Annotated in this window: 54 protein-coding genes and 1 pseudogene (2 of these 55 running past the window's edge); 35 read left to right on the top strand and 20 right to left on the bottom strand. The window is 72.9% G+C overall.

All coding sequences use genetic code 11. The features are described 5' to 3' along the window. The 6 genes from ACZ6K0_RS18265 to ACZ6K0_RS18240 form a co-directional block, all read left to right on the top strand. Positions 1-125: the 3' end of a hypothetical protein gene (locus ACZ6K0_RS18265; protein ID WP_469230739.1), read on the top strand. Its footprint begins 757 nt before the window's first position; only the last 125 of its 882 coding nucleotides appear in the window; its start codon lies off the left edge, out of view; the stop codon is at positions 123-125. Between the two features lie 165 nt (positions 126-290). Then, complete coding sequence (locus ACZ6K0_RS18260) at positions 291-1,661, top strand: condensation domain-containing protein (protein ID WP_469230738.1); 1,371 nt, start codon at positions 291-293, stop codon at positions 1,659-1,661. Beyond that, positions 1,661-2,740 (top strand): polysaccharide deacetylase family protein, encoded by a 1,080-nt coding sequence (locus ACZ6K0_RS18255; protein ID WP_469230736.1) that lies wholly within the window; start codon positions 1,661-1,663, stop codon positions 2,738-2,740. Before ACZ6K0_RS18260 ends, ACZ6K0_RS18255 begins: the two co-directional genes overlap by 1 nt. 35 nt (positions 2,741-2,775) lie before the next feature. After that, the gene (locus ACZ6K0_RS18250) at positions 2,776-4,059 is read left to right on the top strand and encodes an MFS transporter (RefSeq protein ID WP_469230734.1); all 1,284 of its coding nucleotides are present in this window, start codon (positions 2,776-2,778) and stop codon (positions 4,057-4,059) included. A gap of 96 nt (positions 4,060-4,155) precedes the next feature. Then, the gene (locus ACZ6K0_RS18245; RefSeq protein WP_469230732.1) at positions 4,156-4,833 is read left to right on the top strand and encodes a 4'-phosphopantetheinyl transferase family protein; all 678 of its coding nucleotides are present in this window, start codon (positions 4,156-4,158) and stop codon (positions 4,831-4,833) included. 160 nt (positions 4,834-4,993) lie between these two features. Beyond that, positions 4,994-5,629, top strand: a complete 636-nt coding sequence (locus ACZ6K0_RS18240) for a pyridoxamine 5'-phosphate oxidase family protein (protein WP_469231476.1) — start codon at positions 4,994-4,996, stop codon at positions 5,627-5,629. A gap of 29 nt (positions 5,630-5,658) precedes the next feature. On the opposite strand, the gene ACZ6K0_RS18235 is transcribed toward ACZ6K0_RS18240, so the two are convergent. Both ACZ6K0_RS18235 and ACZ6K0_RS18230 read right to left on the bottom strand, forming a co-directional pair. Beyond that, entirely contained in the window at positions 5,659-6,627 is a 969-nt protein-coding gene (locus ACZ6K0_RS18235; RefSeq protein ID WP_469230730.1) for a sigma factor-like helix-turn-helix DNA-binding protein, read from the bottom strand. A gap of 101 nt (positions 6,628-6,728) precedes the next feature. Further along, the gene (locus tag ACZ6K0_RS18230; RefSeq protein WP_469230728.1) at positions 6,729-7,121 is read right to left on the bottom strand and encodes a DUF6479 family protein; all 393 of its coding nucleotides are present in this window, start codon (positions 7,119-7,121) and stop codon (positions 6,729-6,731) included. A 166-nt stretch (positions 7,122-7,287) separates the two neighbouring features. Here ACZ6K0_RS18230 and ACZ6K0_RS18225 point away from each other — a divergent pair, with 166 nt between their 5' ends. Further along, positions 7,288-7,797 (top strand): SigE family RNA polymerase sigma factor, encoded by a 510-nt coding sequence (locus tag ACZ6K0_RS18225; protein ID WP_376406918.1) that lies wholly within the window; start codon positions 7,288-7,290, stop codon positions 7,795-7,797. Positions 7,798-7,891: 94 nt separating this feature from the next. Further along, positions 7,892-9,178 (top strand): hypothetical protein, encoded by a 1,287-nt coding sequence (locus ACZ6K0_RS18220; protein ID WP_469230725.1) that lies wholly within the window; start codon positions 7,892-7,894, stop codon positions 9,176-9,178. 73 nt (positions 9,179-9,251) lie between these two features. Here the strand turns inward: ACZ6K0_RS18220 and ACZ6K0_RS18215 are convergent, their stop codons facing one another. Together ACZ6K0_RS18215 and ACZ6K0_RS18210 are read right to left on the bottom strand one after the other, a co-directional pair. Beyond that, the gene (locus tag ACZ6K0_RS18215; RefSeq protein WP_469230724.1) at positions 9,252-10,943 is read right to left on the bottom strand and encodes a bifunctional 3'-5' exonuclease/DNA polymerase; all 1,692 of its coding nucleotides are present in this window, start codon (positions 10,941-10,943) and stop codon (positions 9,252-9,254) included. A gap of 149 nt (positions 10,944-11,092) precedes the next feature. Next, the gene (locus tag ACZ6K0_RS18210) at positions 11,093-12,337 is read right to left on the bottom strand and encodes a helix-turn-helix transcriptional regulator (RefSeq protein WP_469230722.1); all 1,245 of its coding nucleotides are present in this window, start codon (positions 12,335-12,337) and stop codon (positions 11,093-11,095) included. 164 nt (positions 12,338-12,501) lie between these two features. Between ACZ6K0_RS18210 and ACZ6K0_RS18205 the strand changes: the two genes are divergently transcribed. Continuing rightward, complete coding sequence (locus ACZ6K0_RS18205) at positions 12,502-13,431, top strand: NADP-dependent oxidoreductase (protein WP_469231475.1); 930 nt, start codon at positions 12,502-12,504, stop codon at positions 13,429-13,431. 92 nt (positions 13,432-13,523) lie between these two features. Further along, positions 13,524-14,096, top strand: coding sequence for a GNAT family N-acetyltransferase (locus tag ACZ6K0_RS18200; RefSeq protein ID WP_376407214.1), 573 nt, complete (start codon positions 13,524-13,526; stop codon positions 14,094-14,096). Positions 14,097-14,172: 76 nt separating this feature from the next. Here ACZ6K0_RS18200 and ACZ6K0_RS18195 read toward each other — a convergent pair whose 3' ends face one another. The 3 genes from ACZ6K0_RS18195 to ACZ6K0_RS18185 all read right to left on the bottom strand — a co-directional run bounded on the left by ACZ6K0_RS18195 (position 14,173) and on the right by ACZ6K0_RS18185 (position 18,030). Further along, positions 14,173-16,290: an ABC transporter permease gene (locus tag ACZ6K0_RS18195; RefSeq protein WP_469230720.1), complete on the bottom strand. Its 2,118-nt coding sequence runs from the start codon at positions 16,288-16,290 to the stop codon at positions 14,173-14,175. Beyond that, positions 16,284-17,081, bottom strand: coding sequence for an ABC transporter ATP-binding protein (locus ACZ6K0_RS18190; protein WP_376406908.1), 798 nt, complete (start codon positions 17,079-17,081; stop codon positions 16,284-16,286). The genes ACZ6K0_RS18195 and ACZ6K0_RS18190 overlap by 7 nt, the downstream gene beginning before the upstream one ends. Before the next feature lie 70 nt (positions 17,082-17,151). Beyond that, positions 17,152-18,030, bottom strand: a complete 879-nt coding sequence (locus ACZ6K0_RS18185; RefSeq protein ID WP_376406906.1) for an NAD(P)H-binding protein — start codon at positions 18,028-18,030, stop codon at positions 17,152-17,154. An 82-nt stretch (positions 18,031-18,112) separates the two neighbouring features. Here ACZ6K0_RS18185 and ACZ6K0_RS18180 point away from each other — a divergent pair, with 82 nt between their 5' ends. The 7 genes from ACZ6K0_RS18180 to ACZ6K0_RS18150 all read left to right on the top strand — a co-directional run bounded on the left by ACZ6K0_RS18180 (position 18,113) and on the right by ACZ6K0_RS18150 (position 24,752). Further along, on the top strand, positions 18,113-18,550 hold the full coding sequence (locus ACZ6K0_RS18180; RefSeq protein WP_469230717.1) for a winged helix-turn-helix transcriptional regulator: 438 nt from the start codon (positions 18,113-18,115) through the stop codon (positions 18,548-18,550). After that, positions 18,529-19,683: a DUF2786 domain-containing protein gene (locus ACZ6K0_RS18175; RefSeq protein WP_469230715.1), complete on the top strand. Its 1,155-nt coding sequence runs from the start codon at positions 18,529-18,531 to the stop codon at positions 19,681-19,683. Before ACZ6K0_RS18180 ends, ACZ6K0_RS18175 begins: the two co-directional genes overlap by 22 nt. 192 nt (positions 19,684-19,875) lie before the next feature. Then, positions 19,876-21,942, top strand: coding sequence for an FUSC family protein (locus ACZ6K0_RS18170; protein ID WP_469230713.1), 2,067 nt, complete (start codon positions 19,876-19,878; stop codon positions 21,940-21,942). 133 nt (positions 21,943-22,075) lie between these two features. Continuing rightward, entirely contained in the window at positions 22,076-22,660 is a 585-nt protein-coding gene (locus ACZ6K0_RS18165) for a hypothetical protein (protein WP_469230711.1), read from the top strand. Between the two features lie 105 nt (positions 22,661-22,765). Next, complete coding sequence (locus ACZ6K0_RS18160; RefSeq protein WP_469230709.1) at positions 22,766-23,353, top strand: SigE family RNA polymerase sigma factor; 588 nt, start codon at positions 22,766-22,768, stop codon at positions 23,351-23,353. Next, positions 23,350-24,153: a hypothetical protein gene (locus tag ACZ6K0_RS18155; RefSeq protein ID WP_469230707.1), complete on the top strand. Its 804-nt coding sequence runs from the start codon at positions 23,350-23,352 to the stop codon at positions 24,151-24,153. Before ACZ6K0_RS18160 ends, ACZ6K0_RS18155 begins: the two co-directional genes overlap by 4 nt. Before the next feature lie 386 nt (positions 24,154-24,539). After that, the gene (locus tag ACZ6K0_RS18150) at positions 24,540-24,752 is read left to right on the top strand and encodes a DUF397 domain-containing protein (protein WP_030219358.1); all 213 of its coding nucleotides are present in this window, start codon (positions 24,540-24,542) and stop codon (positions 24,750-24,752) included. Between the two features lie 97 nt (positions 24,753-24,849). Here ACZ6K0_RS18150 and ACZ6K0_RS18145 read toward each other — a convergent pair whose 3' ends face one another. Beyond that, on the bottom strand, positions 24,850-25,350 hold the full coding sequence (locus ACZ6K0_RS18145; RefSeq protein ID WP_469230705.1) for an ATP-binding protein: 501 nt from the start codon (positions 25,348-25,350) through the stop codon (positions 24,850-24,852). A 323-nt stretch (positions 25,351-25,673) separates the two neighbouring features. On the opposite strand from ACZ6K0_RS18145, the gene ACZ6K0_RS18140 reads away from it, so the two are divergent. The 6 genes from ACZ6K0_RS18140 to ACZ6K0_RS18115 all read left to right on the top strand — a co-directional run bounded on the left by ACZ6K0_RS18140 (position 25,674) and on the right by ACZ6K0_RS18115 (position 31,361). Next, positions 25,674-26,564: a helix-turn-helix domain-containing protein gene (locus tag ACZ6K0_RS18140; protein ID WP_376406890.1), complete on the top strand. Its 891-nt coding sequence runs from the start codon at positions 25,674-25,676 to the stop codon at positions 26,562-26,564. Between the two features lie 62 nt (positions 26,565-26,626). Beyond that, positions 26,627-28,084 (top strand): aldehyde dehydrogenase family protein, encoded by a 1,458-nt coding sequence (locus ACZ6K0_RS18135; RefSeq protein ID WP_376406888.1) that lies wholly within the window; start codon positions 26,627-26,629, stop codon positions 28,082-28,084. A 100-nt stretch (positions 28,085-28,184) separates the two neighbouring features. After that, a complete protein-coding gene (locus tag ACZ6K0_RS18130; protein WP_376406886.1) occupies positions 28,185-28,727 on the top strand; it encodes a DinB family protein in 543 nt (180 codons plus the stop codon). Positions 28,728-28,811: 84 nt separating this feature from the next. Continuing rightward, the gene (locus ACZ6K0_RS18125; protein WP_469230702.1) at positions 28,812-29,450 is read left to right on the top strand and encodes a PadR family transcriptional regulator; all 639 of its coding nucleotides are present in this window, start codon (positions 28,812-28,814) and stop codon (positions 29,448-29,450) included. 187 nt (positions 29,451-29,637) lie between these two features. Continuing rightward, positions 29,638-30,600 (top strand): ATP-binding cassette domain-containing protein, encoded by a 963-nt coding sequence (locus ACZ6K0_RS18120; protein WP_469230700.1) that lies wholly within the window; start codon positions 29,638-29,640, stop codon positions 30,598-30,600. Further along, a complete protein-coding gene (locus ACZ6K0_RS18115; protein ID WP_376406880.1) occupies positions 30,597-31,361 on the top strand; it encodes an ABC transporter permease in 765 nt (254 codons plus the stop codon). Before ACZ6K0_RS18120 ends, ACZ6K0_RS18115 begins: the two co-directional genes overlap by 4 nt. Before the next feature lie 104 nt (positions 31,362-31,465). Here ACZ6K0_RS18115 and ACZ6K0_RS18110 read toward each other — a convergent pair whose 3' ends face one another. Then, positions 31,466-32,884 (bottom strand): glutamate decarboxylase, encoded by a 1,419-nt coding sequence (locus tag ACZ6K0_RS18110; protein ID WP_469230698.1) that lies wholly within the window; start codon positions 32,882-32,884, stop codon positions 31,466-31,468. Positions 32,885-32,919: 35 nt separating this feature from the next. Further along, the gene (locus tag ACZ6K0_RS18105; protein ID WP_376406876.1) at positions 32,920-34,209 is read right to left on the bottom strand and encodes an ion channel protein; all 1,290 of its coding nucleotides are present in this window, start codon (positions 34,207-34,209) and stop codon (positions 32,920-32,922) included. A 135-nt stretch (positions 34,210-34,344) separates the two neighbouring features. Between ACZ6K0_RS18105 and ACZ6K0_RS18100 the strand changes: the two genes are divergently transcribed. Then, entirely contained in the window at positions 34,345-35,106 is a 762-nt protein-coding gene (locus ACZ6K0_RS18100) for a MerR family transcriptional regulator (protein WP_376406874.1), read from the top strand. 118 nt (positions 35,107-35,224) lie between these two features. Here ACZ6K0_RS18100 and ACZ6K0_RS18095 read toward each other — a convergent pair whose 3' ends face one another. Further along, positions 35,225-35,593, bottom strand: coding sequence for a YbjQ family protein (locus tag ACZ6K0_RS18095; RefSeq protein WP_317596576.1), 369 nt, complete (start codon positions 35,591-35,593; stop codon positions 35,225-35,227). A gap of 153 nt (positions 35,594-35,746) precedes the next feature. On the opposite strand from ACZ6K0_RS18095, the gene ACZ6K0_RS18090 reads away from it, so the two are divergent. Next, positions 35,747-36,469 carry a DedA family protein gene (locus tag ACZ6K0_RS18090; RefSeq protein WP_376406872.1) on the top strand — a complete coding sequence of 241 codons (723 nt, stop codon included), beginning with the start codon at positions 35,747-35,749 and terminating at the stop codon, positions 36,467-36,469. Positions 36,470-36,484: 15 nt separating this feature from the next. Here the strand turns inward: ACZ6K0_RS18090 and ACZ6K0_RS18085 are convergent, their stop codons facing one another. Beyond that, positions 36,485-38,155, bottom strand: a complete 1,671-nt coding sequence (locus ACZ6K0_RS18085; RefSeq protein WP_376406870.1) for a threonine/serine exporter family protein — start codon at positions 38,153-38,155, stop codon at positions 36,485-36,487. Between the two features lie 135 nt (positions 38,156-38,290). Next, positions 38,291-38,782, bottom strand: coding sequence for an inorganic diphosphatase (locus ACZ6K0_RS18080; protein ID WP_141300520.1), 492 nt, complete (start codon positions 38,780-38,782; stop codon positions 38,291-38,293). Positions 38,783-38,885: 103 nt separating this feature from the next. Between ACZ6K0_RS18080 and dacB the strand changes: the two genes are divergently transcribed. The 8 genes and pseudogenes from dacB to ACZ6K0_RS18040 all read left to right on the top strand — a co-directional run. Then, the gene (gene dacB / locus ACZ6K0_RS18075; RefSeq protein ID WP_469230695.1) at positions 38,886-40,445 is read left to right on the top strand and encodes a D-alanyl-D-alanine carboxypeptidase/D-alanyl-D-alanine endopeptidase; all 1,560 of its coding nucleotides are present in this window, start codon (positions 38,886-38,888) and stop codon (positions 40,443-40,445) included. A gap of 82 nt (positions 40,446-40,527) precedes the next feature. Further along, on the top strand, positions 40,528-41,667 hold the full coding sequence (locus ACZ6K0_RS18070) for a zinc-dependent metalloprotease (RefSeq protein WP_376406866.1): 1,140 nt from the start codon (positions 40,528-40,530) through the stop codon (positions 41,665-41,667). A gap of 207 nt (positions 41,668-41,874) precedes the next feature. After that, positions 41,875-42,894 (top strand): tRNA lysidine(34) synthetase TilS, encoded by a 1,020-nt coding sequence (gene tilS / locus ACZ6K0_RS18065; RefSeq protein WP_376406864.1) that lies wholly within the window; start codon positions 41,875-41,877, stop codon positions 42,892-42,894. A 41-nt stretch (positions 42,895-42,935) separates the two neighbouring features. Then, entirely contained in the window at positions 42,936-43,475 is a 540-nt protein-coding gene (gene hpt, locus ACZ6K0_RS18060; RefSeq protein ID WP_030219931.1) for a hypoxanthine phosphoribosyltransferase, read from the top strand. A 194-nt stretch (positions 43,476-43,669) separates the two neighbouring features. Further along, entirely contained in the window at positions 43,670-45,697 is a 2,028-nt protein-coding gene (gene ftsH, locus ACZ6K0_RS18055) for an ATP-dependent zinc metalloprotease FtsH (protein ID WP_376406862.1), read from the top strand. A 95-nt stretch (positions 45,698-45,792) separates the two neighbouring features. Then, entirely contained in the window at positions 45,793-46,398 is a 606-nt protein-coding gene (folE, locus tag ACZ6K0_RS18050) for a GTP cyclohydrolase I FolE (protein ID WP_376406860.1), read from the top strand. A gap of 70 nt (positions 46,399-46,468) precedes the next feature. Continuing rightward, positions 46,469-46,864: a hypothetical protein gene (locus ACZ6K0_RS18045; protein ID WP_469230692.1), complete on the top strand. Its 396-nt coding sequence runs from the start codon at positions 46,469-46,471 to the stop codon at positions 46,862-46,864. Between the two features lie 37 nt (positions 46,865-46,901). Continuing rightward, a pseudogene (locus ACZ6K0_RS18040) lies at positions 46,902-47,138 on the top strand (SMI1/KNR4 family protein); the annotation flags it as partial. A 3-nt stretch (positions 47,139-47,141) separates the two neighbouring features. Here the strand turns inward: ACZ6K0_RS18040 and ACZ6K0_RS18035 are convergent. The 6 genes from ACZ6K0_RS18035 to ACZ6K0_RS18010 form a co-directional block, all read right to left on the bottom strand. Beyond that, on the bottom strand, positions 47,142-47,633 hold the full coding sequence (locus ACZ6K0_RS18035; RefSeq protein WP_376406856.1) for a DUF3180 domain-containing protein: 492 nt from the start codon (positions 47,631-47,633) through the stop codon (positions 47,142-47,144). 60 nt (positions 47,634-47,693) lie between these two features. Continuing rightward, positions 47,694-48,293 (bottom strand): 2-amino-4-hydroxy-6-hydroxymethyldihydropteridine diphosphokinase, encoded by a 600-nt coding sequence (folK, locus tag ACZ6K0_RS18030; RefSeq protein WP_376406854.1) that lies wholly within the window; start codon positions 48,291-48,293, stop codon positions 47,694-47,696. Next, complete coding sequence (gene folB, locus ACZ6K0_RS18025; RefSeq protein ID WP_017240053.1) at positions 48,290-48,649, bottom strand: dihydroneopterin aldolase; 360 nt, start codon at positions 48,647-48,649, stop codon at positions 48,290-48,292. Before folB ends, folK begins: the two co-directional genes overlap by 4 nt. Before the next feature lie 165 nt (positions 48,650-48,814). Continuing rightward, complete coding sequence (locus ACZ6K0_RS18020; RefSeq protein ID WP_376406852.1) at positions 48,815-49,312, bottom strand: nuclear transport factor 2 family protein; 498 nt, start codon at positions 49,310-49,312, stop codon at positions 48,815-48,817. Beyond that, positions 49,309-50,169: a dihydropteroate synthase gene (folP, locus tag ACZ6K0_RS18015; protein WP_376406850.1), complete on the bottom strand. Its 861-nt coding sequence runs from the start codon at positions 50,167-50,169 to the stop codon at positions 49,309-49,311. Before folP ends, ACZ6K0_RS18020 begins: the two co-directional genes overlap by 4 nt. 28 nt (positions 50,170-50,197) lie before the next feature. Continuing rightward, complete coding sequence (locus tag ACZ6K0_RS18010; RefSeq protein ID WP_469230689.1) at positions 50,198-52,108, bottom strand: phosphatidylglycerol lysyltransferase domain-containing protein; 1,911 nt, start codon at positions 52,106-52,108, stop codon at positions 50,198-50,200. A gap of 164 nt (positions 52,109-52,272) precedes the next feature. Between ACZ6K0_RS18010 and ACZ6K0_RS18005 the strand changes: the two genes are divergently transcribed. Next, entirely contained in the window at positions 52,273-53,385 is a 1,113-nt protein-coding gene (locus ACZ6K0_RS18005) for an alpha/beta hydrolase (RefSeq protein WP_376406846.1), read from the top strand. Between the two features lie 3 nt (positions 53,386-53,388). Here ACZ6K0_RS18005 and ACZ6K0_RS18000 read toward each other — a convergent pair whose 3' ends face one another. Further along, positions 53,389-54,423, bottom strand: coding sequence for an ABC transporter ATP-binding protein (locus ACZ6K0_RS18000; RefSeq protein WP_469230687.1), 1,035 nt, complete (start codon positions 54,421-54,423; stop codon positions 53,389-53,391). Between the two features lie 145 nt (positions 54,424-54,568). On the opposite strand from ACZ6K0_RS18000, the gene ACZ6K0_RS17995 reads away from it, so the two are divergent. Next, positions 54,569-54,955, top strand: partial view of an ABC transporter permease gene (locus tag ACZ6K0_RS17995; protein ID WP_376406842.1) — the 5' portion only. The gene runs 300 nt beyond the window's last position; 387 of the gene's 687 nt are visible here — the first part of the coding sequence; it begins with the start codon at positions 54,569-54,571; its stop codon lies beyond the right edge, outside the window.

The following is a 54,955-nucleotide window of genomic DNA, read 5'->3' as shown; positions in this document are numbered from 1 at the left end:
TCTGGCTGGAGCTGGCCGACCACTGGCAGGAGTGGCGGGACACGTACCGGCGCGTCGTCCTGTGCGACACGGACCCGCGCTCCGGCCGCAGCCACGTGGCGCTCTTCGCCCACGGCGAGGGGTGACTCCCGCGCGGCCCCCAGGGGGTGAGCTCGTCCACCACGTCCCCGCCGTGGTGGACGGGCTCGCTCCCGGTTGGCCGTACGCGCCCTCGTAGGGGCGTTTCGGCCGGGCCCGGCCCGGCCTCGACAGACATCGGACAAGGCAACCGAAGGGAAGGTCGGAACACGATGACCACGGCTGAGACCCGGACCATCAGACTGGACTCCGCGAGGGCCGGGACCGGCCCTGCGACCTGGGGGCAGCGGGCGATCTGGGGTGTCGTCACCCGGCTCGGCGACGACGCCCCCCGGTACAACGTGCCGGTCGACCTCCCCGTCAGCCCGCCCCGCCCCGCGTCCCGCGTCCTCGCGGACGTGACCGAGCTGCTCCGGCTCCACGACAGCCTGCACACCAGGTTCCTGGCGAACGGCGAGGACGGCCTGGAGCAGGTCGTGGACGGCAGCGGCGAGCTTCCGGTGGAGATCCGTACGTGCGCGGCGGCGCGCGCCGCCGAGGTCGGCGCCGACCTGCGCAAGGAGCTCGCCGGACGCTCCTTCGACCACACCCGGGAGTGGCCCCTGCGGGTCGGCCTGGTGGAGTCCGACGGCCTCGTCCACCGGCTCGTGCTGGTCGGCGCGCACACCGGCATGGACTACTGGGGTCTCGGCATCCTCCTCCGCGACCTGGAGGCGGTCGTCTCGGGGGAGACCGCCGCGTCGCTGCGCCAGGCACGCCCCTCCCTCCAGCCCCTGGACGCCGCCGAGGTGCAGGCCTCGCCGCTCGGCCGCCGCCGGGACGAGGCGGCCCGCCGCTACTGGATCGAGCAGCTGACCGCGGGCCCCCGGCAGCTCTTCCAGGAGCCCGCGGCGCCGGAGATCGCGGACGATCCGACGCGGATGTTCCCCAACGCGCTGCTGCGCTCGCCCGCGCTGGCGATCGCCGTCGGACGGGTGGCGGCCGAGCTGGAGGTGAGCGACGCCGCGGTGCTGCTCGGCGCGGCCTCCCACCAGCTGGCCAGGATGTCCGGGAGCAGCGACGTGCTGTTCCAGGTCGTCGTGGGCAACCGCTTCCAGCCGGCCGCCGCCGCGGCGGTCAGCACGGTCGCGCAGGAGGCCCTGTTCCGGCTCACGGACGCCGACCGGGACTTCGAGGACGCGGTGCGGCGGACGCGGTCCGTCGCGTTCAGCGCGTTCCGCCACGCCTCGTACGACAAGTGGGCGCTGGACCGTGAGGTCGCGCTGCTCGTCGAGAAGGGCGAGGCGGCCGACCACTCGTACTGGTGGAACGACACCCGCGACCCGGGCGTCGGGCCCTTCGACTCCGTCGAGAAGCCGCGGGCCGCGCTGAGCGAGCTGATCGGCCGGACCGAGCTGAGCTGGCCGACGGAGTTCCTGCCCCGCAAGAACGTCTCGGTGGCCGTGGACGTGCTGACCGCCCCGGGCGCCCTGGACCTCGCCATGACCGCCGACCCGGCGGTGCTCAGCCGTGAGGGGATGGAGCAGTTCCTCCGCGGGGTCGAGCGGCTGATCGTCGCCGAGGCGATCGCGCTGGGGGACTGATGGGCGCGTTGACACCCGAGCGGTACGCGGGAATCGCCTGGACGGGCGAGGGGTACGAGGTCGAGGTCCTGGACGGCGCGGGACGCCGGCTGGTGGAGCCGAGCGGCTGGAGCGGCGCCCAGGCCGCCGAACTCATCGCCTGGCTCCGGGACTTCGACGGCGGGCGGGCACCCGCCGTCGTCCTGGACAGCACCAACGGCCTCCTCGACGGCCCGATGACGGCGGCCGGCCTCGATGTGTACCGTGCGGATCCCTGGCTGCTGCCGCCGCGGCCCGGGTTCGGCTCCGTCACGGCCCGGGAGCTGGCGGAACGGGCCCGGAGCGCGCCAGGCGAGCTGGCCCGGGTGACCGCCGAGGGCGGCACCCTGACCGGCCGCGCCGAGGAGTACTTCGACGGCGTGCGGCGCGGCGAGCCGATCGTGGCGGCGCTGACGGCGGCCGGACGCTGCTTCGAGCACGGCAGCCGGGACACCCCGCGGGTCGCGCTCACCTTCGACGACGGCCCCGATCCGGTGCACACCCGCCAGGTCCTCGACATCCTGGACCGCTACGGGGCCCGGGCGACGTTCTTCTGCGTCGGCCACCACGTCGCGGCGCTGCCCGACCTGGTGCGCCGGATCGCCGCCGCGGGCCACGAGGTGGGCAACCACTCCTGGTCGCACCCCTACCTGCCCGACCTCACGCCCGAGCAGCTGCGCGAGCAGCTCGACCGGACGGCGGAGATCGTGGCGAAGGTGACCGGGGAGGAGGCGCCGACCCGGTTCCGGCCGCCGTACGGCGCGCTGAGCCCCGAGGTGCTGGCCGCCCTCGAGGGGTATCCGACCACGCTGACGATGTGGGACGTGGACACCCGCGACTGGGCGAGGCCGGGTCCGGAGCGGATCGCGGCGACCGTCCTGGATTCGGCGGGGCCGGGCTCGGTGGTGCTGATGCACGAGGGCGCCGGCGATCGCGCCCAGACCGTGCAGGCCCTTCCGGCGATCGTCGAGGGCCTGCTCGAACGCGGCCTGGAGCTGGTCACGGTGGGGGAACTGGCCGCGCCTCCCGGACCCGACGGCCCGCGCCCGCCCGCCCGATGAAGACCACGATCAACGACCGAAGGGTTTGAACAGTCATGGAAGAACGCCTCGCGGATCACACCGCGGACCGCACCGCGGCGGGCGCGCCCCCGCCGACGAAGGACGGGCCCTCCTCGGGTGAGCCGGCGATCTGGTCCCGTAACTTCCGGTACTACTTCACCGCCCGCAGCGCGGGCCTGCTCAGCTGGGCGATGCTGCCGGTCGCGGTCTCGGCCGGTCTGCTCAGCGGCGGGTACGGGCTGGACACGGCGGGCTACTCGATGGCCTTCCTGGTCGCCCCGTTCGCCGGCCTGGTGCTGTTCGGCGGGGTCCTCGCCGACCGGTTCACCGCCCGCCGGATGATGATCATCGCGGACCTGGCCAACCTCACCGCCCACGTCCTGCTGGCCCTCCTGTTCATCCACGGCATCGACCATCTCTGGCAGCTGTACGCGCTGTTGGTGGTGGCCGGTACGGCCAACGCGCTGTTCCAGCCGGGCGCCTCCTCGACCGTTCCGCTGGTCTCCCGGGACGTGCAGGGCGCCAACGGCGTCCTGCGCACCTCCGAGGCGATCACCGGCCTCGGCGGCCCGGCGCTCGCCGGTGTCCTCGTCGGGTTCGGGTCCACCGGCTGGGTGATGGTGATATCCGCCGTCGCCTACGGGACCAGCGCGATCTGCCTGTTCGTGCTCCGGCTCGGCGTGGTCCCCGCCCCGCCGGCCGGCCAGAGCCTGTGGCGCAACCTGGCCGTCGGCTGGCAGGAGTTCAGCTCCCGCAGCTGGCTCTGGGGCGTGATCCTCATCTGGATGTTCTACGCGGTGCTCTCCTGGGGGCCGCAGCTGTCGCTGGCCGCCGGTGTGATCGTGCCCGAGCACGGCGCGAGCGCCTTCGGTCTGGTCAACGCCGCACTGGGCGCCGGCACCGTGGCCGGCGGTCTCCTCGCGATCCGCTACAAGCCCCAACGGCCGCTCGCCGCAGGGGCCGTGGCGATGATGGCGTACCCGCTGTACCCGCTCGGCATCGTGCTGGGCTGGCCGGTCTGGCTGCTCTGCGTCGCCCAGGTCCTGGTCGGCGTCGGGATCGGCGTCTGGGGCGTCATGTGGGCCACCAGCGTGCAGACCCAGGTGCCGGGCGAGGTGCTCAACCGCGTCCACGCCTACGAGGTCGCGGGCTCCGTCGGCATGTACCCGATCGGCAGCGCGCTGGCCGGACCCGCCGTCGGTGCGTTCGGCACCGACGCGGTGCTCATCGTGGGGGTCGTGGTCGGCTTCCTCACCACGGCCGCCCTCCTGGCCACCCGACCGATCCGCACCCTCCAGCGTGTCCCGGACCGCGCCTGACCACCACCTGACCGGACCGGGGCCGACGGGGGGCCCTGGCCGGCGAGGTGCCGGCGCGGAGGGCCCCGGCCGGCGAGGTGCCGGAGAGGGGGCCCGGTGAGCGCGGCGGCGCTGTGGAGAGCGCGGCCGCACACGCCCGCCGAGGGCGTGCACTACCTGGTCGCCCGGAGCGAGGACGTCCTCGGCGCGCTGCCCGTCGCCGCGCCGGACCGCGCGGCCGCCGCGGAGCTGCCACCGTGGCGGGCCCTGGAGCACACCGCTTCCCGCACCCTGCTGCGGGCCCTGCTGCGGGAGCTCGGCGAGGACCTCCGGGGCGGCCCGGTCGCCGCCCGCCCGGGCGGCCGGCCGTTCCTGCCGGACCGGCCCGATCTGGGGGTGAGCCTCTCGCACTCCGCCGGCTGGGTCGCCGCGGCCGTCGGACGGAACCGGGACGTCGGCGTCGACGTACAGTCCCCGTCCCCCGTCGGCGACCGGCTGCTGCGGTTCTGCTGCTCGCCCGAGGACGCGGACGCGCTGTCCGCCCTGCCCGAGGCAGGCCGCAGACGCGAGTTCGCGTGGATCTTCACGGTCAAGGAGGCCTGTGTGAAGGCCGTCGGCGCGGGCTTCGCCGGCCGTCCCTGGAGCGTGCCGGTGGCACGCGGACAGCAGACGGGCGTCTGGGACGGCGTCCGCTGGTCCGCGCCACGCGCCGGCCGGCCGCTGCCGGTCGGCTGTGCCTGGACCGGGCCGCGGGTGTTCCGACAGGTGGGCGGCGGTGGCGGTGGCGGGCCGTGAGCCCGTAGAACACCACCAGCGACCGGCGACCGGCAACCGGTACGGGGAACGAGAGGGCAGCATGAGCGCCACGACAGAAGCCAGCGGCGAACCGACGGGTGGCGGGGAGCCGACGGACGGCGGGGACCTGCCCTTCACCGATCGGACCCGGCTGCGGCGCATGCGGGAGAAGGGCAGCCACCGGCGGGCCGACCTGGACGCGGTCCTCGCGGCGGGCTTCCTCTGCCACCTCGGGGTGCCCGTCGACGGGACGACGATGGTCGTCCCCACCGCGTACGGCGTGGACGGCGACCGGCTGTACCTCCACGGCTCGGTCGCCAGCCGCAGCCTGGTCCAGGCCCCCGACACCACCGTCTGCGTCACGGTCACCCATGTCGACGGTCTCGTCCTCGCCCGTTCCGTCTTCGAGCACGGCGTCAACTACCGCTGCGCGATGGTCTACGGCGTACCGCGGATCGTGACCGACCCGGAGGAGAAGCTGCGCGGGCTGCGGGCCCTCACCGAGCAGAGCTCGCCGGGGCAGTGGGAGTACGTGCGGCAGCCCAGCCGCAAGGAGCTCGCCGCGACCGCCGTCCTCGCGCTCGACCTCACCGAGGCCTCGGTGAAGACCCGCAGCGGCCCGCCGGACGACGGCGACTCCGAGGACGCGGCGCTCGGGCTGTGGGCGGGTGTCCTGCCCGTCGTGACCACCTTCGGCGAGCCGGTCACCGACCCCGTCCTGCCCGAGGACCTCGCCCCGCCCGCGCACGTCGCCTCGCGCGCGGGACGCGTGCTGGGGGAGATCCCCGGGGAGTGACCGGGGGAGTACTCGGAGAAGGGATGGGCTCAGGCCCGGGTCGAGTTCTCCGCGAGGAGCCGCACGGTCAGACGGCTGAGGTGGCCCTCGTCCGCCAGGACGTCGACCGAGGTGATCCTGCCGTCGAGCACGGTGAAGGCGAAGACCGTGCGGGGCCGCCCGTCGCGTGACAGGACCAGGCCCGCCGACCCGTCCACCAGGGCCTGGCGGGCCTCCCGGGTCCGCCCGGCGAGGGCCAGGGCCACGGCCACCGCCCCGTGCGCGGGCCGCACCCCGGTCCGTACGGCGGTGGGGTCGGCCCGCAGCGCCACGTCAGGGTCGAGGAGCGCGAGCAGCACCTGGGAGTCCCCGGTCCGCGAGGCCGCCAGGAAGGCGGCGACGACCTTCCGCTGGCGTGCCGGGTCGGGTTCCGGCATCTCCTCGGTGCCCTCCATCCGGTGCCGGGCCCGGCCGGCCAGGTGGCGGGCGGCGGCGGTGCTGCGTTCCAGAACGGGGGCGATCTCCTCGTACGGGACGTCGAACAGGTCGTGGAGGACGAAGGCGAGCCGCTCGGGCGGGGTGAGGGCGTCCAGGGTCGTCAGGAGGGCGCGGCCCGCCGGTCCGCTCCGGTCGGTGTCCCAGGGGTCCCACGGGTCCCAGGGGGCGGTCCGGTGGGTCTCGCGCGAGCGGAGTCGGTCCAGGCAGTTCCGGGCCAGGGCGTCGAGCGGCCGTTCGTCGGCGGTGTCGCGGGTGGCCGTCTCGGCCGTCTCGGCCGTCTCCCGGGCCTCCTCCGCCACCGACTGATCCGCCGGCTGATCCACCGGCTGATCCGCCGACTGATCCGCCGACTGATCCGCCGGCTGATCCGCCGGCTGCTCTCCGGCCTGCTCCATCGCCTGTTCCACCGCCTCCTCGGCCTCGTCGAACGAGCCGAGCAGCCGGTACGCCATGGCCTTCAGGCGCGGCTCGTGCACGTGCTCGTGGCCGTCGTGGGCGGCGGGGACGTCGTCGTCATCCACAGGTCGTGACCTCCGTGTGGCGAGGCTGTGGCGAGGCAGGGAACGGCCGTCGTCGGGGCGTCCTCCGGGACGCCCCGGCGCGACCGGGGGTTCGCCCGGCGTCAGTCGCCGTGGCCGGTGCCTCCGCTGCCGAAGCCGCCGCTGGAGATTCCGCCCCACTTGCGCTTCTCCTCGCTCGGCGGATCCGGAGAGGTCTCGGTGCCCGACGTGCCGGGGCCCTTGAGCTCGTACGGCATGAGGCGGTGCTCGCCGTCGTTCTGCGGCATCTCCGCAGGCCTCCGGTACTCGGACATCTCGCCCGGCAGCTGGTCGGTCTCCGGCCGGTGCGGCTGATCCTCCGGTTTGGGTGTCGCGGACTCGCGGTCGCGGACCCGGAAGCCGAGCCAGACGGCCGCGACGAGGACGGCGACGATGACGAGCCCGCCGAGAACCTGTCCCAGGCCTGACTGCCAGACCCCAGCGGCCAGGCTCTCTGCTGCGCTGAGAGTGTTCATACTTCAGGATTACCCGATTCCGCTTCTTTGGACCCGTCGGGCGAGGCCCACGTCGAAGATTTCCTCGACGATGTCGTCGAACTTTCCCTGAAACATTTCCCCACCCCCGTCGCGTCAATGAGGTGTACGGCGACCACACCACGTGACCGCGAGGGAAAGGAGGGGCATGAGAAAGTCCCGCGCGGACGAGTTCCTGGAGTTCGCCTCCGCACGCACGGGGCACCTGTTCCGTTCCGCATGCCTGCTGACCAGCGGCGACACCCATCTCGCCGAGGACCTCACGCAGGAGACGCTCGGCCGGATGTACGCCCAGTGGGGCCGCATGGCACGGATCGGCAACCCCGCCGCGTACGCCCAGACCGTCCTCGTCCGTACGTTCCTCAGCCACCAGCGGCGCCGCTCCGCGACCGAGCGCCCCCTCGGCGAGCTGCCCGACCGCGCACCCGAGAACGGCGAGGACCCGGCACTCCGGATCGCGCTGCTCGACGCACTGGCCGGACTGGCGCCCAAGGACCGGGCGGTCGTCGTGCTGCGGTACTGGGAGGACCGCAGCATCGAGGAGACCGCCGACTCCCTGCACGTCAGCTCCGCGGCCGTCCGCACCCGCTCCGTACGGGCGCTCGCCAAGCTGCGGGAACGGCTCGGCGGCAACATCGCCGAGTTCGCCACCCGCTGACCCGCTGACCCGCTGACCCGCTGACCCGCTCACGAACCGACCCACTCGCACCCCACAGACTTCTCACCCACGAACCGGAAACGGTGGTTTCGGCATGTCCCAGAACGAAGGATCCCCGCACGAGGGCTTCGAGGAAGAGCTCGGCGCGGTCCTGCGCAGCACGGGCGAAGGCTTCTCCGTGGACGGCCGGCGCGAGCTGGTCGAGGGCGGACTCACCCGCGGCCGGCGCCGCCTGGTGCGCCGCCGCCTCGCGGTGACCGGCGGCGCCCTCGCGCTCGCCGCCGTCGGCATCGGCGGCGTGTACGGCGGGTCGGTGCTCAGCCCCACCGGCAAGGCGACGAACGCCGGCGTGGCGGCCCCCAAGCCCCAGCCGAAGAACGAGTCCGGCAAGGCCGCGCCCGGGCTGCCGGGTCAGGCGCAGATCCCGGTCAAGGACATCGCGGCCGTCATCCAGGCCAACACCCCTGCCGGGCAGTGGCGGTTCGAGAACCTGGACGGCAAGGGCCAGTCGGCCCTCGGCGTCTACGACGACGGCGACGGCGAGGCGGCCGTCTCGGTCGGCCTCTACCGCGCGGGCGCCGGCGAGGCGGGCTCGGGGCAGGTCGAGTGCCCGAGCAGGGCCCACGTCCCCTTCGACAGGTGCGCCAGCGAGCGGCTGCCGGGCGGTGACCGGCTGATGGTCATCCAGGGGTACGTGTACCCCGACAAGCGCGAGGAGACCAAGAACTGGCGGGCGGTCCTGCTCACCAAGGACGGCTTCCTCGTCGACGCGAGCGAGTACAACGCCGCCGGGGAGAAGGGCGCCGCGATCACCCGCGACACCCCGCCCTTCACCGCCACCCAGCTGAAGGCCCTCGTCACGTCCGGCGACTGGCGCGCGCTGCTGAAGAAGCTGCCCGCGAACCCGAAGACGGAGGTCTCCCCGGGGGCGCACCAGGCGCCCGGTGAGGCGAGCGGCCCGGCCATCCGGTCCACCCTGCGTTCGCTCCTGCCCAAGGGCCTCCAGGTGAAGGACAAGGGCGGGGACTACGGCTACGGCTTCCTGGTCGTCGACGACGGCGAGGGCAAGAGCTTCGTCGAGATCAACGTCCAGCCCGACATGGCGGACGCGGCCGGCGACATCTTCCGCGGCGGCGACATCACCGTCCTGCCCGACGGTCGCCGGGTCAAGGTCACCCAGCAGCCCGCGGAGAAGGGCGGCTCCGGTGCCGCCTCGTGGAGCGTCGACACCATGACGCCCGAGGGCTTCCGGGTCGTCGTCTCCGCCCTGAACACCGGTGGGTACCACCAGGACGCCACGCGCGCCGAGCCCGCGCTGACCGTGGCGCAGCTGAAGGCGATCGCGCTGAGCCCCAAGTGGCAGAAGCTGCCCACGAAGTAGGACCTGAACGAACGGGGGAGCGAGGGGTGGTGGGCATCGGCCCGCCACCCCTCGTCCCCGTCTCCCCGTACGCCTACTTGGCGTCCGCGTACCGCTCGACCGTCGCCGTCGTGAACGGGAACCGCACCGGCGTCTCCCCGAACGCGATCCGCCCCGCCTCGTCCCCGGCCGCGCTGATCGCGGCCGTGACCGCCTCCGCCTCCTCCGCAGGGCAGTGCACGATCACCTCGTCGTGCTGGAAGAAGACCAGCTCCGCCCGCATCCCCGCGAGGGAGCGCCGCAGCGCCGCCAGCATCAGGAGCGCCCAGTCGGCGGCGCTTCCCTGCACGACGAAGTTCCGGGTGAACCGGCCGCGCGCCCGGGCGTTCCCCGAGGCGTACCCGGGAACGAACTCGCCCTCGTCCGCCGCCGGTTCGCCGCCCTCCTGGGGCAGCCCGGCCTCGTCGTCGTCGCCCGCGCCGACCGCCTTCGGGCTGGTCCTGCCGAGCCAGGTCCGGACGAGCCGGCCCTCCTCGCCCGCCTTCGCCGCGTCGTCGACGTAGGCCACCGCGCGGGGGAAGCGGCGCCGCAGCGCCGCCAGGTTCTTCAGGCCGTCGCCGCTGGTCTGCCCGTAGATCGCGCCCAGGAGCGCGATCTTGGCGTGGTCGCGGTCGCCGGAGAAGGCCCGGTCGGAGAGGCGGGTGTACAGGTCGTCGGGGTGCCCCGCGACCTCCATCAGACCCGGGTCCCGGGAGATCGCGGCGAGGACGCGCGGCTCCATCTGGTCGGCGTCGGCGACGACGAGCCGCCAGCCCTCGTCGGCGACCACCGCCCGCCGGATCACCTTCGGGATCTGGAGCGCCCCGCCGCCGTTGGTCGTCCAGCGTCCGCTGACCGTGCCGCCCGGCAGGTACTCGGGGCGGAAGCGGCCGTCGCGCACCCAGTCGGCCAGCCACGACCAGCCGTGCGCCGTCCAGATCCGGTACAGCTTCTTGTACGCGATGAGCGGCTCCACCGCCGGGTGGTCGACCTCCTCCAGCTCCCAGCGGCGCGTGGACTTCAGCCGGATCCCGGCCTGCTGGAAGGCCTTCACGACGTCGGCGGGGAGATCCGGCCGGACCCGGCGCCCGAAGGCCGCCGACACCTCGTCCGCGAGCTCGGCGAGCCGGCGCGGCTCGCCCCCGCCCGCGTACCGCTCGCCGAGCAGCTCGTGCAGCAGGTCCCGGTGCACGTCCGCCCGCCACGGCAGCCCGGCCCGGTGCATCTCGGCGGCGACCAGCATTCCCGCCGACTCGGCGGCGGTGAGCAGCCGCATCCTGCCCGGGTGCTCGGCCCGGTCGTGGCGGCGGAGCTGCTCCGCGTAGACCGCGAGGAGCCCGTCGAAGGGCACGGAGACGACGGGCCGGGGCTCGAAGAGCGAGTCCTGCGAACCGGGCTCGGCGCTGCGCTGCGGCGGATCGGGCGGTACGGGAGCGTCCCGCAGGCGCGCCCAGGCCGCCGCCGCCGAACGGGGCTCCCCGAGCCGACCCTCGTGCCCGAGGAGGAGCTGCTCGGCGTCCTCCACGTCGTAGCACCGCTCGACCCGGACCCCGGCGGCGAGCAGCCGCGGATACACCTCGGCCGTCGACCGCCACACCCAGCGGGCCACGTCGGGGCGGGCGCGCACGGCCGCCGCCAGGTCCGGCTCACGCCGCACGTCCCCGGCGGGCAGCCCGTCCTGGCCGAGGGGCACGAGCAGCGCTCCGTCCCCCTCCGCCTCGGCGGCCAGCGCCCACCTCTCGCTCATGGATGCGAGTCTGGCACCCGCCACTGACAGTGCCGGGTCGCGACATCACCCGACCGCCGGACGGGCCTGCGGACGGGGCTGCGGACGGCCTGCGGCGGCCCGCAGGAGAGACCCGCCGGAGAGACCGCCGGACAGGCCCACGGACACGCCTACGCCGCCGCGTGGAAGAGCGCGGCGGCCTCGCCGCGCGAGTCGACGCCCAGCTTGTTCAGGATGTTCGCCACGTGGAACTTCACCGTCGACTCGCTGATGTGCAGCTCCTCCGCGATCCGCCGGTTCCGGTGCCCGAGCGCCAGGTGCCGCAGCACCTCCACCTCCCGCTCGCCGAGCCCGGTCAGCGGGTGCGCCGCCTCGACCGGCGCCTCCGGGGTCGCCAGCGGGAGCGCCGCCGTGATCGTCGTGCCCCAGCCCGGCACCGCGTCCATGTCGAGCCGCCCGCCGAGCACGTCGAGGCGGTCCCGGATGCTGCCCGTCCCCAGGTCGCACGGGGCCAGGGCGCCCGCCCCGTCGTCCCGCACCGAGGCCCTCAGCTCGTGCTCGGTCAGCTGCCAGCCGACGTGGACGCGGCGCACCGAGTCCTGCTCCAGGACGATCAGGAGCAGGGCCCGGACGATCGCCCGCGCACTGTGCGCCACGTCCGCCGCGAGGGAGCGGTCCGTGTCGGGCGCGCCCAGGTCGAGCCGGACCGCGCTGTGCCGCAGCATCGGCCGCAGCTCCCCGGCGAGCCGCTCGAAGGCGTCCCGCGCGGGCTCCTCCGCGAGCTCCCGGTCCCGCCGCTGCTCGGCCCGCATGTCGATGAGCGCCGTGGCGGCCAGGTCGGTCGCGGTCGCCCGGGCCGTCGTGTCGTCGAGGGCCCGGCTGCGCAGCACCCCGAGGACGCCGGAGAGCGCCGCCGCGTGCGCGGTCGACAGCTCGGCGATGACCCGGGCCCGGGTGTCGGCCGCCGCGCGCGAACGGGCCAGGGCACCCGGCATCGCCTCCGTGGCGAACCGGTCGAAGTGGCTGGTCACCAGGTTCCACAGGGCCTGCGCCACGGTCAGCTCGGCCGCACCGGCCGGGTCGGCGCCGTCCTCCCGTACGAGCACGAGGACCGCCCCGCGCCGGGTCGCGTCGCTCTTCACGGCGACGACCTCGCGCGCCCGGCCGCCGATCGTCGCGACGCCCTGCCAGGGGTTGCCGGGGACGCCCGCCAGGAGCAGCGGCGTCAGTTCGGCGGCGGTCAGCAGCTCCGTACCGCCGAGGGCCTTGAAGGGGGAGTGGGCGCAGTGGGTGGAGAGTTCGGCGGCGTCCACGTGCGGGATCAGCGGGGCGAGGGCGGCCGAGACCTTGGGGAGGATCTCGCCGAGCGGCTGCCGGAGGATCTCGTACGCGGAGGTCAGGGTGAGCGCGTCCATGCGGTGCAGCGTAATCGCGGAGGGGCGGGGGCCGGCCGGTCTTTCGGACAGGTGGGACTGGCCGTTGGGAGGGCGGGGCCGGGAGGGAGCGGGGCGCAGGCTGGAGCACGACGAAGAGCGAGAGACCCGAACGGGCAGCGGTGGAGGCTGAGATGGCGGCGCAGATGGAAGCGATCGTGTACGAGGAGTTCGGCGGCCCCGAGGTGCTGCGCCACGAGACGGGTGTCGCCCTGCCGGAGCCCGGCCCCGGCGAGGTCCGGGTCAAGGTGGCGGCGGTGGGCGTCAACCCGGTGGACTGGAAGCGCCGTTACGGCTGGGTCGAGGAGTTCTACCCGACGACCTTCCCCGCCGTCCCGGGCCTGGAGTTCGCCGGTACCGTCGACGCGCTCGGCGAGGGCGTCACCGACCTGGCCGTCGGCGATCAGGTCCTCGGCTGGACGAAGACCGGCGCGTACGCCGAGTACGCCATCGCCGGCACCGTCGCGCCCAAGCCCGTCGGGCTCTCCTGGGAGGCCGCCGCGAGCCTGCCGGTGGCCGGGGAGACGGCCCAGCGGGTCCTGGACCTGATCGGGGTGCGGGCGGGCGAGACCCTCTTCCTGCACGGGGCGGCGGGCGTCGTCGGCTCGGTGGCCGTCCAGCTGGCCGTCGCGGCCGGGATCACGGTCGTCGGCAGCGCCTCGGAGTCCAACCACGCGTACCTGCGGGAGCTCGGCGCGGTTCCGGTGGCGTACGGGGAAGGCCTGGCCGAGCGGGTGCGGGCGGCCGCGCCGGGCGGCGTCGACGCGGTCTTCGACGCGGCGGGGCACGGCGTGCTGCCGGTCGCGATCGAGCTCCTGGGCGGGGAGGGGACGGCCGACAAGCGGCGGATCGCGACGATCGCGGCGACGGACGCGGCGGAGTACGGGATCACCTTCTCCGGCGTCTCGGCCGCCCCGGACGTCGTCCGCGCCGCGCTCACGGCCCAGGCCCGGCAGGCCGTCGAGGGCACCCTCGCGGTCCGGCTCGCCGACACGCTCCCCCTGAAGGAGGCGGCCCGCGCCCAGGAGCTGAGCGAATCGGGCCACGTGCGGGGCAAGTTGATCCTGGTCCCGTAGGACCGGGAAGTCGGTGGAGGTCGTCGGCGGAGGGTGAGAGGATCCTCCGCTGCGAGGCCCGGACCGACCGGCCGTGGAAGGCGACGACGATGATGTACGCGATACCCCTGGGGGACGACGGCGCGGAGCTGCGGCCGCTCGAACCGTGGCAGGCCGAGGAGTTCCTGGCGCACATGGACCGGGGGCGGGAGTTCATCGGCGCCCGCAACGGCCTCCCCGACGTCGTGACCGACCTGGAGTCGAGCCGGGCGTTCCTCCGCCTGTACGCGGAGAAGGTGGCGGCCGACACCGGCCGGATCTGCGGCATCTGGTCGGCGGACGGCACGCTCGTCGGCGCCGTCATCCTCCGGACGTTCGACGTCGCGAGCGGCCGGGCCGAGGCGGGCTGCTGGCTGGAGCCGGCGGGGGTCGGCAAGGGCCTGGTGACCCGGGCCGCCCGGGCGCTCGTCGACTGGGCGATCGAGGTGCGGGGGATCCGCCGCGTGGAGTGGGTGGTCTCCTCCGGCAACGAGCCCAGCATCGCGGTGGCCCGGCGCCTCGGCATGAAGCGGGACGGCGTCCTGCGCGAGAGCTACGCCTACCGGGGCGAGATCCACGACGAGGAGGTCTGGTCGGTCCTCGCGCCGGAGTGGCGGGCCGCGAAGAAGGCCGAGGCCTCTTCGTAGGGCTCCACGCGCGTGCGTGGAGGGGCGGCGACCCGGCTCCGACCCTTGTCGCCGCCCCGTGTCCCACCATCGCCGCTCAGCGCGTGAGCCGCCACGCGGGGAGGGCCGACGCGGCGACCGCGACCGCCGCGCAGACCGCCGCCGCGGCGCCGGCCGTGGCCCACGGGAGGACCAGGCCCACCGGCGCCGAGAGCGAGGCCAGGCCCGCCCCCAGGGTGCCGAGGACGGCCGCCGTCACGGCGAGGCCGAGGAGCGTCCCGATCGCGGTGGCGAGGAGCGCCTCGCCCGTGACCACCCGCAGGATCTGGGCCCGGGTGGCGCCGGCCAGCCGGAGGGACGCCAGTTCCCCGCCGCGTACGGAGGTCGCCATGAGGAGCGTGTTGGCGAGGCCGATCACCGTGTAGACGAGGGCGATGCCGAGGACCAGGATCATGCCGAGCCGGGTCTGCGGACTGCTCGCCGGGTGGCCGGCCGAGGCCCACGCGTCGGCGGTCCTGACGGTCCCGCCGCTCGCCTCCAGGGCCCGCGCCGTGGCCGCGCCGCCGCCGCGCGCCTCGATCCGGTCGAGGGCGGCGCCGGGTGCGTTCGCCCGGGTGACGTACGGCCCGTTGTCGCCGGTCCCGAGCGCGAGGACGGCCACGACCCGGAGCCGTACGGGACCGCTCCCGTCCGCGCGCCAGACCTCGACGGTCTCGCCGATCCGGCGCCGCTCGAACTCCTCGTTGACGACGATCGACCGGTCGTCGAGGTCCCGCAGGTCCCCCGCGACGACGGGCAGCCGCGCGAGCTCCGCGAACGCCGCCGGGTCGGCGACCGCCCGCGCCCCGTACTTCACGACGGCCTCGGCCCCGTCCCGTACGAAGAGCGAGGTCGACGCCGTGGAGGAGACGACCGCCCCGTCCGGCGCAACACCCGCCACCGGCCTCAACTCCGGTCCGCTCACCACGTACTGAGCGGCCGTCTGCTCCCGCGCCTCGACGCCCCGCGTCCGCGTGACGCTCGCCGCCGAGCCGAAGAGCGTCCCGGCGAGCGCCACGGTCACGAGGACCGGCGCGGCCACGGCGGCCGTCCGGCGCACGGAGGCGGCGCTGTTCTCCCGTACGAGCGTCCCCACGGCCCCGCGCAGCCGCAGCAGCCGTGCCACGGGCCGGACCAGGAGCGGGGACAGCAGGGCGACGCCGCCGGTCAGGAGCATCGGGAGGGTCGTGTACGTCTTCCGCTTCAGCAGCTCCGACGGTTCGGTGACGCACGTCCAGACGAGCAGCCCGAGCCCCGCGAGAAGCAGCCCGGTGCCGAGCAGGGCCCGGCCGAGCGGCAGGACGTCGGTGTCGACGTCCGCCTCGCGCAGCGCGGCCGTCGGGCCGACCTTCCCGGCCCTGCGGGACGCGGCGACCGCCCCGGCGAGCGCGACGGTCAGGCCCGTCCAGAAGGCGAGGTGGAAGGGCCAGACGGCGTCGCCGACCGCGAACCACTCGGGGGCGAGGCCGCCGTCGACCAGCGCCCGGGCCAGCAGTGGCGCACCGGCGGCGCCGAGCGCGCAGCCGGCGGCGGAGGCGACCACGCCGAGCACCGTCGCCTCGGCGAGGAGCATCCGGCGGACCTGCCCGGGGGTGGCTCCGGCGGTGCGGAGCAGGCCGAACTCGCGGCGCCGCAGGGCGACGGCGAAGGCGAAGGTGGAGGCGACGACGAAGACGGAGACGAAGGCGGTGACGCCGCCGGTGGTGCCGAGGAGGGCGTTGAGGCCGACGAGGGCCTGGGCGTCCCGCTCGGGATCGGGGTCGGCGTTCCGCCGTTCGTCGCCGGTGAGGACCTGGGCGCGGTCGCCGACCAGGGCCCGGACCTCGGCGGCGGGGGCGTCGACGCCGACGGCGTCGGGGCCGCCCGACGTGCTGACGGTCCAGCGGGCGCGGAGTTCGCGTACGAGTTCTTTGTCCACAGGCTGTGGACGGTCGAGTCGCTGCGCCACGGAAACGGTGTCGGGCCCGCGCCGCACGTCGAGCGTCAGCCGGTCCTGGCCCTGGACGACGACGGGCGACGAGGCGAACCGCTGGGGGGAACGCTCGGGCGCGTGAAACGTCGCGGAGAGCCCGAGGCCCATGGTGACGAGCAGCCCGACGCCGAGGGCGAGGGCGAGGAACCCGCCGAGGAAGGAGGACCAGCGGGTGCGGAGGCCGGACAGGACGACGGTCAGCATGCGAGGCTCCCCACGGGGGCGCCCGACGTTTCGAGACCCGCCATCCGGGCCGCGACCGACTCCACCGTCGGCGCCGCCAGTTCGCCCGCCAGACGGCCGTCGACCAGGAACACCACCCGGTCCGCGCGGGCCGCCGCCACCGGATCGTGGGTGACCATGACGATCGTCTGACCGTCCTCGTCGACCAGCCGGCGCAGCATGGCCAGGACCTCGCGGCTCGTCGTCGAGTCCAGCGCGCCCGTCGGCTCGTCGCCGAAGAGGACGGCGGGCCGGGTGATCAACGCCCGGGCGATCGCGACCCGTTGCTGCTGCCCGCCGGACAACTCCCCGGGCCGGTGCCGCTCCCGGCCGGCGAGCCCGACGCGCGCGAGGGCCTCCCGCACCTCCGTACGGGAGGGGCGGCGGCCGGCGAGGCGGAGCGGCAGGGCGACGTTCTGCGCGGCCGTCAGGCTGGGCAGCAGGTTGAACGACTGGAAGACGAAGCCGATCCGGTCCCGCCGCAGCAGGGTCAGACGCCGCTCGCTCAGCCCCTCCAGGGCGGTCCCGCCGACCTCCACGCTCCCGGACGTGGGCCGGTCGAGCCCGGCGGCGCACTGGAGCAGCGTGGACTTGCCGGAGCCCGAGGGGCCCATGACGGCGGTGAAGGTGCCGGAGGCGAAGTCGAGGTCGACGCCGTCGAGGGCGCGGACGTCACGGTGGTGGCGGGCGAGCCCCCGGAGCCGTACGGCGGCGGTGTCCGTGGCGGTGGTCGTGGCCGTGGCCGTGGTCGTCGTGGTCGTCGTCGTGGTCATGGCTCAAGCGAACCGTTTCCGCCCCCGCCGATCACGACCACTGCCGGGCGTCCCGGGGGTAGGGCCAGGCCTACCCCTCGCGTACGGCCTTCACGAACACGTCGAGCGCGTCGAGGGGTTCGCGCCCGCCGAGCAGCGCGCGCAGGTCGCTCTCGACGCCCGTTCCGTCCAGGAAGCCGTGCGCGATCGCCGAGTACGTGCTCGCCACCATCGGCACCTGGAAGGGCGCGGCCCCGGAGGCGGCGACGGCGGTGCGGGCGTCCGCGAGCGTGCCCGGGGCGTACGTGGCGCCCAGGGCCTCCGCGAGCTCGGCGCCGCCGAGGGGGCGCTCGCCGACGAGCTCGTAGACGCGGTTGCGGTGGGCGGCGGGGTCCGTGGCGACGGCGACCGCGACATCGGCGAGGTCCTCGCGGGCGACGGCGGCGAGCCGGCCCTCGCCGAGGGGCCCGGTGATGCGGTTCTCGGCGTCGGGGGCGGCGATCCCGGCGAGGAGCTCCGCGTAGAGGCCGTTGCGGAGGATGGTCCAGTCGAGGGTGGCGGACCGCTGGAGCCGCCGCTCGGTCCAGCGGTGGGCGAGGGCGTACGCGAGGTGGTCGCCGTCGCCGGAGAGGCTCGTGTAGACGACGTGCCGGACGCCCGCGTGCTCGGCGGCGGAGATCGCGGCGCCGTGGCGGGCGGCGACCGTGTCGTCCTCCCCGTACCCGGCGGAGACGAGGAGCAGGGTGTCGACCCCGGCGAAGGCCTCCGGCAGGGTCTCGGGCGCGTCGAAGTCGACGCGGCGGGTGGAGGGCAGGCCGGTGGGGCCGGAGGGCAGTCCGGCACGGGTGCCGGGCACTCCGGCGCGGGCGGCGTCGGCCGTGCGCGTGCCGAGGACGACGTCGTCGCGGCCGGCGAGACGGGCGGCGACGAGAGAGCCGAGGGCGCCGGAGACGCCGGTGACGAGCAGCATGTGTTCCCCCTGGGGTGGTGACGGCTGAGACCGCTGAGACCATCGTGGGGGGACGGCGGAGATCGCGGAAGGAGGCACTTTGATGTCCGAAGGGCACACGGAGGTAACCACGAAGGCGACCGCGGAGGCGGCCGTGGAGGTAACGGCCGAGCCGGTTGCCGGACCGGTGGTGACCTGCGCCGACGAGTGCGGGGTACGGGACGTCCAGGACCGGCTCGGCGACAAGTGGACCGTGCACGTGGTCGTCGAACTCGCCCCGGGCCCACAGCGCTTCCGGGATCTCCAGCGGCTGGTCGCGGGCATCTCGCAGCGGATGCTGACCCTGACGCTGCGCCGCCTCGAACGGGACGGACTCGTCTCGCGGACGGTCTACCCGACGACCCCGCCGCAGGTGGAGTACGCGCTGACCGAGACCGGCCACAGCATGACCCACCTGATCAAACAGCTGGTCGACTGGTCGCTCGACCACCGTGCGGTGATCGCCCGGTCGCGCGAGGAATGGGACACGAGGACGGCGTGAGTACCACCACCATCGACAAGGCCTTCGAGGCGCTGTACGCGAGCGACGACGCCTCGCTCGACACGGCGGCGTCGCTGCTCGCCGCCGACCGGGGCGCGGACGCGGAACTGGCACGGCGCGGCGAGGAGTTCGTACGGACGCTGTGGGGGAGGGGCTGGCAGCCGGCGGACCTGCTCCGCACGGCCCGCCGCGACCTCGCGGACGAACACGTCCGCGTCCTCGCCGCCCTGATCAGGACGGAGACGGCGGGCTACGAGCGCCTGCCCCACCGCTGGCAGGCGCAGCTCGACGAACTCGACGCACCGGACTCCGGGCCCGTCCGGCCGACGGGCCGCCCGGACCGCTTCTCGTACGCGACGACCGTCCTGGAGCTGTACCGGATCCTGGTCCGGCTGCCGAGGCTCGACGCGGTCGGCCCGGTCCCGGGCGAGACGCTGCCACCGGCCGCCGCGGGGGAGCCCCGCATGCTCACCCGGATCCGCGCGCTGCTCGCGAAGGCGGAGGCGACCGGATACCCGGAGGAGGCGGAGGCGCTCACCGCGAAGGCCCAGGAGCTGATGGCGCGGCACAGCCTGGACGAGGCGACGCTCGCGGCGGGCGCGCCGTCGCCGGAGACCCCGGGCGCGATCCGGATCGGGGTGGAGCCGCCGTACGAACAGGCGAAGGCGATCCTGCTGGACGCGGTGGCGACGGCGAACCACTGCCGGGCGGTGTGGAACGAGGCGTACGGCTTCTCGACGGTGGTCGGCTTCGAGGCGGACCTCGATCCGGTGGAGCTGCTGTACACGTCGCTGCTCGTGCAGGGGACGGCGGCGATGACGCGGGCGGAGGCGGAGCAGCGGGCGGGCGGCCGCAAGCGTACGAAGTCGTTCCGCCAGTCCTTCCTCCTGGCCTACGCCAACCGCCTCGGCGCCCGCCTCGCGACGACGTCCCGCCGGGTCGCCGCCGAGGCCCCGACACTCCTCCCGGCCCTCGCGTCCCGCGACCTCGCGGTCACGAACCGCACGGACGAACTCTTCCCGGAGACCCGGTCGACGAGGGTCCGCGCGGCCTGGGACGAGGAGGGCTGGAACCACGGCGCCACGGCGGCGGACAGGGCGGGCCTCCACCCGAACCGCCGCCCCTTGCCGTAGGACCGGGCCCGCACCCCGCTCAAGGGCGCGCACCCCGCACCGAGGCCCGCCCCTGCTCCTCCCGGTCCTCGGCCGGTCGGACGTGGGAGCGGTAGCACTGCTCACACCCCGCCCCAAGGGCCCGCACCTCGCCCCAAGGGCGGGGTGCGGGAAATGCCCGTTTGGTGGCGGTTCGCGGATACGCTCAGGGCCATGAGTTGGCTCCGGGCCCTGAAGGAGACCGCCCGCTCGGGGCTCACCGTCGAGCGACGGCGGCTCGAACCCGTCATCGCCGCCCGCGGCGCCCTCGGACTCGCCCTCGTCATCGGCTTCTCCCTCGCCCTCTTCGGCCCGTCCGTCGCCGCCTCCTCCGCCTTCGGCGCCTTCCAGGCCGCCATCGCCACCTTCCAGCGCTCCTGGCGCCCCCGCCCCACCCTCGCCCTCGCCTCCGGCGCCAGCCTCGCCCTGTCGACGTTCCTCGGCTACGTGACCGGCGCCGGCGACCATCCGATCCTCTTCCTCGGCCTGCTCCTGCTCTGGACGTTCCTCTCGGGGCTCGCCTGGGCCGCCGGCCCCACCGCCGGCATCATCGCCTCCTCCAACGTGGCGATGATGCTCGTGACGGTCACCCTCCCCACCTCCGTCGCCACCGCCGCCGGCCACGCCGCCATGATCTTCGCCGGCGGCGTCGTCCAGGCCGCCCTCGTCGTCCTCCTCCCCGTCCGCCGCTGGGGCGCCCAGCGCGACGCCCTCGCCGACGCCCTCGCCGCCGAGGCGGACTACGCCCGCCGCCTCCGCCACGACCCGGTCGCCCCCTTCGACCCCGTACCGCTCATGACGGCCCGCAACGCCGCCGCCGTGACCCCCCGCCAGGCCCGCAGCCGCCCGGCGGAGCTGCACGGCGCGCGGGGCCTCGCCGAGCGGATCCGCCCGGTCCTCGCCTCGCTCGCCGACCCGGCCGTCGGCGTGCCCGAGGAGGGGCCGCAGCGGGACCGCGTGCGCGAGCTGCTCGCCGCCGCGGGCGCCGTCCTCGACGCCGCCGCGCACGCGATCCGGCACGGCGAGCCGGTCACCCTCCCCCCGGCCGCCCTCGCCGCCCTCCGCACCCCCGACACGGGCGCGATCCTCTCCGGCCCGCCCCGCCGCGCCGCCCACCGGCTCGCCGCCCTGCTCGGCGACGTCGTCGAGACGGCGGAGCCCCGTACGGAGACGACGACCGCGGACGAGGCCCGCACCCGCCCCACGATGGTCCGGCTCGCACCGATCGTCCTCGCGAAGATGCGCGCCGAACTGCGCCCCGACTCCCCGATCCTGCGCCACGCCGTCCGCGTCTCGGTGGTCACGGCCGCCGGCTACCTCCTCGGCACCGCCCTCCCCTTCGGCCACGGCTACTGGGCGCCGATGGCCTCCGTCATGGTGATGCGGCCGGACTTCACGCAGACGTACGCCCGCTCGGTGGCCCGCTTCGGCGGCACCCTCGTCGGCGTGGCGCTCGCGACGGCGGTCGTCCAGACGGCCCACCCGGACATGTACCTGTCCGCCGCGCTCGCCGTCCTCTGCGCCTTCGGCATGTACCTGCTGATGCGCACGGGGTACGCCGTCAGCCAGGTCTGCGTCGCCGCGTACGTCGTCTTCCTGCTCGGCATGGACGGCGCCGGACTCACCCAGACGGTCCGGGAGCGCGTGCTCCTGACCCTCCTCGGCGGGCTGCTCGCGATGCTCTCGTACGCCGTCTACCCGGCCTGGGAGACACCCCGCCTGCGCGGCCGGCTAGCGGACTGGCTGGTGGCGGACGGCCGGTACGCCGCCGCCGTCGCCGCCCGGTACGCCGAACCCGCCGGCCGGTCCTGCCCCGACGTCCGCGAAGCGCTCCTCGCCACCCGCGCCGCCCGGGTGGCCTGGCAGGAGGCGGTGGACCGCGCGACCCACGAGCCGGTACGCCACCGGGGGCTCTCGCACGCGACGGCGGAGGAGGCCGGGCACGCCCTGGCGGAGTTCGGCCGGGCGGCGATGCTCCTGGAGGCGCACCTGCCGGACCGCGGCGCCGACCCGCTGCCCGCCGCCGCGGCCCTCGCGGAGGCCCTGCGCCGGTCGACGGAGCGGGGCGCGAAGGACCTGCGGGAACGCAGGCAGCCGCGCTGGGACGACCTGCGCGAGACCATCGCCGCCTGGTCGGCGGACCCGCTCGACCACTTCCTCCTCGACAAGAGCGCACGGCTGCTCCTCGACGCCCTGGACGAGCTCACGGCGGCGCTGCCGGATGCCACTCCGGCGCGCTAAAGGTGTCCTGTCGATCAGGGCGGGACACCAATTCCGGGATCGTGTCATCCGGCAGGGGGCCGGGCGGAGTTGAAAGGAGTGGAGAGCCAGACGGTCGCAGGCGACCGGACACGATGATCCCAGGAGCAACCGGATGAAGAAGTACCTGTCGGCCGTCGTCGCGGTGGCGGCCGCGGCGACCATCGCCGCACCGGCGACGGCGACGGCGACCGCCGAGACCACCACCGCCTCCGCCACCCGTTCGACCGTCGCCACCGCCGTGGCCCCGGAGGCGAAGACCACCCCGGTCAGGGCGACCCCCGCCCCCAGCCCCGTCCGTACCGTCCGCCCCGGTGAGCGCGTCGACGCCGGACAGGGCTGGACCGTGTGGCTGACGCGGCAGGGCAAGTACTGGTCGGGCCCGGACGGCTTCGAGAACTTCCGCAGCGTCGTCGACGGCAACATCGACCGGACGCAGCCGGGCGTGAGCCACCAGAGCGAGGGCGGCCCGGACGGCGTCTTCCACTCCGGCCTCTACTACGGGACCCGTGCCGCGGGCCGCGTCGAACTGACCGACGCGGACGGCCGCAAGACCGTCGCGACCCTCGTCGCGCTGCCCGGCCGCTCCGACTGGGGCGTCTGGTACGTCCACACCGGACCGTCGAAGAGCGGCCCGGCCGTCGCGCTGTACGACCGCTCCGGCAAGCTTCTCGCCGACCTGCCGGCCTGGGACTTCTGACCGGCTGTCCCCCCTGAGCGGGGGCGGGGCCCGGCACGGGGCTGGCCCCGCCCCACTTCACTCCTTCTCCCCCTTCCCCACTCGACGATCGCGAGGTCCGACACCGTGCCGCACCCCGAGTCCGCCGCCGAGGGCAACGGTGCCGAGGGCAACGGCGCCGCCGAGGACGACGGCTTCGCCGAGTTCGCCGTCGCCGCCTGGCCCCGACTGGTGCGCACGGCCCAACTGCTGACCGGCGACTTCCACGAGGCCGAGGACCTCGTGCAGACGACGCTGGCCAAGGTGTACGGGCGGTGGCGGCGGGTGCCCCGGAACGAGATCGACCTCTATGTGCGCCGGGCCCTCGTCAACAACAACCTCAGCCGCATCCGCCGCAAACGGGTCGCCCTGCTCCTCACACCCGTGCTCCCCGAATCGCTCCGGCACACGTACGCGGGACATGCCGAGGCCGTCGAGCAACGCACCGCGCTCCAGGAGGCGTTAGCGGATCTGACCGCCCGCCAGCGCGCCGTGATGGTGCTCCGCTACTGGGAGGACCTGACCGAGCTGGAGATCGCGAGCGTCCTCAACTGCTCGATCGGCACGGTCAAGACGCACGCCCGCCGCGGCCTGGCGGCGCTGCGCACCCACCCCCGGCTCGCCGCCGCCCCCGTCCCTTACGCCCCCGCCGCCCCGTCCGGAGCCCGCCGATGACCACGTCCGAAGCCGCACCCGACCCCGGTCACGGTCACGATCCCGGTCACGGTCCCGGTCCTCACGCGGACCCCTCGGCCGCGGCCGAGGCCGCGGCCGACTGGATCCGCGAGGTGTTCGCGAGCGAGGCCTACGACGTCACTCCGAGCCCGGTGCCGCTGGCGGCGCTCCGGCGCGTGGGGCGGAAGGCCCGTCGGCGCCGCCGCACGGCGACCTTCTCGGCGCTGACGGTCCTCGGCGCCGCGACGGCCGCGGCGGCCGTCGTCGGCGTGATGTCCGCGCGGCCGTCCCTGCCGGACCCCGTCCCGCTCGCCGCCTCGCCGTCCGCCGTCGCCCCCCGGATCCCCACGCCCAGGGCCACGCCCACCTCGGCGGAGCCCACCCCGACCCCGGTCCGGGTCGTCGCGTCCGGCGCCCGCGTCGACGCGGGCAAGGGCTGGAAGCTCTGGCTGACGGCGGAGGGCAAGCACTGGACGGACCCGGACGGGATCGAGAACTTCCGGAGCGTCACCGACGGCAACGTCGACACGGCCACGCCGGGCGTGACCGACCAGGCGTCGTCGTCCCCGGCGGGCGCCTTCCACTCGGGCCTGTACTACGGGTTCGGGACCCGCACGGTCGGCCGGGTCGAGCTCACGGACTCCGGGGGCACCAGGACCGCCGCCGTCCTGCTCGAACTGCCGGCCCGGCCCGGCTGGGGCGTCTGGTACGCCCACACCGGGCCGGAGGGCGCGGAGGCCGCCGTGGCGATGTACGACCGCGCGGGCAAGCTCCTCGCGAAGCTCCCGGGCCGGGCGTGACCGCCGGGAGCCGTCACCACGAGGCCTTCCGCACCCCCGGCAGGAAGCCCGCGTGCGCCTGCGCCGGGTGACCTGAGCTCCCCGGAGAGCCCTCCGGGGAGCTCTCCGTCGAGCCCGTCGTCCTCCGCGACCCAACCCCCGGGGCCGTAACGGCGTCCTCCATGGCGACCGAAAGGTCACAAGGTCAGGAGTCGTAGGGTGACCAGGGTGCTTCCGCCGTACTCCCTGGTAGCACGCTGCGTCGCGTAGCCGCTACGCCACCCCCCGTGCACGTGCATCTGCTCATGCATTGGCATATGAACACAGCTATGATCCGAGGAAGTTGACACCTGCACCAAGCAACTCGGGAGCTACCAGTGCATCATGCGCATCGCGCGTACAACGGCATGGCGGCCACGGAGCTGCGAGGCGTCGTCTGGCAGAAGAGCCGTCACAGCAACTCCCAGGGTTCCTGCGTGGAGTTCGCGAAGCTTCCGGGGGGAAACGTTGCCGTACGCAATTCGCGCCACCCCGACGGGCCCGCACTCGTCTACACGCCGGCGGAGATAGAGGCGCTCCTGCTCGGCGTCAAGGACGGGGAGTTCGACCACCTGGTGTGAGCGAACCCGGTGTCACCGGAGACATGAACGCGTGAAGGGCCCCGGCGGTCTCCGCCGGGGCCCTTCACGCGTACACCTCTACGCCTGTATCTGTCGCCTACTGCTCCGGGCCGACCCGGAACAGCGCCCACACGACCTTGCCCTGGAGCGTCCCCGCGAGCGGGTGCCATCCCCAGCTGTCGGCGAACGCCTCCACCAGGAAGAGCCCGCGGCCCGACTCCGCGGCGAAGTCCTCCTCGCCGCAGCGCGCCTCCGGGCTCACCCTGCTCGGGTCGCGCACGGCGCACACGAGGCGCGAGGCCCAGCGCATGAGATGCAGTCGCACGGGCGGGTTCTGGCCGTCTTCCTGGGGCGCGTCGTTGGGCACCGCGTGCCGCAGCGCGTTGGTGACGAGCTCGGAGACGACCAGGGCGACATCGTCGAAGCGCTCGGTCAGTTCCCACCGGTCGAGCGTCGCGCTGGTGAACTTCCTGGCCCCGCGCACGGCTTCGAACCGGGCGGGCAGGGCACAGGAGGCGGAGGTGGAGACGGCGCCGGGATCGATCGGCGGAAGGCCCTGCCGTAACGGCTCGAGCACGGTCGATCCATTCGTCCCCATGCGAGGCACTCCCGGGAATCGCGACTGTGGTGCGACAACACGACAACACGAACGAGTACGCGGCTGCGCGGGGTCCATGGTTCCGAATGAGACCACTGGATGCAAGGGCAGATGCACGTGCACGCGCCGGACCTGTCCTTCCCTGTGGTGAATCTGTGCATATCTTCTGCGGGTTGATGCACGGTTCGGCGCGTCCCGGACCCCGATCCGCCCCCGATCAGTCGAGCACATGCCCGGAAGTCGCCCCCTTTCCGTAATCGAATGTGTACGCGCTGAAGCGTTTGGTGGCAGAATCCGGGGCTCGACGGGGGCTCGACACCGTAATGGGGAGGCTGAGAGCCGTGACCGCAGGCGAATCCGGTGGAGCGAGCGGGAGTGTGGTGCGACGCATCCTGCTGGGCTCCCAGCTGAGGAGGTTGCGCGAGTCGCGCGGGATCACCCGCGAGGCGGCCGGGTACTCGATCCGCGCGTCCGAATCCAAGATCAGCCGCATGGAGTTGGGACGGGTGAGCTTCAAGGCCAGGGACATCGAGGATCTGCTCACCCTCTACGGCGTCGGCGACGAGACCGAGCGCGGCGCGCTCCTGGGCCTCGCCCGCGAGGCCAACGTCACCGGCTGGTGGCACAGCTTCGGCGACGTCCTGCCCGGCTGGTTCCCCACGTACATCGGCCTCGAAGGCGCCGCCTCCCTCATCCGCGTCTACGAAGTCCAGTTCATCCACGGCCTGTTGCAGACCGAGGCGTACGCCCAGGCCGTCGTCACCCGGGGCATGCCCGAGGCCCCGCGTGCCGAGATCGACCGCCGCGTCGCCCTCCGCCTGGAGCGGCAGAAGGTCCTCGTCTCCGAGCGGGCCCCGCAGTTCCACGCCGTCCTCGACGAGGCCGCCCTGCGCCGCCCCTACGGCGACCGCTCCGTCATGCGGGGCCAGTTGAAGCATCTGATCGAGATCTCCGAGCACCCCGGGGTCACCCTCCAGGTCATGCCCTTCAGCTTCGGCGGTCACGCCGGCGAGAGCGGCGCCTTCACGATGCTGAGCTTCCCCGAGTCGGACCTCTCCGACATCGTCTACCTGGAGCAGCTCACCAGCGCCCTCTACGTCGACAAGCGCGAGGAGGTCGCCCAGTACCAGCGCGTGATGGAGCGCCTCCAGAAGGACAGTCCGGATCCGGCCGAAAGCCGGGACCTTCTTCGGGGACTCCTTCAACTCTCCTGACACATCAGTACGATGACGCCACATCAGTCTGATCGCGGGTAGCGGGTAGAGGGGTCTCCACCATGTCGCACTTCACCGACCTGGCCCACCAGTACATCGACGGCGAGTGGAAGCCGGGCAGCGGCTCGTGGGACATCATCGACTTCAATCCGTACACCGGGGAGAAGCTCGCGTCGATCACCGTCGCCACCGCGGGTGAGGTCGACCGCGCCTACCGGGCCGCCGAGCGCGCGCAGGCCGAGTGGGCCGCGACCAACCCGTACACGCGCCGGCTCGTCTTCGAGCGCGCGCTGCGGATCGTCGAGGACCGCGAGGCGGAGATCGCGGAGACGATCGTCGCCGAGCTCGGCGGCACCCGCCTCAAGGCCGCCTTCGAGCTGCACCTCGCCAAGGAGTTCCTGCGCGAGGCGGTCCAGCTGGCGCTGCGCCCCGAGGGCCGGATCCTGCCCTCCCCGGTCGACGGCAAGGAGAACCGCGTCTACCGCCTCCCGGTCGGTGTCGTCGGTGTCATCTCCCCGTTCAACTTCCCGTTCCTCCTCTCGATCAAGTCGGTGGCGCCCGCGCTCGCCCTCGGCAACGCGGTCGTCCTCAAGCCCCACCAGAACACCCCGATCTGCGGCGGCACCCTCGTCGCCAAGGTCCTGGAGGAGGCCGGACTCCCGGCCGGTCTGCTGAACGTCGTCGTCACCGACATCGCCGAGATCGGTGACGCGCTCCTCACCCACCCCGTCCCGAAGGTCATCTCCTTCACCGGCTCCGACAGGGTCGGCCGGCACGTCGCCACGGTCTGCGCGCAGAACTTCAAGCACGCCGTCCTCGAACTCGGCGGCAACAGCGCGCTGATCGTCCTCGACGACGCCGACGTCGACTACGCGGTGGACGCGGCCGTCTTCAGCCGCTTCGTGCACCAGGGCCAGGTCTGCATGGCGGCCAACCGCATCCTGGTCGACCGCACGCTGGAGGAGGAGTTCACCGAGAAGTTCGTGGCGAAGGTGAAGACCCTGCGCGTCGGCGACCCGGCCGACCCCGCCACGCACATCGGCCCGCTGATCAACTCCCAGCAGGCGGAGGCCGTCTCCGCGCTCGTCGACCAGACGGTCGCGGCCGGCGCGACGGCGCTGCTCCACGGCGCGGTCGACGGGAACGTCGTCTCCCCGTCCGTCCTCACCGGCATCCCGGCCGACTCGCCCGTGCTGAGCCAGGAGATCTTCGGCCCGGTCGCGCTCATCGTGCCCTTCGACGGCGAGGAGGAGGCCGTACGGATCGCCAACGACAGCCCGTACGGGCTGAGCGGCGCCGTCCACACCGGGGACGTCGAGCGGGGCGTGCGGATCGCCCAGCGCATCCACACCGGCATGATCCACATCAACGACGGCACCGTGCACGACGAGCCGATCGTGCCCTTCGGCGGCGAGAAGCACTCGGGCATCGGGCGGCTCAACGGCGACGCGATGGTGGACGCGTTCACCACGCAGAAGTGGATCTCGATCCAGCACGGCCGGAGCCGTTTCCCCTTCTAGGACAGAAGCTGTCCGCAAGGGGCCGTAACTTGATGGGTGTCGGGAAGGGCCAAGGCCTCCCCGGCACCCATCGGCGTAGAACGTACGGAAGGCGGACACCATGGTTGCTCTCGTTCCCACCGAGGCCCACGGCGACGAGCGCGGCGCGCTCCTCAACTTCATCGAGACCCAGCGCGCCGCGATCCGCCGCTCGCTCCTCGGCCTCACCGAGGAGCAGGCGGCGAGCCGCCCCAGCGCCAGCGAGCTGACCCTCTCCGGGCTGCTCAAGCACGTCGCCGAGGTGGAGCTGAACTGGCTCCGCCTCGCGCAGCAGCGGCCGAACGAGAAGCAGCGCACCGAGGAGACCTGGGGCGAGGGCTTCCGGCTCGTCGGGGACGAGACGATCCCGCAGATCATCGACTTCTGGGCGGGCGTGGCGAAGGAGACCGAGGAGTTCGTCCGCTCGGTGCCGAGCCTGGACGACACCTTCCCGCTGCCGGAGGCGCCCTGGTTCCCGAAGGACGGCCGGGTGTCGATGCGCTGGATGCTGCTGCACCTCGTCCAGGAGGCGGGGCGGCACGCCGGGCACGCGGACATCGTCCGCGAGTCCCTGGACGGCAAGGGCTCCTTCGACCTGATCAAGCAGGAGCAGGGCTGGGGGTGACCCGCCGCGCGGACCCACCTTGCGGTCCGCGCCCCCTGTGTGCCCTGCGTACCCTGGTCAAGATTGACTAGGGAGGTGGGTGGGATGTCGGCGATCCGACTGCTCGTCCTGGGTGCGGTGAAGCAGCACGGCCGCGCCCACGGCTACCAAGTGCGCAACGACCTGGAGTTCTGGGGCGCGCACGAATGGTCCAACGCCAAGCCCGGCTCGATCTATCACGCGCTCAAGCAGATGGCGAAGCAGGGACTGCTGCGCGCCCACGAGATCGCGCCGAGCGCGGTCGGCGGGCCGCCGCGCGTCGAGTACGAGCTGACGGAGCAGGGCACGGAGGAGTACTTCACACTGCTCCGCGAGGCCCTGACCACGTACGACCAGAAGATGGACGTCCTGTCGGCGGGCATCGGCTTCATCGTGGACCTCCCCAGGGCGGAGGCGGCGGAGCTGCTGCGCCGGCGGGTGCGGGCGCTCGACGAGTGGCGGGACGCGGTCACGGAGTACTACACGCCGGAGGGCGGCCCGGGGCAGCTCGGGCACATCGGCGAGATCATGCACCTCTGGGTCCACTCGGCGGACGCCGGCAAGGAGTGGACGCTCGGCCTGATCGAGCGGATCGAGGGCGGGGCGTACGTGTTCGCGGGTGAGGGCGATCCCTTCGTGGGCGTGCTCGCCGAGGGCCAGGAGAACCCGTACGCGACGGGGTCCAGCGACCGATCCGCCGACTGATCCGCCGGCCGATCTCCCGACTGATCCGCCGGTCGATCCGCCGGCCGATCTCCCGACTGATCCGCCGGTCGATCCGCCGGCCGATCTCCCGACTAATCAAGGTTGACTAGTGGCTCGCGAGGGCATACCTTCCTTCGTCGGTGGCAAGTGGTCAAATTTGACTAAGGTGTTTTCGGGAGGAATCGGAATGCACACGGAAGCGATCCTCGTAGAGGGCGCACGGAAGCGGTACGGGGAGAAGGACGCCCTGGCCGGGCTCGACCTGACCGTCGCCCGCGGCACCGTCCACGGCCTGCTGGGCCCCAACGGCGCGGGAAAGACCACCACGGTACGGATCCTGGCCACCCTGCTGCGCCACGACGAGGGCCTCGTGCGCGTCGCGGGCCACGACGTACGGACCGAGGCGCGGGAGGTGCGCCGGCGGATCGGGCTGCTCGGGCAGCACGCCGCGCTCGACGAGGAGCTGGGCGGCCGGCAGAACCTGGAGATGTTCGGCAGGCTCCACCACCTGGGCGCGCGCGGCGCCGGGGCGCGGGCCGACGAGCTCCTGGAGCGCTTCGGCCTCACGGACACCGGCCGCAAGCCCGTCAAGCGGTACAGCGGCGGCATGCGGCGCCGGCTCGACCTGGCCGCCTCGCTGATCACCGAACCCGAGGTGCTGTTCCTCGACGAACCGACGACCGGGCTCGACCCGCGCGGCCGCGGCGAGGTGTGGGAGTCGGTGCGCTCCCTGGTCGGCGGGGGCACGACGGTCCTGCTGACGACGCAGTACCTGGAGGAGGCCGACCGGCTCGCCGACCGGATCTCGGTCGTGGACCGGGGGCGGGTCGTCGCCGACGGCACGGCCGACGAGCTCAAGGCGCGGGTCGGCGCCGACCGCATCGACGTCGTCGTACGGGACGCGGCGCGGCTCGACGAGGCGGCCGGGCTGCTGCCGGCGTCCCGGGCCGAGGTGAGCGTGGACGCCGACCGGCGGCTCCTGAGCGTGCCGGTGACGGACCGGATGGCCTCGCTCGCCGAGACCGTCCGGGCCCTCGGGGAGGCGGGGATCGAGGCGGAGGACATCGCGCTGCGACGGCCGACGCTGGACGAGGCCTTCCTGCGACTGACGGGCGGGGAATCGTCCCCCCGGAAGGAGGTGGCGGCATGAGCGCCGCGTACGTGGTGAGCGACTGCTGGACGATGACCCGCCGCGAACTGGCCCACTGGGCGCGGCAGCCCGTCCAGGTCCTGGTCGGGCTCGTGTTCCCGGTGATGATGCTGCTGATGTTCGGGTACCTCGTCGGCGGCGGGCGGACCGTCGACGGCGACTACGTCGACTACCTGGTGCCCGGGATGCTCACGCTGACCATGGTCTTCGGCCTCGAAGGCACCATGACGGCGGTGACGCAGGACCTGAACAAGGGCGTGATCGACCGGTTCCGGTCGATGCCGATGACCGACGGGGCGGTGCTGGTGGGGCGGGCGGCCGCCGACATGCTCCAGTCGGCGGCCGGGCTGCTCGTGATGGTCGGCGTGGGGTACGCGATCGGCTGGCGGGCGCACGGCGGACTCGGCAGCACTCTGGGGGCGTGGGGACTGCTGCTCCTCCTGCGGTTCGCGATGCTGTGGATCGGGATCTTCCTCGCCCTGGTCGCGGGGCGGGCGGAGCTGGTGCAGGCGGTGCAGATCCTGGTCTGGCCCGTCGGCTTCCTCTCCAACGCGTTCGCCTCGCCGGACTCGATGCCGGGCTGGCTCGGCACGGTCGTGGAGTGGAACCCGATGTCGGCGACCGCGACGGCGGTCCGTGAACTCTTCGGCAATCCGGGCGGCGAACCGGGGCACGTCGCGGCGGCGGTGGTGTGGCCGCTGGTGCTGCTCGCGGTCTTCTTCCCGCTGGCCGTACGGAGGTTCGGGCGGCTCGGAAAGTAGCGGCGCGGAGGCGGGAACCCGAAGGCGGCGAGCGGCCCCTGAGGGGCCCCTGAGCGGCCCCTGAGGGGCCCTAAGGGCTCCTGAAGGGCCGGGCGCCCGGTGGCTCAGTGGTGGAACGAGGTCGCCGTGCCCTTGTCGTGGGTGAACGGGTGGGGCTGGTTCCGCAGTTCGGGCAGCAGGCGCTTCAGGTCCTCGACGAACAGTTCGGCGAGGTCGGTCGAGAAGCCGTTGCGGCAGACCACGCGGAGGACGGAGAGGTCCTCGCGGTGGGCGGGGAAGGTGTAGGCGGGGACCAGCCAGCCTTGTTCGCGCAGCCGCCGGGAGACGTCGAAGACGTCGAAGGACGTGACGTCGGGCGCGGTGGTGAAGGCGAAGACGGGCAGTTGGTCGCCGCGGGTGAGGAGCCGGAAGTCGCCCATGGCCTCGATGCGTTCGGCGAGGCCCCGGGCCACGTCCCGGGAGGTCTGCTGCACCACCCGGTAGCCCTCGCGGCCGAGCCTCAGGAAGGTGTAGTACTGCGCGACGACCTGGGCGCCCGGCCGGGAGAAGTTGAGGGCGAAGGTGGGCATGTCGCCGCCGAGGTAGTTGACCCGGAAGACGAGGTCCTCGGGGAGTTCGGCGGGCGAGCGCCACAACGCCCAGCCGACGCCCGGGTAGACCAGGCCGTACTTGTGACCGGAGGTGTTGATCGAGGAGACGCGGGGGAGGCGGAAGTCCCACACCAGGTCCTCGTCGAGGAAGGGGGCGATCATGGCGCCCGAGGCGCCGTCGACGTGGACGGGGATGTCGATGCCGGTGCGTTCCTGGAGGGCGTCCAGGGCGGCGCAGATCTCGGCGACCGGCTCGTAGGAGCCGTCGAAGGTGGAGCCGAGGACGGCGACGACGCCGATGGTGTTCTCGTCGCAGAGCGCTGCGGCGGACTCGGCGTCGAGGTGGAAGCGGTCGCCCTCCATGGGGACGAGCCGGGCCTCGACCTCCCAGAAGTTGCAGAACTTCTCCCAGCAGACCTGGACGTTGACGCCCATCACCAGGTTGGGGCGGGCGCCGTTCGCGTAGCGGTCGGCGTTCCTCTTGGACCAGCGGCGCTTGAGCGCCATGCCGGCGAGCATGCAGGCCTCGCTGGAGCCGGTGGTGGAGCAGCCGACGGCGGTGGCCGGGTCCGGGGCGTTCCACAGGTCGGCGAGCATGGCGACGCAGCGGCGCTCCAGTTCGGCGGTGCGCGGGTACTCGTCCTTGTCGATCATGTTCTTGTCGCGGCACTCGGCCATGAGGACCCCCGCCTGGGGCTCCATCCAGGTGGTGACGAAGGTGGCGAGGTTGAGCCGGGAGTTGCCGTCGAGCATCAGCTCGTCGTGGACGATCTGATAGGCGCTCATCGGGGGCAGCGGACCGTCGGGCAGCCGGTGGCGCGGCGGGGCCTCGGTCATGCCGCCGATCGGGTCGGCCTCCCCGAAGAAGGGGTTGAGCGCGAGCCGGCGCTCGTGCTGGGGCGAGGAGGGGTCGGGACCCTGGTGCAGCGGCATGGGGGGCTCCTTCTGTCCGGGTGGGGGGAGAGGGGTCAGTGCAGGGGGGCGCCGTGTTCGTCGAGTTCGAGCTGGGGGCGTCCGCTGACGATCAGCCAGGCCGGGAGGGAGGCCAGGCAGAGCACGGCGAGCATCGCGGGGGAGGGGGCGAGGATGGCCCCGGTGAAGAGGCTGATCCAGCCCAGTCGGGTGGTGGCGAGCAGGACGCCGAGGACCGCGGAGGAGACGGCGACGGCGGGGTGGACCTCGGGGACGAGCGCCTGGGCGAGCAGCCCGAAGGCGGTCCCGATGAAGACGGCGGGGAAGATGCGGCCGCCCCGGAAGCCGCAGGAGGCGGCGATGAGGAGGGCGAAGAGTTTGACCACGGCCAGCTTGGCCAGCTCGCCGGAGGACCAGCTGCCGATCGAGGTGGTGAGCTCCTTGACCTGCTCCAGGCCCTTGAAGAGGGTCAGCTGCCCGCCGAAGGCGCCCAGGAGGCCGAGGACGAGACCGCCGAGGGGAAGCATCAGCATCGGGTGCCGCAGCCGGCCGAAGGCGGCGTGGAGGTAGGGGAAGAGGTAGCAGGAGGCGAGGCCGAAGACGGCCGCGGCGGAGGCGATGGTCAGGGCGGCGAGGAGGTCGGCCCAGCCGGGGTCGGTCAGCGGCGGCAGCCCCATGTCGAAGGTCGGCTCGGCGAGCAGCTCCGCGGTCATCGCGCCGGCGCCGGCGGCGACGAGCGGCGCGAACAGCCGGTCCCAGAGGGAGCCGCGGCCCGGCTCCCCCGCCAGGGCCTCGGAGATGGCGAGGGCGGCGGCCACCGGCGTACCGAAGAGGGCACCGATGGTGGCGGCCGAGGCGAGGGCGACCCAGGCGGCGGCGGGCACCGTGGGGGCCGCCTTGCGGCCGAGCCAGTAGGTGAGGGCGATGTTGGCGGTGATGATCGGGTTCTCGGGGCCGAGGCTGACTCCGCCGGCCAGCGCGAGGGTGGCCGCGAGCAGCAGGCCCGGCACCACCCCGGGGGAGAGCGGTGTCCCGCCGAGACCGCCGGAGGCCGGGTCGGGGCCGGCGTGTCCCGGCACCTTCCAGACGACGAGGCCCACGGCGATACCGGTCGCCGTGAGCATGACGATGATCCAGAGCGAGGAGTAGCCGCCGATGCCGAGGGCGTCCGGCAGGTCGTTCCAGAGCACGTCCTTGAACTCGTCCGCGAGGGCGCTGATCCCCAGGAGCACCAGGCTCGACCCGACGCCGATCGCGAGCGCGGGCGGGATCTGCCGCAGCTGGACCAGGCGGGGGGCCTTCGCGGGGGAGGGCGACGGCGTGGGTGGAACATGATCAGAAGCCACCGCCCCACCATAAGTGAGCAAAAGCCGCATAACATCCCGAGATTCGCCCGGAACCGGCTCGTGAGGGCTTGCACCTCACGTCACGTCAGGCCCGAGGCTGACACGCGTACCGACAGAGAAAGGGGCGGACGGCCGATGGGCTACTCCGTGGGACAGGTCGCCGGCTTCGCCGGGGTCACGGTGCGCACCCTGCACCACTACGACGCGATCGGACTGCTCTCCCCGAGCGGCCGCAGCACGGCGGGCCACCGCCGCTACGACGACGCGGACCTCGACAGACTCCAGCAGATCCTGTTCTACCGGGAGCTCGGCTTTCCCCTCGAAGAGGTCGCCGCCCTCCTCGACGACCCGCACGCCGACCCGCAGGAGCACCTGCGGCGGCAGCACGCGCTGCTGACCGCGCGGATCGGGGAGCTACGGAGGATGGCGGCGGCCGTCGAGCACGCCATGGAGGCGAAGAAGATGGGCATCAACCTCACTCCCGAGGAGAAGTTCGAGGTCTTCGGGGACAAGGACCCCGAGCGGTACGCGGAGGAGTCCGCCCGCCGCTGGGGCGGCACCCACTCGCACGAGCTGGCCCAGGCCCGCGCCGCCGAGTACACCAAGGAGGACTGGCAGCGCATGAAGGACGAGGTGGACGCCTGGGGCGCCGCCTACAGCGCCCTCATGGCCCGGGGTGTGGACCCCGGGTCCGAGGAGGCCATGGACCTCGCCGAGGCCCACCGCACCCACCTCACCACCTGGTTCTTCGAGTGCCACCCGAAGACCCACGAGCAGCTCGCCGAGATGTACGTCGCCGACGAGAACTTCCACGCCTTCTACGACGCGATCCACCCCGGCCTGCCCGAGCACCTGCGTGCCGCCGTCCGGGCGAACGCCCGGCGCCTGGCGGCCTGACCCGCGGGGGCGGCGGTGCCCGAGCCCGCGGGCCGGTCCCGCCGCCCTCGCCGGTCCTGCCGCCCACGCCGGTCCTGCCGCCCACGCCGGTCCTGCCGGTCCCGCCGGTCCCGCCGGCTCAGGCGCGGGGCGCGATCACCACGGCCGTGCCGTAGGCGCACACCTCCGTGCCCACGTCCGCCGCCTCCGTCACGTCGAAGCGGAACATCAACACGGCGTTCGCGCCGCGCGCCTGGGCCTGTTCCACCAGCCGTTCCATCGCCTGGTTGCGGGTCTGCACCAGCGTCTTCGTCAGACCCTTCAGCTCACCGCCGATCATCGACTTCAGCCCCGCGCCGATCTGGCTGCCCAGATGGCGCGAGCGCACGGTGAGCCCGAAGACCTCACCGATGACCTGCCGGACCTCGAAGCCCGGCACGTCGTTCGTCGTCACGACCAGCACGTCTGGGTGCGGCCCCTGGCCGCCTCCGTACTCCTCGATGCCCATGCGGCATGCACCTCCTGGCCTCCCACCCTCGGGCCCGCCGGCACGCTCCGCATCCCGTGGGAGCCAGGTGGAACCGGTCGCGTCCCGTCCACGTTGATAGCTTGGGGCGAGCCGTCCCCCCAAGCCCCCACCGACCGCAGGAGCCCGGAACCCGTGAACACGCTTGCCCTCGGACCGAGCTGGCTGGACCCGGACTATCTGATTCAGACCTTTGGTCCGATCGGTGTCCTGGCCATCGTCTTCGCCGAGTCCGGCCTTCTCATCGGGTTCTTCCTGCCCGGCGACTCGCTGCTCTTCACCACCGGCCTGCTGATCACGACCGGCAAGCTGGACATGCCGCTGTGGCTGATGTGCACGCTGATCGTGGCCGCGGCGGTCATCGGCGACCAGGTCGGCTATCTCTTCGGCCGGAAGGTGGGCCCGGCGCTCTTCACGCGCCCCAACTCCAAGCTCTTCAAGCAGGAGAACATCGAGAAGGCGCACGAGTTCTTCGAGAAGCACGGCCCGAAGTCGCTGATCCTGGCCCGCTTCGTCCCCATCGTGCGGACGTTCACGCCGATCATCGCCGGCGTCAGCCGGATGAACTACCGCCAGTTCATCACGTTCAACATCATCGGCGGCCTGCTGTGGGGCGCGGGCGTCACCCTGCTCGGCGCCTCCCTCGGCAAGATCGACTTCGTCCACAAGCACATCGAGATGATCCTCGTCGGGATCGTCCTGATCTCCGTCGTCCCGATCGTCATCGAGTACCTCCGGGCCCGCTCCCAGTCCAAGAAGGCCAAGGCCAACGGCGACCAGGGCGGCCACGGCACCGGACACGACGCCCCCGGCACCCCCAACCCCCCGTCCTCCCGCGGCCGCCACGCCAAGCGCTAGAGACCCGGGAAGCTTCTAGAAGCCCCTGGTGCGCTTCGCGGCCCGACGGGCCGACGCCGCACCGGGGGCCTGCATGAAGAGGCGCGCCAGCTCGCCTCCCAGGTTCACGCCGATCGCGATCGCCAGGGCCAGGGCCGCCGCCTTCGCCAGCGAGGCGAAGCCCTGGTCCAGATTGTTCTGGGCGATCGCGAGCACCCCGAAGTACGTCGCGGAACCGGGCAGCAGCGGGCCGATCGCCGCCGTCACGTACGGCAGCGACGACGTGTGGTGGTACCGGGCGATCAGCTGCCCGAAGAGCCCCACCAGACCCGCCGCCACGGCCGTCGCCATCACCGTGGACCCCTGCGCGGTCACCGCGATCGACGCGTAGATCACCCACGCCACCCCGCCGTTCAGCGTCGCGAAGAGCACCGTCTCCCGCGACTGCTGCAACAGGATCGCGAAGGTCGCGCACAGCACCATCGACGCCAGGATCTGCGTCACCGGCCGCTCCACCGCCCGCAGCGCCCCCTCGGGGTTCAGCTGCGCGTCGAACTGCACGGCGATGTACAGCACGGACAGCACGCCCACCACGATCGCGACGAAGAAGTACGCGACCTCCAGGAGCCGCGCCGAGGCCGTGATGTAGAAACCCGTCAGACCGTCCTGCACGGCCGCCACGAGCGCCCGCCCCGGGATCAGCGCGAACAGCCCACCGGTGATCACCGCCGACGGCCGCAGCTCCGCGTGCAGCAGCGTCAGGAGCACACCCATCGCCGCCGGCGGCATCGCCGCCACCAGGAACTGGTAGAACTCCGGCAGCCCGCGCCCCGCGCACAGCCACGCCAGCCGGTCGCCCAGCACCGCGCCCAGCGCCGCCACCAGGAAGACCGTCAGGCCACCGCCGAGCAGCACCGAGGCCGCACCGGCCAGCACGCCCGCCGCCGCCGTGAGGACCCACCCCGGATACGGATGCCGGTTCCGCCGTATCTCCGCGAGCCGCCGGTACGCCTCCTCGGGCGTCACCTCGTGCGCCCGCGCGTTGATGTCGGCGAGCAGCGTGTAGACCGCCGCGAGCCGCGTGTAGTCCGTGCCCCGCCGCCGTACCGTCCGGTTCGCCGTGATCGGGGCGTCCACGAGCGACGGCTGGTACGTGACGGACAACAGGGTGAACGTCACCGTCGGCTCGACCCGGTCAAGACCGTACGAGCGGCAGATCACGAACATCGCCGCCTCGACGTCCTCCGCGCCCTCCCCGCCCGCGAGCAGCAGCTCGCCGATGCGCAGCGTCAGGTCGAGCACGCGCGGCACCGAGGGCCCCGCCTCGTCCTCCTTGCCGGGCGCCTCCGGCATCGGCCGCTCGTGCACCGGCAGCCGCAGCATCGTCCGCATCCGGTCCTGCCACGGCGCGTTCTGCGGCAGCCGCACCAGGGGCAGCCCGTACGCCGGGGTGAACGCCGGCGGCGAGTTCTTCGCCGAGTACGTCGCCGGCGTCGCGAACGCCGAACCCTCCTGCTCGGCCGGCGGCTCGGCCGTCAGCCCCGGCGGAAGCGCGAACTCGGAGGTCGGATGCTCCTCCTCCGGCGGCGCGGGCTGCTCGACCCCGGCCGGCGGGACGAACGCGCTCCGCGCCTCGTCCGACTGCGGCTTCCGGTCCTCCGGAGCATCGTCCGCAGCACCCTTCGAGCCGTCCGGCTCCGCCACCACTCTGTCCGCCTCACTGCCTAGGGAACGGTGGCTTCCAGTATGAGTGTGCGACGGATGTGCGAAAGGCGGCACACCCCGAAGAGGTGCACCGCCTGTCACACGATCAGAAGATCGGCAGCTCGGAAGAGCGGGGCCTCAGTGGCCGCCCTGCTCCTTGGCGCGCGCGTAGGACTTCTCGATCTCTTCCTCGGCCTCGGCGCGACCGACCCAGTCGGCACCCTCGACCGACTTGCCCGGCTCCAGGTCCTTGTAGACCTCGAAGAAGTGCTGGATCTCCAGGCGGTCGAACTCCGAGACGTGGTGGATGTCCCGCAGGTGCTCCATGCGCGGGTCCGTGGCCGGGACGCACAGCAGCTTGTCGTCGCCGCCCGCCTCGTCCGTCATGCGGAACATGCCGATGACGCGGCACTTGATCAGGCAGCCCGGGAAGGTCGGCTCGTCGAGGATGACGAGCGCGTCCAGCGGGTCGCCGTCCTCACCCAGGGTGTTCTCGACGTAGCCGTAGTCGGTCGGGTAGGCCGTCGACGTGAACAGGCGACGGTCCAGGCGGATGCGACCCGTCTCGTGGTCGACCTCGTACTTGTTCCTCGATCCCTTCGGGATCTCGATGAGAACGTCGAACTCCACGGGTGGCTCCTCCTGAATCAACACAAGTGAATGCTCGCGACGACGCGCGGTGATTAAGTGTCCCTCACGGACGACCGTGATCGCGAAAGGGGCTGGTCATCTCATGCCGGAGCCGAGGATGTGGCAGCTCACGGCGGGCTCCGCCGCCCTCGGTCTGGCCCTGGCCGCCGTGGCGGTGACCACGGCCGGCCCGTGGGACTCCGGTCAGCGTACGGCCGAGCGGGCCCGCGCCGCCGCCCCCGTAACGGGTGGCGCGCATCACGCCCCGCCCCCGGCCCCCGCCGCGCCCCGCCGCCCCGCGCCCGCCCCCAGCGCCCCCGGCGTCCTCCCCGCGCTCCACGCCCCGGCCGCCGCCGAGCGCCCCGCCGGCCGCCCCGCGGACCTCGCCGCCACCCTCGTACCGCTCCTCGCCGACCCCGGCCTCGGCCCGCTCCGCACGGCCTCCGTCGTCGACACCGCCACGGGCACCCAGCTGTACGGCGAAGGCGCCGGCACCCCCATGACACCCGCCTCCACCGTCAAGATCGCCACCGTCGCCGCCGCGCTCTCCGCCCTCGGCCCCGACCACCGCATCGCCACCACCGTCACCGCCTCCGCCGACGGCCGCACCGTCACCCTCACGGGCGGCGGCGACCCCACCCTCGACCCGGCCCGCCTGGGGCGCCTCGCCGCCGACACCGCCCGCGCCCTCAAGGCCCGCGGCCACACTTCCGTACGCCTCGCCTACGACACGAGCCTCTACCAGGGACCCGAGCTCCACCCCATCGGCCCCAACGAGAACATCGCCCCCGTCACCGCCCTCATGACCAGCGAGGGACGCCTCGACAGGAGCGGCAGCGGCCCCGCGCCCCGCACCGCCGACCCGGCAGGCGACACCGCCACGGCCTTCGCCGGCCTCCTCACGGCCGCCGGCGTCAAGGTCACCGGAGAACCCACCAGGTCCACCGGAGAACCCACCGCGTCCACCGGAGAGCCCGGCAAGACCACCGGAGAGCCCGCCAAGGCCCCCGGAGGACCCACCAAGGCCCCCGGCACCCCCGCCGCCGCGAAGACCGCCGCCGCGAAGACCGCGGCCGCGAAGACCGCGGCCGCGAAGACCGCCGCCCCCCTCGCCCGTACGCACTCCGCACCCCTCGCCGACCTCGCCGAGCGCACCCTCACCCACAGCGACAACGACCTCGCCGAGGCCCTCGCCCGCCAGACCGCCCTCGCCCGCAAGCAGCCCGCCAGCTTCGAGGGCGCGGGGAAGGCCGTACGGGACGAGCTCGCCGAACTCGGCCTCCCCCTCGCCGGCGCCCGCTTCGCCGACGGCAGCGGACTCGACCGCCGCGACCGCGTCTCCGCCGCCCTCCTCACCACCCTCCTCACCCGCGCGGCCGACCCGGCACGCCCCGCCCTCCGCCCGGTCCTCACCGGCCTGCCCGTCGGCGGCTTCACCGGCACCCTCGCCGGCCGCTTCGACACCGCGCCCGCCACCGCGGGCGCCGGACTCGTCCGCGCCAAGACCGGCACCCTCACGGGCGTCAACACCCTCGCCGGCACCGTCGTCACCGCCGACGGACGACTCCTCGCCTTCGCGTTCCTCGCCGGCCGCACCCTCTCCCCGTACGAAGCACAGCCCGCCCTCGACCGACTCTCCGCGGCCCTCGCCGGACAGGGCTGACCCCCGGAACACCCCCGCCCCACCACCGACAGCCCCGCCCGGAACCCTCACCGATCGGGCGCCGAGACCGTACGGTTGACGCATGACGAGCATCGGTGGCGCAGGCACATCCGGGATGGTCGACTGGAACCTCGCGGTCGCGACCGCGACCCGCCTCGTGCGGCCCGGACCCGAAGTCAGCCGCGACGAGGCCCGCGAGGTCGTCGCCGAACTCCGCAAGCACGCCAAAGCCTCCGAGCAACACGTCCGCGCCTACACCCGGATGCTCCCCGAGGGCGCCGACGTCCACGACACCCCCGTCCTCGTCGTCGACCGCGCCGGCTGGATCAAGGCCAACGTCGCCGGCTTCCGCGAACTCCTCACCCCGCTCCTCGGCAAGATGCAGGAACGCCGCTCGACCACCCCCGGAAACGCCGTCCTCGGCGCGGTCGGCGGCAAGGTCACCGGCGTCGAGCTCGGCATGCTCCTGTCCTTCCTCGCCTCCCGCATCCTCGGCCAGTACGAGACCTTCGCCCCCGCCACCCGCGAACTCCCCGCAGGCGGCAACGGCGGCGGACGGCTCCTCCTCGTCGCCCCCAACATCGTCCACGTCGAACGCGAACTCGACGTCTCACCGCACGACTTCCGCCTCTGGGTCTGCCTCCACGAAGAGACCCACCGCACCCAGTTCACCGCCGTCCCCTGGCTCCGCGACCACCTCCAGGGCGAGATCCAGTCCTTCCTCGCCGCCACCGAGGTCGACCCCGGCACCGTCGTCGAACGCCTCCGCGAAGCCGCCCAGGCCCTCGTCGGCGGCCGCCCCGAGGGCGAGGCGGGCGAACCCTCCCCCTCCCTCGTCGAGATCGTCCAGACCCCCGAGCAGCGCGAGATCCTCGGCCGCCTCACCGCCGTCATGTCCCTGCTCGAAGGCCACGCCGACTACGTCATGGACGGCGTCGGCCCCCAGGTCGTCCCCTCCGTCGACGAGATCCGCGAGAAGTTCCAGCAGCGGCGCGCCCGCGGCGCCTCCCGCCTCGACCTCGCCCTCCGCAAGCTCCTCGGCCTCGACGCCAAACTCCGCCAGTACCGGGACGGCGAGCGCTTCGTTCGCGCCGTCGTCGACCAGGTCGGCATGGACGGCTTCAACCGCGTGTGGACCTCCCCCAACACGCTCCCCACCAAGGCCGAGATCGCCGCCCCCGCCGACTGGATCGCGAGGGTGCACCGTAAGGCAGACTCCTGAGACAGGTGCGCCGGACGGCGCAGGAACACGGGAGAACAACCCGCCAATCACCCATCCGAGGGACCCTGGGCATGGGGTGAGGCGTGCAATGCTCGGGTAACGGCCGGGTTTCTGTCACCATCGACGCACTCTGAGTGACCGAAACCCCCTTTCCGACCGTTAAGACTCCGACCGAGGCACCCCACCCCATCACGAAGGGCACCGGACATGGGTCCCCATCCTGCGGTCGCGGCGATACGCCTGGCGGTCCGCCGCGTACTCCACGACGTCCTCACCGAGCACCAGACCGACCCCACCACCGCGCACGACGGACGCGAACCCCTCGTCCTCGTCGCCTGTTCCGGAGGCGCCGACTCGATGGCGCTCGCCTCCGCACTCGCCTTCGAGACCCGCAAACTCCCCGTACGCGGCGGCGGCATCACCGTCGACCACGGCCTCCAGGACGGCTCCGACACCCGGGCCGCCGAGGTCGCCGGACGCATGACCGCCCTCGGCCTCACCCCCGTCGAGGCCGTCACCGTCACCGTCGGCCGCGAAGGCGGACCCGAGGCCGCGGCCCGCGACGCGCGCTACACCGCCCTCGACGCCGCCGCCGAGCGCCACGGAGCCGCCGCGATCCTCCTCGGCCACACCCGCGACGACCAGGCGGAGACCGTCCTCCTCGGCCTCGCCCGCGGCTCCGGCATCCGCTCCCTCTCCGGCATGGCCGCCGTCTCCGGCGCCGCCGGCCGCTACCGGCGCCCCTTCCTCCACCTCGACCGCCAGACCGTCCGCAAGGCCTGCATCGCACAGGAACTCGCCGTCTGGGACGACCCCCACAACAGCGACCCCGCGTACACCCGCTCCCGGCTCCGCCACGAAGGCCTCCCCGCCCTGGAGAAGGCCCTCGGCAAGGGCGTCGTCGAAGCCCTCGCCCGGACGGCCCAGCTCTCCCGGGACGACGCCGACGCCCTCGACACCTGGGCAGCCGACGCCGAGACCTCCGTACGCGACGAGGCGGGCGCCCTCGAGTGCGCCAAGCTCTTCGGCCTGCCCTCCGCCGTACGCCGCCGCGTCCTGCGCCGCGCCGTCATCGCCGAGGGCGCCCCCGCGGGCTCCCTCTTCGCCCGCCACATCGAGGAAGTCGACCGCCTCATCACCGGCTGGCGCGGCCAAGGGGCCATCAACCTGCCCGGACGAGTCGAAGCCCGCCGCCAGGGTGGCAGACTGGTCATCCGGCAAGGCTGACGCACGCTGCAACGAAAGTGACCCGGGTGAACGAGAAGGACATGGGCACCGACCTCCAGTCGGTGCTCATCACCAAGGAAGAGATCGACGCCAAGCTGGCAGAGCTGGCCGCGAAGATCGACGCGGAATACGCGGGCAAGGACCTGCTCATCGTCGGCGTCCTCAAGGGCGCGGTGATGGTGATGGCGGACCTGGCTCGCGCCCTGTCCACCCCCGTCACCATGGACTGGATGGCCGTCTCCTCCTACGGCGCCGGCACCCAGTCCTCCGGCGTCGTCAGGATCCTCAAGGACCTCGACACCGACATCAAGGGCAAGCACGTCCTGATCGTCGAGGACATCATCGACTCCGGCCTGACCCTGTCCTGGCTGCTGTCGAACCTCGGCTCCCGCGAGCCCGCCTCCCTGGAGGTCTGCACCCTCCTGCGGAAGCCGGAGGCCGCCAAGGTCGCGATCGACGTCAAGTGGATCGGCTTCGACATCCCCAACGAGTTCGTCGTCGGCTACGGCCTCGACTACGCGGAGAAGTACCGGAACCTGCCGTTCGTCGGCACGCTCGCCCCGCACGTCTACGGCGGCTGAACACCCGGCGCAACACCCGGCCGGACGGGGAACCCGCACCGCCTTCCCCCCGTTGAACCACGGGAAGGCGGTCGCGGGCGACGATGCTGAGGTACCGTCCGAAGAACAGCTTTTTCACATAGCAGCACTCATGCAGCTCTCACAGCAGCATTTTCCTACGGGCAGGAGGGACGGGGCGTTCTCGCTCCGTATGGATGGACGTGAAGCGATACTTCCGTGGGCCGGTCATGTGGATCGTGCTGGCCGTCCTCGCCGTGGTCGTGCTGATGCAGGTCGTCGGCTCGTCCGAGGGCTACAAGACGGTGGACACCGGCAAGGTCGTCCAGGCGATCGACAAGAACCAGGTCAAGCAGGCAAAGGTCACCACCGGTGACGAGCAGATCATCAAGATCGAGCTCGTCGACGGTCAGAAGATCGACAACAGCAGCAAGGTCCAGGCCAGCTACATCGGCTCCCAGGGCGTCGACGTCGCCGACAAGCTGCAGGAGAAGTTCGAGGCCGGGCAGATCGAGAAGGGCTACACCGTCTCCCCGACGAAGCAGTCGCCCTTCGTCTCGATCCTGCTCTCCCTCCTCCCCTTCGTCCTCATCGTGGTCGTCTTCCTCTTCCTGATGAACCAGATGCAGGGCGGCGGCTCCCGCGTCATGCAGTTCGGCAAGTCCAAGGCGAAGCTCATCACCAAGGACACGCCCAAGACCACCTTCGCCGACGTCGCCGGCTCGGACGAGGCCGTCGAGGAACTCCACGAGATCAAGGAATTCCTCCAGGAGCCCGCGAAGTTCCAGGCCGTCGGCGCGAAGATCCCGAAGGGCGTCCTGCTCTACGGCCCGCCCGGAACCGGCAAGACGCTCCTCGCGCGCGCCGTCGCCGGCGAGGCCGGGGTGCCGTTCTACTCGATCTCCGGCTCCGACTTCGTCGAGATGTTCGTCGGTGTCGGCGCCTCCCGTGTCCGTGACCTCTTCGAGCAGGCCAAGGCCAACGCGCCCGCCATCGTCTTCGTCGACGAGATCGACGCCGTCGGACGCCACCGCGGCGCCGGCCTCGGCGGCGGTCACGACGAGCGCGAGCAGACGCTCAACCAGCTGCTCGTCGAGATGGACGGCTTCGACGTCAAGGGCGGCGTCATCCTGATCGCCGCCACGAACCGTCCCGACATCCTCGACCCCGCCCTCCTGCGCCCCGGCCGCTTCGACCGGCAGATCGCCGTCGACCGACCGGACATGCAGGGCCGTCTGGAGATCCTCAAGGTCCACCAGAAGGGCAAGCCGGTCGCGCCGGACGTCGACCTCGGCGCCGTCGCCCGACGCACCCCCGGCTTCACCGGTGCGGACCTCTCCAACGTCCTCAACGAGGCGGCGCTCCTCACCGCTCGCGGCGATCAGAAGCTGATCGACAACAGCGCGCTCGACGAGGCGATCGACCGCGTGGTCGCGGGCCCGCAGAAGCGGACCCGGATCATGTCGGACCGAGAGAAGAAGATCACCGCGTACCACGAGGGCGGTCACGCCCTGGTCGCGGCGGCCTCGCCGAACTCCGACCCCGTCCACAAGATCACCATCCTGTCCCGCGGCCGTGCCCTGGGCTACACGATGGTGCTCCCGGAAGAGGACAAGTACTCGACCACGCGCAACGAGATGCTCGACCAGCTCGCCTACATGCTGGGCGGGCGCGCGGCCGAGGAGCTCGTCTTCCACGACCCGACCACGGGCGCGGCGAACGACATCGAGAAGGCCACGGCCACGGCCCGCGCGATGGTCACGCAGTACGGCATGACCGAGCGTCTCGGCGCGATCAAGTTCGGCGGCGACAACACGGAGCCGTTCCTCGGCCGCGAGATGTCGCACCCGCGGGACTACTCGGAAGAGGTCGCGGCGCTGGTCGACGAAGAGGTCAAGAAGCTCATCGAGACCGCGCACAACGAGGCCTGGGAGATCCTCGTCGAGAACCGTGACCTTCTCGACAACCTGGTCCTCGCCCTGCTGGAGAAGGAGACGCTGGGCAAGGAGGAGATCGCCGAGATCTTCGCCCCCATCGTCAAGCGCCCGGCCCGCCCGGCCTGGACCGGCTCCTCCCGCCGCACCCCGTCCACGCGTCCGCCGGTGCTCTCCCCCAAGGAGCTCGCCCTGACGAACAGCGCGAACGGCACGGCGAACGGCTCGTCGGCCCCCGTGGACACCACCAAGGGCATCGACATCGCCCCGGTGGAAACCCCCGAGGACTGACGGTCCCCACCCGGAATGGCTGCCGCGCCCCCACAGGTTTTAGCCTGTGGGGGCGCGGCATTTCGCGCACTTCAGAGACGGAACGAGGCAAAGAGATGACCGACCCGGTGACGCTGGACGGCGAGGGCAGGATCGGCGAGTTCGACGAGAAGCGCGCCGAGAACGCCGTACGAGAGCTCCTCATCGCGGTCGGCGAGGACCCGGACCGCGAGGGCCTGAGGGAGACGCCGGCGCGGGTGGCGCGGGCGTACAGGGAGATGTTCGCCGGGCTGTGGCAGAAGCCCGAGGACGTTCTGACCACGACGTTCGATCTCGGACACGACGAGATGGTCCTCGTGAAGGACATCGAAATCGTTAGTCACTGCGAGCACCACCTCCTGCCGTTCCACGGGGTGGCTCACATCGGCTACATCCCGGCCGATTCGGGCAAGATCACAGGGCTGTCGAAGCTGGCACGCCTCGTCGACGTCTTCGCTCGCCGTCCGCAGGTGCAGGAACGACTCACCACGCAGATCGCCGATTCGCTGATGCGGATCCTCGACGCCCGTGGCGCGATCGTCGTGATCGAAGCCGAGCACATGTGCATGTCGGTACGAGGCATCCGCAAGCCGGGCGCCAAGACGACCACCTCGGCGGTACGTGGCCAACTTCGTGACGCTACTACACGCGCTGAGGCAATGTCCCTGATATTGGCTCGCTAGTAGCGGTCTGCCGAGAGTGCCCCATACCGTCCGGATCGGTGAGGTTGATCGCTGATCGAGGGGGACCGGTATGGGGTACGGGCTTGCGAGCAAGCAGCTGGTGAATCTGCTCGGGGGGTGCGCCCAGGCGAAGAGTGTGGCTCCTGGCGACGTGATGTGGACGCTGGACGGCGACCGGGCGGTGCGCACCACGGTCGCGGAAGTAGCCGCGGTCAAAGCTCGCTCCGCCGTCGAGGTGGTCACCGACCACATGACGTTCCTGGCCAGCCCGGACCTCTTGCTGGCCACCCCGGACGGCTGGACACATGCCGGGGACGCGGCGGGCACGACCGTGGCGTGGACGCACGCGCGCAAACTGTGCCGCGAGCGCTTCACGATCCGGCCGGGCTACGAGTTCGGCTACTTCGTGGGGGCTTCCGTGAGCCCTGGTAGGCCCGGACCGGGCGATGTCGGTGCGGACGGCTAGCCTGCGCGGATGGAGGAGGCGGTCTGCGACGGTCGGAGGGCAGCGGGGCGTCGTCGCCGGGAATCTGTCCGACTTCCTGTGGGTACTGGCCGACGGCTTCGGGCCGATGGAGGCCGCTCTGTACCCAGAGCGGGAGCCGCGCCCGGACCCGGCCCTGGCTGAGCTCGCCGAGCAGCACGCGAATACCCCGCGGCGAGCCGCCCGGGAGATCGTCGCCGAGGCCCGGGCGGAGTTCGGGACCTTCTCCGACGATCTCGACGAACTGTGTCGCTGAGCCTCAGGCCCGGGCCTTGCCCGGGCCTTCGCCGTTGTCGTCCGGGTCTTCCGGGAGTTTGCAGACGCGTTCCAGGAAGAGGGCCGCGGCGATGACTGCGATGCCCGCGGCGACCGCGAGGGCGGCGTAGAGGGCCTGGTCGCGGCGGGCCGGGACGTCCAGGGAGCCGAGGAGGAAGACGCCCGTGCCGCCGTACATGCCGGCGACGAGGGCGGCTACCAGGGCGCTCGCCTGGCCGAAGACCACCGCGCGGGCCGCCATCAGGGGCTCGACGCCCTTGGCGCCTGGGCGGCGCTCGCGCTGGGCCTTGAGGCGGGACCGGATCGAGAGGGCGGTCGCGGTGAGGACGACCGCGATCACGGCGAGGACGATCGGTGCGGCGATCGGCACGCTGGGGAGGGTGCCGACGGAGTCCCACAGGCGGGCGCCGCCCCAGGAGAGGATGCCCGCCACGAGGAACAGTCCGGTGAGCACCTTCAGCCGCAGTTGTTTCACCGGATGTCCTTCGCGTGTCGTCGGTCGTGGTCGTGGGCGGTCTGCCACGAAGCGTAACGACTACTCGGGCAGACGGAGTTCCAGGTCGACACGGGGCGTGACGCCTTCGCTGCCGAGGGCGGCGAGCAGTTCGGCGACCGGGCCGCGGCCGGGGAGCTGGGCGGCGGGGTCCACGTCGTGCCAGGGGGCGAGGACGAAGGCCCGCTCGTGGGCGCGGGGGTGCGGGAGGGTGAGGACGGGGTCCTCGGAGACCACGTCCGCGTACGTGATGATGTCGACGTCGATGGTGCGGGAGCCCCAGCGCTCCTCGCGGACGCGGTGGAAGGCCTCCTCGACGGCGTGTGCCCGCTCCAGGAGGGAGGAGGGCGGCAGGGTCGTCTTCACGAGCGTGACGGCGTTGAGGTACGAGGGCTGGCTGCCGGGCTCGACGCCCCAGGGCTCCGTCTCGTACACGGGGGAGACGGCCTTGACCCGGAGGCCCGGGGTGTCCGCGAGGGCGTCGACGGCCCCCTGGAGGGTCTCCAGGCGGTTGCCGAGGTTGGCGCCGAGGGCGAGGACGGCCCAGCGGGGGTTGGACAGGGTCGTGTCGGCCGCGTCGACGGTGGCGACGACGGACGCCGGTACGGGCTGGACGGTGGGGTCGCTCTGCGTCGGCTTCATCGTCGGCTCCGGGTGATCGTGATGGTCACGTCGTCGAAGGGCACGGTGATGGGTGCGTCCGGCTTGTGGACGACGACTTCCACCTCCTGTACCCCGGCGTGGCTGAGGCACTGCTGGGCGATGCGCTCGGCCAGGGTCTCGATGAGGTCGACGGGCTCGCCCTGGACGACGTCGACGACTTCCTCGGCGACGATGCCGTAGTGCACGGTCTTCGCCAGGTCGTCGTCGGCGGCCGCCGGGCGGGTGTCCAGGCCGAGGACCAGGTCCACGATGAAGGTCTGGCCCTCCTCGCGCTCCTTGGGGAAGACGCCGTGGTGGCCTCGGGCCTTGAGGCCGCGCAGCGCGACACGATCCACGCGAATCACTCCTGCTGTCGTAGTTCGGGTGGCCACGCAGCCGGTTGCGGACGGCCGGGTGTCCACTTCGAATCTACCTGCGGGGACCGACAGCGCTTGCCCTCGGGGCCAGGAGAGGGGCGGGACGGGGGTCCGCGGCGGGCCGGGACGAGGGGCCGTGGCGGGTCAGGACGGGGGTTCCGTGCCGTCGATTCCGGGGGGCTCGGTGTCCGTTCCGTCGGTCTCGGTGAGGACGGGCGAGGCGTGGTGGGACCAGATCTTCCAGCCGTCCGGTGTGCTGCGGAACACATTGGTGGCGACGACGAGCTGGCCGACGAGCGGGCCGAGCTCGGCGCCGTCCTCGGCGGGTCCGCCGCTGAGGATGTTCTCGGTGCACGTGACGACGGCGGTGGCGCCGGCCAGGGAGATCCTGAGGTCGGTGAGGAAGAACTGGATGTACTCCGTGTTCGCCATGATCAGGGCGTACGAGCGGAGCACCTCGCCGCGGCCGGTGAGGACGGGCCAGCCGGGGTGGACGCAGGTGATGGGGGTGGCCCCGTCGTCGAGCCAGAGGGCGGAGACGCCCTCGAAGTCGCCGGTCTCCATCGCCTCGTAGAAGGCGGTGTTGGCGGCTTCGACGGCCGCCTCGTCGGCGGCGCGGCCCGTTCCCGGGGTGCGGCTCACGCGGCTCCCTCGACGGCCCTGGCGACGCGAACGGCGTCGGCGGTGGCCCTGACCTCGTGGACGCGGACGGCCCACGCGCCCTCGTGGGCGGCGATGGCGGAGACGGCGGCGGTGGCGGCGTCGCGCTCGCGGGCGGGGGGCGGGGTGGCGCCGTCGCGGGTGAGGACGTGGCCGAGGAAGCGCTTGCGGGAGGCGGCGACGAGGAGGGGCCGGCCGAGGGCGCGGAGCTCGGGGAGGTGGGCGACGAGGGCCAGGTCGTGGGGGGCGAGCTTGGCGAAGCCGAGGCCGGGGTCGACGACGATGCGCTCGGGGGCGATGCCGCCGTCGATGACGGCCTCCAGGCGGGTGCGGAGTTCGGCGACGACCTCGGCGACGACGTCGTCGTACACGGCGAGGCTGTTCATGTCCTGGCTGAAGCCGCGCCAGTGCATGACGACGAAGGGGACTTCGGCGGCGGCGACGGCGGGGACCATGCCGGGGTCGGCGAGTCCGCCGCTGACGTCGTTGACGAGGACGGCTCCGGCCTCGACGGCGCGGGCGGCGACGGCGGCGCGCATGGTGTCGACGGAGACGGTGACGCCTTCGGCGGCGAGTCCGCGGACGACGGGGACGACGCGGCGGAGTTCTTCCTCCTCGTCGACGCGGCTGGCGCCGGGGCGGGTGGACTCGCCGCCGACGTCGACGAGGTCGGCGCCCTGGGCGACGAGGTCGAGGCCGTGTTTGACGGCGGCCGTGGTGTCGAACCAGCGGCCGCCGTCGGAGAAGGAGTCGGGGGTCACGTTGACCACGCCCATGACCGCGCAGCGGTCCCACTCCGGCAGGCCCTGGGCCGTGCCCCGGTCGATCGTCGTACTCATGTGTCCAGCGTAGGGCCCAGGGGTGGCATCAGGCCGCGTGGACCTCGCGTGCGACGGACGCGGGCGCGGTCGAGGGCGCGGAGGCGGAGGCCGTGGAGCGTGCGGGGGCGGAGGCGGGCGGGGACGCGGTGACGATGTGGGCGCAGGGCCTGGGGGCCGGGGCGGGGCGTCGGCGGGGGAAGAGCCGGGGGAGGGAGACGGTGACGAATCCTTCGGCGCGCATGGCGGCGAGGCCGATGCGGGGCAGGTCGCGGCTGTTGCGGTAGACGACGAAGCGGGGTTCCCAGCGGGGCCGGAACTTGGCGTTGAACTTGTAGAGCGACTCGATCTGGAACCAGCGGGAGAGGAAGACGAGGAGTCCGCGCCAGACGCGGAGGACGGGTCCGGCGCCGATCTTCTCGCCGCGGGCGAGGGCGGAGCGGAACATCGCGAAGTTGAGGGAGACGCGGTCGATGCCGAGGGCGGGGGAGGCCTGGAGGGCGGCGACGATGAGGAGTTCGTTCATGCCGGGGTCGGCGGAGCGGTCACGGCGCATGAGTTCGAGCGACATGCCGTCGGGGCCCCAGGGCACGAAGTGGATGATCGCTTTGAGGTCGCCGTAGGGGGAGTGGGGGTCCTCGCCGGCGTCGCTCTTGTGGGCGGTCGCTATGACGGCGTCTCCGTCGCCGGGGGCGCCGATGCGGCCGAGGGCCATGGAGAAGCCGCGTTCGGTGTCGGTGCCGCGCCAGTCGGCGGCGGCGCGGCGGACTCGTTCCAGTTCCTCGTCGTCGAGGTCGCGGACGCGGCGGACCTGGGTGGTGTAGCCGTTGCGTTCGATGCGCTTGACCATCTGGCGGACGTTGCGCATGGCGCGGCCGGCGAGGGAGAAGTCGGCGACGTCGACGATCGCCTCGTCGCCGAGTTCGAGGGCGTCGAGGCCGGTCTCGCGGGTCCAGACCTGGCCGCCGGTCTCGGAGCAGCCCATGACGGCGGGGGTCCAGGAGTGGGCCTTGGCCTCGTCCATGAAGCGTTCGATGGCGCCGGGCCAGGCTTCGACGTCGCCGATGGGGTCGCCGCTGGCGAGCATCACGCCGGAGAGGACGCGGTAGCAGACGGCGGCCTTGCCGCTGGGGGAGAAGACGACGCCCTTGTCGTGGCGGAGGGCGAAGTGGCCGAGGGAGTCGCGGCCGCCGTGCTGGTCGAGGAGGGCGCGGAGTCGGGTCTCGTCGTCGGCGGTGAGGCGGGCGGCGGGGTGCTCGGGGCGGAAGGCGAGGTAGATGGTGGTGAGGGCGGTGAGCATGCCGAGGGCGCCGAGGGAGTAGCCGACGGTCCAGTCGACGCCGCGGGTGTAGGCGACGGGGCCTTCGACGCCGAGGAGTCCGTACAGGACGTGTTCGAGGCGGTCGGTGAGGCTGGGGTCGCCGACGACGCGGCGGGGGTGGGCGCTGACGATGACGAGGCCGAGGGCGATGGATCCGGCGCCCATGACGACGAAGTTGGCGAGGGCCCGCCAGCGGCTGCGCGGGTCGGGGAGGGCGGCGAATTCGTCGCGGTGGCGCAGCAGGAGGGCGAGGAGGGCGAGGGAGAAGAGGGCGCCGATGACGGAGTGGCGCCAGACGAACTGGGCGGCGGCGCCGACGGGGAGGAGGACGACGGCGGCGCGCCAGGCGCGGCGCTTGTGGCGCTTGAGGCCGTGGGCGAGGAGCAGGAGGAGGACGCCGGCGCTGAGGGAGAGGGCGGCGGAGAGGTGGCCGAGGGTGCCGGGGAGGATCTCGGCGACGGCGTGCATGCGGCTGGCGCGGAAGCGGGGGAAGACTCCGGCGGCGATGTCGATGAGGCCGCCGAGGGTGCAGGCCGTGCCGACGAGGGCGGGGACCTTCTCGGGGCGGGGTCCGCGGAGAATCCGGCGTACACGAACCGGAACCAATCGCGATTTGTCCCCATCTACCGTGACAGACATGGCTTCCCGTACTTCCCGTGGTCCTGCGAGGGGTCTCTGACTCCGGCCGGGCCCTGCGGCGCGTTCGGCGGGCCGTACCGGCTGTGCGACCTCTATGACGGGGTGGTGCGGGGCCGGGTTCATCGGTTCACAGGAAATTCTTGGAAAGAAGGCTCGGTCGTCTCATGGGGCTCACCAGCAACAAAGTTCTTCTGCTGGCCGTGGTGCTGGCCGTGCTGCTGTTCCTCGCCACGGTCTGGCTGTGGCCGCGCCTGGCGCGGCGCGGGTGGCGTGCGGTCCTGGGGCGGGTGGGGTTGCTGTTCGTGACCCAGGTGGCGCTGTTCGCGGCGGTGGGTCTCGCGGCGAACCGGTCCTTCCTCTTCTACGGATCCTGGGCGGACCTGTTCGGGCAGGAGCAGGACATGGGGGTGGTCGTCGACCACGCGGCCGGCTCGAAGGACGTGCGGGTGGTCGAGAAGCAGGGGCTGAACGTGCCGGGCGGGTCCCGGCCGGACGTCGGCGGCCAGATACAGAAGGTCGTCGTCGCGGGGGACCGGTCGGGGATCGTCTCGCCGGCCTACGTCTACCTGCCGCCGGAGTACTTCCAGGCGCGGTACGCGAAGAGCACGTTCCCGGCGGCGGTGGTCCTCACGGGGTACCCGGGCACGGCGGAGAACCTGATCAAGGGGCTGAAGTACCCGAGGACGGCGTACACGCAGGTGAAGGCCGGGAAGATGCAGCCGATGATCCTGGTGATGCTGCGTCCGACGGTGGCGCCGCCGCGGGACACCGAGTGCGTGGACATCCCCGGGGGCCCGCAGACGGAGACCTTCTTCGCGGAGGACCTGCCGAAGGCGGTGTCGGAGACGTACCGGGTGGGGACGAAGCCCCGGAACTGGGGCTTCATGGGGAACTCGACGGGCGGGTACTGCGCGCTGAAGATCGCGCTGCACCACCCGGACCGGTACGCGGCGGGGGCGGGTTTCTCGGCGTACTACCGGGCGGCGGAGGACGTGACGACGGGCGACCTCTTCCACGGCGACGACCGGCTGCGGAAGCGGGGGGACCTGCTGTGGAGCCTGGACCACCTGCCGCGGGGGAAGTCGTCGTTCCTGGTGACGACGTCGAAGCAGGGCGAGGGCAACCTGAAGGGGACGCTCGACTTCGTGAAGAAGGTGAAGAGCCCGGCGCGGGTCTCGTCGATCACGCTGGAGAGCGGCGGCCACAACTTCAACACGTGGAACCGGGAGATCCCGCCGGGTCTTGTCTGGATGGCGGGGCGGCTCAGCGCGGCCTGACGCCTACTCCGTGGACGCCTTGGACACCTGGGATGCCGTGGACTCCGAGGACGCCTTGGACACCGTGGACTCCGCGGTGGCCCGGCGCAGGGCGCTGTGGACTCCCTCCGGGGTGAGGACGCCGAGCGGGCGGCCGTCGGCGCCGGTCACGGTGAGCCGGCCGGTGTCGTGCTGGAGCAGCACGGCGAGGGCGTCCTTGAGGGAGGACCCGAGAGTTACGGGGGCGGGGGCGCCGTCCCCGTCCACGCCCGCGTCCTTCGGGAGCGGGTCGAGGTCGGCCTCGGTGACGGGTGTGACGGCGAGCCGCTTGAGCCCGCGGTCGCTGCCGACGAAGTCCGCGACGTACGGGGTGGCGGGGGAGCCGAGCACGGTGGCCGGGGTGTCGAACTGTTCGATGCGGCCCTGCCCGTAGACGGCCATGCGGTCGCCCATGCGGACGGCCTCCTCGATGTCGTGGGTGACGAGGAGGACGGTCTTGCGGACGGTGGCCTGGAGGGCGAGGAACTCGTTCTGGAGGCGCTCGCGGACGACGGGGTCGACGGCGCCGAAGGGCTCGTCCATGAGGAGGACGGGCGGGTCGGCGGCGAGGGCGCGGGCGACGCCGACGCGCTGGCGCTGGCCGCCGGAGAGCTGGGCGGGGTAGCGGGAGCCGTAGACGGCCGGGTCGAGGCCGACGAGGTCGAGGAGTTCGGCGGCACGCGCGCGTGCGGCGGCCTTCTTCCAGCCGAGGAGGGCGGGGACGGTCGCGGTGTTGTCGAGGACCGTGCGGTGGGGGAAGAGCCCGACCTGCTGGATGACGTAGCCGATCTTGCGGCGCAGGGCGACCGGGTCGACGCCGGCGATGTCGCGGCCGTCGACGAGGACGCGGCCTGAGGTCGGTTCGACGAGCCGGTTGACCATCATCATCGTGGTCGTCTTGCCGCAGCCCGACGGCCCCACCAGGGTGACGAGTTCGCCCTCGGCGACCTCGAAGGAGAGGTCGTCCACGGCGGTGGTGCCGTCCTCGTACCGCTTGGTCACGTTCTCGAACCGGATCATGGTTCCCCATTCTTACCCCTGGACACCGGGGGTGTGTGAAGGGCGTGTTGCCGCATTGTGGCGGATCCCGGTGATTGTCGGTGGCGGGGGTTAGGGTCGTCAGACATACGTTCGGGGCGGGCGGACGACCCGGGGGGAGGGGCGGATGAGCACGCCGAACTGTCTGGTCACCAACGACTGGATATGCGGGGAGTATCTCCGCACGCGCAGCGAGGAACTGACGGAGGCGACCCTCCAGCATGTGGGAATCACGGTCGTGTCCGTGCTCCTCGCGCTGCTCGTCGCGGTGCCGCTGGCGCTCCTCGTGCGGGCCAGACCGCGCTTCGCGGGCCCGGTCCTCGGACTGACGACCCTGCTCTACACGGTGCCGTCGCTCGCGATGTTCTCGCTGCTCCTGCCCGTCTTCGGGCTCTCGGCCGCGCTCGTCGTGACCGGCCTCGTGCTGTACGCGCTGACGATCCTCGTGCGGAACACCCTGGCGGGGCTCGACGCCGTCCCGGCCGAGACGCGCGAGGCCGCCCGGGGCATGGGG

The sequence above is a fragment of the Streptomyces sp. NPDC042346 genome, from assembly GCF_055581845.1.
The sequence above is the reverse complement of the archived record's forward strand: the minus strand, read 5'-3'. Positions and strand labels throughout refer to the sequence as shown.

Coding starts and splice junctions, on each gene's coding strand:
- ACZ6K0_RS18260 (WP_469230738.1), top strand. CDS start 291: ATGACCACGGCTGAGACCCGGACCATCAGACTGGACTCCGCGAGGGCC.
- ACZ6K0_RS18255 (WP_469230736.1), top strand. CDS start 1,661: ATGGGCGCGTTGACACCCGAGCGGTACGCGGGAATCGCCTGGACGGGC.
- ACZ6K0_RS18250 (WP_469230734.1), top strand. CDS start 2,776: ATGGAAGAACGCCTCGCGGATCACACCGCGGACCGCACCGCGGCGGGC.
- ACZ6K0_RS18240 (WP_469231476.1), top strand. CDS start 4,994: ATGCGGGAGAAGGGCAGCCACCGGCGGGCCGACCTGGACGCGGTCCTC.
- ACZ6K0_RS18230 (WP_469230728.1), bottom strand. CDS start 7,121: ATGAACACTCTCAGCGCAGCAGAGAGCCTGGCCGCTGGGGTCTGGCAG.
- ACZ6K0_RS18225 (WP_376406918.1), top strand. CDS start 7,288: ATGAGAAAGTCCCGCGCGGACGAGTTCCTGGAGTTCGCCTCCGCACGC.
- ACZ6K0_RS18220 (WP_469230725.1), top strand. CDS start 7,892: ATGTCCCAGAACGAAGGATCCCCGCACGAGGGCTTCGAGGAAGAGCTC.
- ACZ6K0_RS18215 (WP_469230724.1), bottom strand. CDS start 10,943: ATGAGCGAGAGGTGGGCGCTGGCCGCCGAGGCGGAGGGGGACGGAGCG.
- ACZ6K0_RS18210 (WP_469230722.1), bottom strand. CDS start 12,337: ATGGACGCGCTCACCCTGACCTCCGCGTACGAGATCCTCCGGCAGCCG.
- ACZ6K0_RS18205 (WP_469231475.1), top strand. CDS start 12,502: ATGGAAGCGATCGTGTACGAGGAGTTCGGCGGCCCCGAGGTGCTGCGC.
- ACZ6K0_RS18200 (WP_376407214.1), top strand. CDS start 13,524: ATGTACGCGATACCCCTGGGGGACGACGGCGCGGAGCTGCGGCCGCTC.
- ACZ6K0_RS18195 (WP_469230720.1), bottom strand. CDS start 16,290: ATGCTGACCGTCGTCCTGTCCGGCCTCCGCACCCGCTGGTCCTCCTTC.
- ACZ6K0_RS18190 (WP_376406908.1), bottom strand. CDS start 17,081: ATGACCACGACGACGACCACGACGACCACGGCCACGGCCACGACCACC.
- ACZ6K0_RS18185 (WP_376406906.1), bottom strand. CDS start 18,030: ATGCTGCTCGTCACCGGCGTCTCCGGCGCCCTCGGCTCTCTCGTCGCC.
- ACZ6K0_RS18180 (WP_469230717.1), top strand. CDS start 18,113: ATGTCCGAAGGGCACACGGAGGTAACCACGAAGGCGACCGCGGAGGCG.
- ACZ6K0_RS18175 (WP_469230715.1), top strand. CDS start 18,529: ATGGGACACGAGGACGGCGTGAGTACCACCACCATCGACAAGGCCTTC.
- ACZ6K0_RS18170 (WP_469230713.1), top strand. CDS start 19,876: ATGAGTTGGCTCCGGGCCCTGAAGGAGACCGCCCGCTCGGGGCTCACC.
- ACZ6K0_RS18165 (WP_469230711.1), top strand. CDS start 22,076: ATGAAGAAGTACCTGTCGGCCGTCGTCGCGGTGGCGGCCGCGGCGACC.
- ACZ6K0_RS18155 (WP_469230707.1), top strand. CDS start 23,350: ATGACCACGTCCGAAGCCGCACCCGACCCCGGTCACGGTCACGATCCC.
- ACZ6K0_RS18150 (WP_030219358.1), top strand. CDS start 24,540: ATGGCGGCCACGGAGCTGCGAGGCGTCGTCTGGCAGAAGAGCCGTCAC.
- ACZ6K0_RS18145 (WP_469230705.1), bottom strand. CDS start 25,350: ATGGGGACGAATGGATCGACCGTGCTCGAGCCGTTACGGCAGGGCCTT.
- ACZ6K0_RS18140 (WP_376406890.1), top strand. CDS start 25,674: ATGGGGAGGCTGAGAGCCGTGACCGCAGGCGAATCCGGTGGAGCGAGC.
- ACZ6K0_RS18135 (WP_376406888.1), top strand. CDS start 26,627: ATGTCGCACTTCACCGACCTGGCCCACCAGTACATCGACGGCGAGTGG.
- ACZ6K0_RS18130 (WP_376406886.1), top strand. CDS start 28,185: ATGGTTGCTCTCGTTCCCACCGAGGCCCACGGCGACGAGCGCGGCGCG.
- ACZ6K0_RS18125 (WP_469230702.1), top strand. CDS start 28,812: ATGTCGGCGATCCGACTGCTCGTCCTGGGTGCGGTGAAGCAGCACGGC.
- ACZ6K0_RS18120 (WP_469230700.1), top strand. CDS start 29,638: ATGCACACGGAAGCGATCCTCGTAGAGGGCGCACGGAAGCGGTACGGG.
- ACZ6K0_RS18115 (WP_376406880.1), top strand. CDS start 30,597: ATGAGCGCCGCGTACGTGGTGAGCGACTGCTGGACGATGACCCGCCGC.
- ACZ6K0_RS18110 (WP_469230698.1), bottom strand. CDS start 32,884: ATGCCGCTGCACCAGGGTCCCGACCCCTCCTCGCCCCAGCACGAGCGC.
- ACZ6K0_RS18100 (WP_376406874.1), top strand. CDS start 34,345: ATGGGCTACTCCGTGGGACAGGTCGCCGGCTTCGCCGGGGTCACGGTG.
- ACZ6K0_RS18095 (WP_317596576.1), bottom strand. CDS start 35,593: ATGGGCATCGAGGAGTACGGAGGCGGCCAGGGGCCGCACCCAGACGTG.
- dacB (WP_469230695.1), top strand. CDS start 38,886: ATGCCGGAGCCGAGGATGTGGCAGCTCACGGCGGGCTCCGCCGCCCTC.
- ACZ6K0_RS18070 (WP_376406866.1), top strand. CDS start 40,528: ATGACGAGCATCGGTGGCGCAGGCACATCCGGGATGGTCGACTGGAAC.
- tilS (WP_376406864.1), top strand. CDS start 41,875: ATGGGTCCCCATCCTGCGGTCGCGGCGATACGCCTGGCGGTCCGCCGC.
- hpt (WP_030219931.1), top strand. CDS start 42,936: ATGGGCACCGACCTCCAGTCGGTGCTCATCACCAAGGAAGAGATCGAC.
- ftsH (WP_376406862.1), top strand. CDS start 43,670: ATGGACGTGAAGCGATACTTCCGTGGGCCGGTCATGTGGATCGTGCTG.
- folE (WP_376406860.1), top strand. CDS start 45,793: ATGACCGACCCGGTGACGCTGGACGGCGAGGGCAGGATCGGCGAGTTC.
- ACZ6K0_RS18045 (WP_469230692.1), top strand. CDS start 46,469: ATGGGGTACGGGCTTGCGAGCAAGCAGCTGGTGAATCTGCTCGGGGGG.
- folK (WP_376406854.1), bottom strand. CDS start 48,293: ATGAAGCCGACGCAGAGCGACCCCACCGTCCAGCCCGTACCGGCGTCC.
- folP (WP_376406850.1), bottom strand. CDS start 50,169: ATGAGTACGACGATCGACCGGGGCACGGCCCAGGGCCTGCCGGAGTGG.
- ACZ6K0_RS18010 (WP_469230689.1), bottom strand. CDS start 52,108: ATGTCTGTCACGGTAGATGGGGACAAATCGCGATTGGTTCCGGTTCGT.
- ACZ6K0_RS18005 (WP_376406846.1), top strand. CDS start 52,273: ATGGGGCTCACCAGCAACAAAGTTCTTCTGCTGGCCGTGGTGCTGGCC.
- ACZ6K0_RS18000 (WP_469230687.1), bottom strand. CDS start 54,423: ATGATCCGGTTCGAGAACGTGACCAAGCGGTACGAGGACGGCACCACC.